47 protein-coding genes are annotated in these 47,472 nt (G+C 70.9%); 40 read left to right on the plus strand and 7 right to left on the minus strand.

Going from position 1 to position 47,472, the window contains the following annotated elements; genetic code table 11:
* Positions 1-480 precede the first annotated feature (480 nt).
* The 7 genes from rsmD (at position 481) to mutM (ending at position 5,529) form a co-directional block, all read left to right on the plus strand.
* Positions 481-1,077, plus strand: a complete 597-nt coding sequence (gene rsmD / locus NON19_RS29570; RefSeq protein ID WP_255932222.1) for a 16S rRNA (guanine(966)-N(2))-methyltransferase RsmD — start codon at positions 481-483, stop codon at positions 1,075-1,077.
* A gap of 26 nt (positions 1,078-1,103) precedes the next feature.
* On the plus strand, positions 1,104-1,583 hold the full coding sequence (gene coaD, locus NON19_RS29575) for a pantetheine-phosphate adenylyltransferase (RefSeq protein WP_255932265.1): 480 nt from the start codon (positions 1,104-1,106) through the stop codon (positions 1,581-1,583).
* Between the two features lie 125 nt (positions 1,584-1,708).
* The gene (locus tag NON19_RS29580; RefSeq protein WP_255932224.1) at positions 1,709-2,800 is read left to right on the plus strand and encodes an ATP synthase subunit B family protein; all 1,092 of its coding nucleotides are present in this window, start codon (positions 1,709-1,711) and stop codon (positions 2,798-2,800) included.
* A gap of 157 nt (positions 2,801-2,957) precedes the next feature.
* Positions 2,958-3,593 carry a YceD family protein gene (locus NON19_RS29585; RefSeq protein WP_255932266.1) on the plus strand — a complete coding sequence of 212 codons (636 nt, stop codon included), beginning with the start codon at positions 2,958-2,960 and terminating at the stop codon, positions 3,591-3,593.
* 2 nt (positions 3,594-3,595) lie between these two features.
* Positions 3,596-3,769 carry a 50S ribosomal protein L32 gene (gene rpmF, locus NON19_RS29590; RefSeq protein WP_003951102.1) on the plus strand — a complete coding sequence of 58 codons (174 nt, stop codon included), beginning with the start codon at positions 3,596-3,598 and terminating at the stop codon, positions 3,767-3,769.
* A 19-nt stretch (positions 3,770-3,788) separates the two neighbouring features.
* Positions 3,789-4,553, plus strand: coding sequence for a ribonuclease III (gene rnc, locus NON19_RS29595; RefSeq protein WP_255932225.1), 765 nt, complete (start codon positions 3,789-3,791; stop codon positions 4,551-4,553).
* Positions 4,554-4,632: 79 nt separating this feature from the next.
* Positions 4,633-5,529, plus strand: a complete 897-nt coding sequence (mutM, locus tag NON19_RS29600) for a bifunctional DNA-formamidopyrimidine glycosylase/DNA-(apurinic or apyrimidinic site) lyase (RefSeq protein ID WP_255932226.1) — start codon at positions 4,633-4,635, stop codon at positions 5,527-5,529.
* Here the strand turns inward: mutM and NON19_RS29605 are convergent.
* Complete coding sequence (locus tag NON19_RS29605) at positions 5,505-5,912, minus strand: winged helix-turn-helix transcriptional regulator (RefSeq protein ID WP_255932227.1); 408 nt, start codon at positions 5,910-5,912, stop codon at positions 5,505-5,507. The genes mutM and NON19_RS29605 overlap by 25 nt on opposite strands.
* Positions 5,913-6,043: 131 nt before the next feature.
* Here NON19_RS29605 and NON19_RS29610 point away from each other — a divergent pair, with 131 nt between their 5' ends.
* Positions 6,044-6,634, plus strand: coding sequence for a flavodoxin family protein (locus NON19_RS29610; RefSeq protein ID WP_255932228.1), 591 nt, complete (start codon positions 6,044-6,046; stop codon positions 6,632-6,634).
* 90 nt (positions 6,635-6,724) lie between these two features.
* Here NON19_RS29610 and NON19_RS29615 read toward each other — a convergent pair whose 3' ends face one another.
* Positions 6,725-7,528 (minus strand): CAP domain-containing protein, encoded by an 804-nt coding sequence (locus NON19_RS29615; RefSeq protein ID WP_255932229.1) that lies wholly within the window; start codon positions 7,526-7,528, stop codon positions 6,725-6,727.
* Between the two features lie 790 nt (positions 7,529-8,318).
* On the opposite strand from NON19_RS29615, the gene NON19_RS29620 reads away from it, so the two are divergent.
* From NON19_RS29620 to NON19_RS29635, 4 genes are all read left to right on the plus strand, one after another.
* Positions 8,319-8,582 carry an acylphosphatase gene (locus tag NON19_RS29620; protein ID WP_255932267.1) on the plus strand — a complete coding sequence of 88 codons (264 nt, stop codon included), beginning with the start codon at positions 8,319-8,321 and terminating at the stop codon, positions 8,580-8,582.
* Positions 8,583-8,937: 355 nt separating this feature from the next.
* Entirely contained in the window at positions 8,938-9,138 is a 201-nt protein-coding gene (locus tag NON19_RS29625) for a hypothetical protein (RefSeq protein ID WP_255932230.1), read from the plus strand.
* A gap of 249 nt (positions 9,139-9,387) precedes the next feature.
* Positions 9,388-12,939 carry a chromosome segregation protein SMC gene (gene smc / locus NON19_RS29630; protein ID WP_255932231.1) on the plus strand — a complete coding sequence of 1,184 codons (3,552 nt, stop codon included), beginning with the start codon at positions 9,388-9,390 and terminating at the stop codon, positions 12,937-12,939.
* A 257-nt stretch (positions 12,940-13,196) separates the two neighbouring features.
* Positions 13,197-14,627 carry a sugar porter family MFS transporter gene (locus tag NON19_RS29635; RefSeq protein ID WP_255932232.1) on the plus strand — a complete coding sequence of 477 codons (1,431 nt, stop codon included), beginning with the start codon at positions 13,197-13,199 and terminating at the stop codon, positions 14,625-14,627.
* A gap of 71 nt (positions 14,628-14,698) precedes the next feature.
* Here the strand turns inward: NON19_RS29635 and NON19_RS29640 are convergent, their stop codons facing one another.
* Together NON19_RS29640 and NON19_RS29645 are read right to left on the minus strand one after the other, a co-directional pair.
* Entirely contained in the window at positions 14,699-14,836 is a 138-nt protein-coding gene (locus tag NON19_RS29640) for a DUF397 domain-containing protein (RefSeq protein WP_255932268.1), read from the minus strand.
* The gene (locus tag NON19_RS29645) at positions 14,787-15,740 is read right to left on the minus strand and encodes a helix-turn-helix domain-containing protein (RefSeq protein WP_255932234.1); all 954 of its coding nucleotides are present in this window, start codon (positions 15,738-15,740) and stop codon (positions 14,787-14,789) included. The genes NON19_RS29640 and NON19_RS29645 overlap by 50 nt, the downstream gene beginning before the upstream one ends.
* A gap of 246 nt (positions 15,741-15,986) precedes the next feature.
* Here NON19_RS29645 and NON19_RS29650 point away from each other — a divergent pair, with 246 nt between their 5' ends.
* Positions 15,987-16,193, plus strand: a complete 207-nt coding sequence (locus NON19_RS29650) for a DUF7848 domain-containing protein (protein ID WP_443729346.1) — start codon at positions 15,987-15,989, stop codon at positions 16,191-16,193.
* An 81-nt stretch (positions 16,194-16,274) separates the two neighbouring features.
* Here the strand turns inward: NON19_RS29650 and NON19_RS29655 are convergent, their stop codons facing one another.
* Positions 16,275-17,735: a purine-cytosine permease family protein gene (locus NON19_RS29655; RefSeq protein WP_255932236.1), complete on the minus strand. Its 1,461-nt coding sequence runs from the start codon at positions 17,733-17,735 to the stop codon at positions 16,275-16,277.
* A 216-nt stretch (positions 17,736-17,951) separates the two neighbouring features.
* Between NON19_RS29655 and ftsY the strand changes: the two genes are divergently transcribed.
* Complete coding sequence (gene ftsY, locus NON19_RS29660; protein WP_255932238.1) at positions 17,952-19,178, plus strand: signal recognition particle-docking protein FtsY; 1,227 nt, start codon at positions 17,952-17,954, stop codon at positions 19,176-19,178.
* 99 nt (positions 19,179-19,277) lie between these two features.
* On the opposite strand, the gene NON19_RS29665 is transcribed toward ftsY, so the two are convergent.
* Complete coding sequence (locus NON19_RS29665; protein WP_255932239.1) at positions 19,278-19,955, minus strand: bifunctional DNA primase/polymerase; 678 nt, start codon at positions 19,953-19,955, stop codon at positions 19,278-19,280.
* Between the two features lie 462 nt (positions 19,956-20,417).
* Between NON19_RS29665 and nsdA the strand changes: the two genes are divergently transcribed.
* The 8 genes from nsdA to ftsH all read left to right on the plus strand — a co-directional run bounded on the left by nsdA (position 20,418) and on the right by ftsH (position 31,417).
* On the plus strand, positions 20,418-21,944 hold the full coding sequence (nsdA, locus tag NON19_RS29670) for a transcriptional repressor NsdA (RefSeq protein WP_255932240.1): 1,527 nt from the start codon (positions 20,418-20,420) through the stop codon (positions 21,942-21,944).
* Positions 21,945-22,262: 318 nt separating this feature from the next.
* Positions 22,263-23,648: an ammonium transporter gene (locus NON19_RS29675; protein WP_255932241.1), complete on the plus strand. Its 1,386-nt coding sequence runs from the start codon at positions 22,263-22,265 to the stop codon at positions 23,646-23,648.
* Positions 23,645-23,983 (plus strand): P-II family nitrogen regulator, encoded by a 339-nt coding sequence (locus NON19_RS29680; RefSeq protein WP_255932242.1) that lies wholly within the window; start codon positions 23,645-23,647, stop codon positions 23,981-23,983. Before NON19_RS29675 ends, NON19_RS29680 begins: the two co-directional genes overlap by 4 nt.
* Positions 23,984-24,040: 57 nt before the next feature.
* Complete coding sequence (locus NON19_RS29685; protein ID WP_255932243.1) at positions 24,041-26,497, plus strand: [protein-PII] uridylyltransferase; 2,457 nt, start codon at positions 24,041-24,043, stop codon at positions 26,495-26,497.
* A gap of 151 nt (positions 26,498-26,648) precedes the next feature.
* A complete protein-coding gene (locus NON19_RS29690) occupies positions 26,649-27,188 on the plus strand; it encodes a Uma2 family endonuclease (RefSeq protein WP_255932244.1) in 540 nt (179 codons plus the stop codon).
* A 147-nt stretch (positions 27,189-27,335) separates the two neighbouring features.
* On the plus strand, positions 27,336-28,883 hold the full coding sequence (gene ffh, locus NON19_RS29695) for a signal recognition particle protein (protein ID WP_255932245.1): 1,548 nt from the start codon (positions 27,336-27,338) through the stop codon (positions 28,881-28,883).
* A 22-nt stretch (positions 28,884-28,905) separates the two neighbouring features.
* Positions 28,906-29,421, plus strand: a complete 516-nt coding sequence (locus NON19_RS29700; protein ID WP_255932246.1) for a GNAT family N-acetyltransferase — start codon at positions 28,906-28,908, stop codon at positions 29,419-29,421.
* 70 nt (positions 29,422-29,491) lie between these two features.
* Positions 29,492-31,417, plus strand: coding sequence for an ATP-dependent zinc metalloprotease FtsH (ftsH, locus tag NON19_RS29705; RefSeq protein WP_255932248.1), 1,926 nt, complete (start codon positions 29,492-29,494; stop codon positions 31,415-31,417).
* Between the two features lie 154 nt (positions 31,418-31,571).
* On the opposite strand, the gene NON19_RS29710 is transcribed toward ftsH, so the two are convergent.
* A complete protein-coding gene (locus NON19_RS29710; protein WP_372514341.1) occupies positions 31,572-32,405 on the minus strand; it encodes an SAM-dependent methyltransferase in 834 nt (277 codons plus the stop codon).
* Positions 32,406-32,654: 249 nt separating this feature from the next.
* On the opposite strand from NON19_RS29710, the gene proS reads away from it, so the two are divergent.
* From proS to NON19_RS29800, 18 genes are all read left to right on the plus strand, one after another.
* Complete coding sequence (gene proS, locus NON19_RS29715) at positions 32,655-34,067, plus strand: proline--tRNA ligase (protein ID WP_255932249.1); 1,413 nt, start codon at positions 32,655-32,657, stop codon at positions 34,065-34,067.
* A gap of 279 nt (positions 34,068-34,346) precedes the next feature.
* Positions 34,347-34,937 (plus strand): hypothetical protein, encoded by a 591-nt coding sequence (locus tag NON19_RS29720; RefSeq protein WP_255932250.1) that lies wholly within the window; start codon positions 34,347-34,349, stop codon positions 34,935-34,937.
* A 206-nt stretch (positions 34,938-35,143) separates the two neighbouring features.
* Entirely contained in the window at positions 35,144-35,587 is a 444-nt protein-coding gene (gene rpsP / locus NON19_RS29725) for a 30S ribosomal protein S16 (protein ID WP_255932251.1), read from the plus strand.
* Between the two features lie 2 nt (positions 35,588-35,589).
* A complete protein-coding gene (locus NON19_RS29730; protein WP_255932252.1) occupies positions 35,590-35,829 on the plus strand; it encodes an RNA-binding protein in 240 nt (79 codons plus the stop codon).
* 226 nt (positions 35,830-36,055) lie between these two features.
* Positions 36,056-36,607 (plus strand): ribosome maturation factor RimM, encoded by a 552-nt coding sequence (rimM, locus tag NON19_RS29735; protein ID WP_255932253.1) that lies wholly within the window; start codon positions 36,056-36,058, stop codon positions 36,605-36,607.
* On the plus strand, positions 36,607-37,422 hold the full coding sequence (gene trmD / locus NON19_RS29740) for a tRNA (guanosine(37)-N1)-methyltransferase TrmD (protein WP_255932254.1): 816 nt from the start codon (positions 36,607-36,609) through the stop codon (positions 37,420-37,422). The genes rimM and trmD overlap by 1 nt, the downstream gene beginning before the upstream one ends.
* A gap of 131 nt (positions 37,423-37,553) precedes the next feature.
* A complete protein-coding gene (gene rplS, locus NON19_RS29745; protein WP_255932255.1) occupies positions 37,554-37,904 on the plus strand; it encodes a 50S ribosomal protein L19 in 351 nt (116 codons plus the stop codon).
* Positions 37,905-38,000: 96 nt separating this feature from the next.
* Positions 38,001-38,822, plus strand: a complete 822-nt coding sequence (gene lepB / locus NON19_RS29750; protein WP_255932256.1) for a signal peptidase I — start codon at positions 38,001-38,003, stop codon at positions 38,820-38,822.
* Positions 38,815-39,861: a signal peptidase I gene (lepB, locus tag NON19_RS29755; RefSeq protein ID WP_255932257.1), complete on the plus strand. Its 1,047-nt coding sequence runs from the start codon at positions 38,815-38,817 to the stop codon at positions 39,859-39,861. The genes lepB (NON19_RS29750) and lepB (NON19_RS29755) overlap by 8 nt, the downstream gene beginning before the upstream one ends.
* On the plus strand, positions 39,755-40,750 hold the full coding sequence (gene lepB / locus NON19_RS29760) for a signal peptidase I (protein WP_372514344.1): 996 nt from the start codon (positions 39,755-39,757) through the stop codon (positions 40,748-40,750). Before lepB (NON19_RS29755) ends, lepB (NON19_RS29760) begins: the two co-directional genes overlap by 107 nt.
* 33 nt (positions 40,751-40,783) lie before the next feature.
* Positions 40,784-41,527, plus strand: coding sequence for a signal peptidase I (gene lepB / locus NON19_RS29765; protein ID WP_255932259.1), 744 nt, complete (start codon positions 40,784-40,786; stop codon positions 41,525-41,527).
* A 49-nt stretch (positions 41,528-41,576) separates the two neighbouring features.
* A complete protein-coding gene (locus tag NON19_RS29770; RefSeq protein WP_255932270.1) occupies positions 41,577-42,053 on the plus strand; it encodes an NUDIX hydrolase in 477 nt (158 codons plus the stop codon).
* A gap of 39 nt (positions 42,054-42,092) precedes the next feature.
* A complete protein-coding gene (locus tag NON19_RS29775; RefSeq protein WP_255932260.1) occupies positions 42,093-42,419 on the plus strand; it encodes a DUF2469 domain-containing protein in 327 nt (108 codons plus the stop codon).
* A gap of 153 nt (positions 42,420-42,572) precedes the next feature.
* Positions 42,573-42,932, plus strand: coding sequence for a YraN family protein (locus NON19_RS29780; protein ID WP_255932261.1), 360 nt, complete (start codon positions 42,573-42,575; stop codon positions 42,930-42,932).
* Complete coding sequence (locus NON19_RS29785; RefSeq protein ID WP_255932262.1) at positions 42,932-44,551, plus strand: YifB family Mg chelatase-like AAA ATPase; 1,620 nt, start codon at positions 42,932-42,934, stop codon at positions 44,549-44,551. The genes NON19_RS29780 and NON19_RS29785 overlap by 1 nt, the downstream gene beginning before the upstream one ends.
* Positions 44,548-45,702, plus strand: a complete 1,155-nt coding sequence (gene dprA / locus NON19_RS29790) for a DNA-processing protein DprA (RefSeq protein ID WP_255932263.1) — start codon at positions 44,548-44,550, stop codon at positions 45,700-45,702. The genes NON19_RS29785 and dprA overlap by 4 nt, the downstream gene beginning before the upstream one ends.
* A 270-nt stretch (positions 45,703-45,972) precedes the next feature.
* Positions 45,973-46,821, plus strand: a complete 849-nt coding sequence (gene whiG, locus NON19_RS29795; protein ID WP_255932264.1) for an RNA polymerase sigma factor WhiG — start codon at positions 45,973-45,975, stop codon at positions 46,819-46,821.
* Between the two features lie 58 nt (positions 46,822-46,879).
* Positions 46,880-47,446: a TetR/AcrR family transcriptional regulator gene (locus tag NON19_RS29800; protein ID WP_255932271.1), complete on the plus strand. Its 567-nt coding sequence runs from the start codon at positions 46,880-46,882 to the stop codon at positions 47,444-47,446.
* The last annotated feature ends 26 nt before the right edge of the window (positions 47,447-47,472 follow it).

Below are 47,472 nucleotides of genomic sequence, written 5' to 3' on the forward strand. Positions count from 1 at the left end.
CCCCCTCGGGGGCAAGCCCTGGATTCCGGCTGTGCTGTGGCGGATGGCTGCGGTTGTCGGTAACCGCCGATCAAGACCGACGTGGTCGCTCGCCGTCGCGGCGGAAACAAAAATCAGCCGCGACGGCGAGCAACCCCCGGATCGCAGCCCGGCGGTATCAAACCCGCCCCAGCCCAAGGGCATCAGGGGCGCACCCACCCCGGCCCAAGGGCATCAGGGGCGCAGCCATCATGTCCGCACCCCAAAGGGCCTAAGGGCGCAGCCTTGAAGTCCGCCCCCCAAGGGGCCCAAGGGCGTACCCCCTGAAGCCGAGGGGACGCTCCCCGGCCAGGGGGCCGAAGGGGCGCAGCCCCTGATCGGAGGGGGCCGGGAGCGGGGTTGGCCGCCGCAGGCGTGCCTGCCGGGGGCTACGTATCGTGGTGGTGCGGCGGCGGACCCGCCAGCCGTACGAAGACCTGACGCAAGGGGGCGTGACCGAGGGTGACCCGCGTGATTGCCGGTGCCGCAGGAGGGCGTCGGCTGGCCGTTCCGCCAGGACAGGGCACCCGCCCAACGTCCGACCGGGCGCGCGAAGGCCTGTTCTCCACCTGGGAGTCGCTGCGCGGCTCCTTGCACGGTGCCAGGGTGCTCGACCTGTACGGCGGCTCGGGCGCCGTGGGCCTGGAGGCGCTCTCCCGCGGCGCCGAACACGTCCTGCTGGTCGAGGCGGACGCCCGGGCCGCGCGCACCATCCGGGAGAACGTGCGCGCCATCGGCCTGCCCGGTGCCGAAGTGCGCGCCGCCAAGGCGGAGAAGCTGATCGCCGGACCGCCCCCGGCGACCCCGTACGACGTGGTCTTCCTGGACCCGCCCTACGCGGTCACCGACGACCGACTGTGCGAGATCCTGCTCACACTCCAGGATCAGGGCTGGCTCGCCGACGAGGTCCTCGTCACCGTGGAGAGAAGCACACGGGGCGGAGAGTTCCGCTGGCCCGAGGGCTTCGAGGGGCTTCGGGCCCGTCGATACGGCGAGGGCACACTTTGGTACGGTCGCGCCGCCGCGACACGCGCCGGAGCCAGCGCCGACGCGTCATGACCGCATCGGAGAGCGAGGAACCACTGTTGCGCCGCGCCGTCTGTCCGGGGTCCTTCGACCCCATCACCAACGGACACCTCGACATCATCGCCCGCGCGTCCCGGCTGTACGACGAGGTCTACGTCGCCGTGATGATCAACAAGGCGAAGCAGGGCCTGTTCACCGTCGATGAGCGCATAGCGCTCATCGAGCAGGTCACCGAGGAGTTCGGCAACGTCCGTGTGGAGTCCTTCCACGGCCTGCTGGTGGACTTCTGCAAGCAGCGCGACATCCCCGCCATCGTCAAGGGACTGCGCGCGGTCAGCGACTTCGACTACGAGCTGCAGATGGCCCAGATGAACAACGGGCTATCCGGCGTGGAAACCCTCTTCGTCCCCACCAACCCCACCTACAGCTTCCTGTCCTCCAGCCTGGTCAAGGAGGTCGCCCAGTGGGGCGGCGACGTCTCCCACCTGGTGCCGGACGCCGTACTGCGGGCGCTGCGCGCCAAGCTCGGCCGGGACTGAACCGGTCGCCGCTCCCGGAACTTTCTGATGGGTCATCAGGCGACGTGCCCGGCGCGCCCGGTGGTCGTAGAGTCTGACCCAACCACCCGGCCGCGCCGGGCCCGCCGAGGAAAGACTTAACGGACATGGACGTGCAAAAGAAGCTCGACGAGATCGTCGCGGCCGTCGAAGGTGCGCGCTCCATGCCGATGTCGGCCTCGTGCGTGGTCAACCGCGCCGAACTGCTCGCCATGCTGTCCGAGGTGCGCGACGCGCTGCCTGACTCGCTCTCCCAGGCCCAGGCGCTGCTCGGCGACCGGGAGCAGATGGTCGCCGAGGCGCGGGCCGAGGCCGAGCGGATCATCGCCTCCGCGCACGAGCAGCGCGGCTCGCTGGTCTCCGACACCGAGGTCGCCCGGCGCTCCCAGGCGGAGGCCGACCGGATCCTGGCCGAGGCCCGGGCCGAGGCCGAGGAGATCCGCGCGGAGGCCGACGAGTACGTCGACAGCAAGCTGGCCAACTTCGAGGTGGTGCTCACCAAGACCCTCGGCTCGGTCGACCGCGGCCGCGAGAAGCTGCTCGGCCGCGGCCCCGGCACCGACGACCACGGCCACCCCGACGACGAGGCCCCCGAGCGCAGCGCCGACCCCGAGGAGCTGCGCCGCCGGGCCGACGCCTACGTGGACGCCAAGCTCGGCGCGTTCGAGACGGTGCTGGCCAAGACCCTGGAGGCGGTCGGCCGGGGCCGCCAGAAGCTCACCGGTCACCGCCCCATCGACGAGCTGGCCGCCCACATGGCCGCCCAGGACGGCCTGTCGGCCGAGGGCACCCCGCTGGCCGCCCAGCAGAGCGACGCCGAGTACCTGGCGGGCCTGGCGGGCGCCCACCCGGAACCGGTCGCCCAGGAGCAACCGGTCGCCTACGACTACCCGCAGCAGCCCGAGTACGCCCCGATGGCGGCCGAGTACGGCGGCTACCAGCAGGACCCGTACCAGAGCGGCGGGTACGACGCCTACGGCTACGTCCCGCAGCAGGTCGAGTACACCGACCCGGCGTACGGCTGGCAGCAGCAGGGCTACGAGCACCAGATCCCGCAGCAGCACCAGCCGCAGGACCACCATCAGCAACAGCCGTACCAGCAGCACACCATGCAGCCGACCGGGCTGGACGAGACCAGCTTCTTCGACACCGGCTTGATCGACCTGGACCGGCTGCGGGAACTGGAGCAGGGGCGTTAGACGCTGCCCACCGCTGCCTGGAGACGGGCGAAGTTGGGCCAGCGGCCCGCGTCCAGTATCCTGACAGCTCCGGCCTGTTTGATGAGCCGGTTTCCGGCTGCCCTCTTCCGGGTCGGCCCGCGCCGTACGGCACACGCACCGAGGAAAGCAGGAAGCCATCAACGCCCGCCTTGACCACCGTGACCCTCTCGTGTTTGACACACGCGAGCTGGGCCGTCGGCCTGGCGCGATGAAGAGGGTCTCCCGCACCGTCCCCGCACCCGCGGACCTCGGTATCGCCGGGGTGATCGGCGTGCAGGAAGGTGCCGAGATCGAACTCGACCTGCGGCTGGAATCGGTCATGGAAGGCGTGCTCGTCACGGGTACCGCCCATGCGCCGGTCGCGGGGGAGTGCGTAAGGTGTCTGGAGCCGGTCGAGTGGGAGCTCGACTCGGACTTCCAGGAGTTGTTCGCCTACCCGGACGCCGACCAGCGATTCGGCGGTGACGCGGAAGAGGCCGAGGACGGCGACGAGGAGGAACTGCTCGTCCTTGAGGACGACATGTTCGACCTCGAATCCGTGCTGCGGGACGCGGTGGTGCTGGAACTGCCGCTGCAGCCGGTGTGCCGGGAGGACTGCCCGGGCCTGTGCTCCGAGTGCGGAGCACGGCTGGCGGACGACCCGGACCACCACCACGAAGCCGCCGACATCCGTTGGGCGGCACTGCAGGGACTCGCCGAAACCCTCAAGGCCGGCGAGAAGGACAACATGGGCGGCGCCGAGCGTGGCGTCGACGAGAAGCAGGAGAAATAGCCGTGGCTGTTCCGAAGCGGAAGATGTCGCGCAGCAACACGCGCCACCGCCGGTCGCAGTGGAAGGCTGCGGTCCCCACTCTCGTGGCGTGCGAGCGCTGCCACGAGCCGAAGCAGCAGCACATCGCGTGCCCGAGCTGCGGCACCTACAACAAGCGTCAGGTCCTCGAGGTCTGATCGGTAGGTGACAGGCTTCATGTCAGACGCCAAGTCGTCGGCAGACGCCATCAAGGCAGCCTCGTCCTACGCGCTTCTGGAAGGGCGGCTCGGGTACACACTCGATCCCGCCCTTCTGGTGCGTGCGCTCACCCACCGTTCGTTCGCTTACGAGAACGGCGGGCTGCCGACCAACGAGCGGCTGGAGTTCCTCGGTGACTCCGTGCTCGGTCTGGTCGTGACCGACACGCTGTACCGGGCCCACCCCGACCTGCCCGAGGGCCAACTGGCCAAGCTGCGGGCCGCGGTGGTCAACTCGCGTGCGCTGGCGGAGGTCGCCCGCGGCCTTGAGCTCGGCAGCTTCATCCGCCTGGGCCGGGGCGAGGAGGGGACCGGCGGCCGGGACAAGGCGTCGATCCTCGCCGACACCCTGGAAGCCGTGATCGGCGCCGTCTACCTGGACCAGGGTCTGGACGCGGCGTCCGAGCTGGTGCACCGCCTCTTCGACCCGCTGATCGAGAAGTCCTCGAACCTCGGGGCGGGCCTGGACTGGAAGACCAGTCTCCAGGAGCTGACCGCGACCGAGGCGCTCGGTGTCCCCGAGTACCTGGTCACCGAGTCGGGGCCGGACCACGAGAAGACCTTCACGGCTGCCGCCCGCGTCGGTGGTGTCACGTACGGCACCGGCACCGGCCGCAGCAAGAAGGAAGCCGAACAGCAGGCGGCCGAGTCCGCCTGGCGGGAGATCCGCGCCAAGCGCGAGCAGCGGGAAGCCTCCGCCCAGGAGCAGACCGCGGCCCACTGAGCGGCTGTTCAGAACCGTGTGACACGCTACGGGCCTCACCTCGATGTAGGAGGTGGGGCCCGTTGTGCTTGGAGGGGACATGCCCGAGCTGCCCGAAGTGGAGGTCGTGCGCCGCGGACTCGAGCGCTGGGTCAGCGGCCGTACGGTCCACGATGTCGAGGTGCGGCACCCGCGCGCGGTGCGCCGCCACATCGCGGGCGCGGACGACTTCGCCGACCGGCTGCGCGGGATCACCCTCGGCCCGGCGCACCGGCGCGGCAAGTACCTCTGGCTGCCGCTGGGCAACGGCACCTCCCTGCTCGGGCACCTCGGCATGAGCGGTCAACTGCTCGTCCAGCCACGGGAGGCGCCCGACGAGACGCACCTGAGGATCCGGTTCCGGTTCGCCGACACCGCGACACCAGCCGCTGACCCGGCGGGGGACACCGAGTTGCGCTTCGTGGACCAGCGCACCTTCGGCGGTCTGTCGGTGCACGACGCCGTGCCCGACGGGCCGGACGCCGCGGTGGGGCTGCCGTTGCCGCTCGCGCACATCGCCCCCGACCCGTTGGAGACGGCGTTCGACGAGGACGCCTTCCACGACGCGCTGCGCCGCCGTCGCACCACCATCAAGCGCGCGCTGCTCGACCAGTCACTGATCAGCGGTGTCGGCAACATCTACGCCGACGAGGCGCTGTGGCGCGGCAGACTGCACTACGACCGTCCCACCGCCGCCATGACCCGGTCGCGCACCGCGGAGCTGGTCGGCCACATCCGCGACGTGATGGGCGACGCGCTGGCCGCCGGAGGCACCAGCTTCGACAGCCTCTACGTCAACGTCAACGGCGAATCCGGTTACTTCGACCGGTCGTTGGACGCGTACGGCCGCGAGGGCGAGTCGTGCCGCCGCTGCGGCACACCGATCCGACGGCGGCCGTGGATGAATCGGTCCAGCTACTTCTGCCCGCGCTGTCAGCGGCCGCCGCGGGCGTCGTAGGCCTCCCGGGCGGCCAGTACCTCGGGCATCCGCTCCTCCACCAGGTCGATCAGCGCCAGCAGCCGCTCGGCCACCGCGTGGCCCAGCGGGGTGAGCCGGTAGTCCACCCGCGGCGGATTGGTGGCCGCCGCCTCGCGGTGCACCAGTCCGTCCCGCTCCAGCGCGTGCAGGGTCTGGGAGAGCATCTTCTCGCTGACGCCGTCGACCCGGCGGCGCAGCTCGTTGAAGCGCAGCGTGTTCTCGCTCAGCGCGCCCAGCGTCAGGCTCCCCCAGCGACCGGTGATGTGCTCCAGCGTGGAGCGTGACGGGCAGGCCTTGGCGAACACGTCATAGGGCTGCGCCTGGTCGGCGCACGGACGGGCGGAGGTCTCGGTCCTAGCCATGCCTCAAGCGTACTCCTCCACAGCGCTAACTGTTGGGTTGCGCTTTCATTTGGAAAGTGCTCTCCTTGGTGATGCCTCCCGGGGTGCCTGACCGACGGCGCCCGGGGCCCATCGCAGCAAGGAGCACAACCGTGACCACTCCCGTCACCCCCGTCGTGGCCATCGCCTACCACTCCGGTTACGGACACACCGCTGTCCTCGCCGAGGCCGTCCGCGACGGCGCCGCCGCCGCGGGTGCCACCGTCCACCTGGTCAACGTCGAGACGATCACCGACGAGCAGTGGGCGCTGCTGGACGCCGCGGACGCCATAGTCTTCGGCTCGCCGACCTACATGGGCACCGCCTCGGCCGCCTTCCACGCCTTCGCCGAGGCCAGCTCCAAGCGCTGGTTCACCTCGGCCTGGAAGGACAAGCTGGCCGCCGGGTTCACCAACTCCGCCTCCAAGAGCGGCGACAAGCTGCACACCCTGCAGTTCTTCACCGTGCTCGCCGCGCAGCACGGCATGCACTGGGTCAGCCTCGGTCTGCACCCGGGCTGGAACGCCTCCACCGCCTCCGAGAACGACCTCAACCGGCTGGGCATCTTCCTCGGCGCGGGCGCCCAGTCCAACAACGACGAGGGGCCGGACGCCGTTCACAAGGCGGACATCGCCACCGCCGAGCACCTCGGCCGCCGGGTCGCCGACACCGCGCGGACCTTCGCCATCGGCAAGGCGGCCTGACGAAGCGTCAGCTCACAGCGCGCCAAGCACGACAAGGCGCATCGGCACGGCGCCCGGGGCGGCCCAGGCCCAACTCCCGCCCCACCGGCCTCAGTAGCCGAAGTCCTGGGTCCACCAGGGGCCGCTGGAGCCGAAGTCGACGCCTATCCCGATGGTGTGGTACTCGCAGTTGAGGATGTTGGCCCGGTGCTCCGGGGTGCTCATCCACGAGTCCATCACCGCCTTGGCGTCGGCCTGGCCGCGGGCGATGTTCTCGCCGCCCAGATTCGCTATCCCCAGCGAAGCCGCCCGGTCCCAGGGCGACTTGCCGCTCGGGTCGGTGTGGCCGAAGAAGCCGAGCGTGGCCATCTGCTGGCTGAAGTTCTGGGCGAGGGTGCCCAGCCGGGGATCCTCGGTGAGCGGTACGCAGCCCGCCTTGGCGCGCTCCTGGTTGACCAGGGCGAGCACCTGAAGCACCGCCTGGGATGCCCCGGGGCCAGCCGACTGGTCGATGCTGCCGTAGGGGGCGTCGCTGCCGCTCGCGCCGTCGGTACCGTCCGGGGCCGTCGTGCTTGGCGAGGCGGTCGGGGTGACGGGTGCGGCGGGTGCGGGGGCGCCGCGCTGCGGCGGCACGGCGGTCGGCGACGGCCGCGCCGATCGGCTGGACGATCCGGTGGGCACCGCCGCCCCCGGATCGGCACCGCGTCCGGCGTCCCGGCTCGTCGGGACGGAACCACGGTCCGTTGGGGCGGTGCCGGTCACCGGGGTGGTGGGGGTGCCGTCGGCCCGCGGCAGGTTGCCCGGGGCGTCGTCCGGGGCGCCGAAGGTGTAGCCGCCGGGCGGCCCGCCCGGTACCGGTACCAGTCCGGAGGCGACGGCCACCGCGCCGACCGCGAGCGCGCAGGCGGCGCCCAACAGGCCGGTGCGCGCCGGGGGATTGGGCCGCCGGTCCGCCGCGCGGCGGGCTGGCGACCGACGGGGCGACGACCGACGGGGCGAGGCAGGCGGTGCCGCGGCCAGGGGGGCCTGCGCAGACGGCGTTGCGGCCTGACGGGCCTCCGCTTGCGGACGGCCAGCCGACGCCGCGCCCCGATGCGCCTCCGCTGGGATACGGGCAGCCGATGCCGCGCCCTCACGGGCCTCCGCTGGGATGCGGGCAGCCGATGCCGCGCCCTCACGGGCCTCCGCTGGGATGCGGGCAGCCGATGCCGCGCCCCGGCGGGCCTCTGTTGAGGATGGTGGAGGGAAACCGGCAGATGACGCAGCGGCCCGACGGGCCTCCGTTGAGGGCGGTGGAGGGAGACGGGCGGGCGGTGCGGCGGAAGTGCGGCGATGGCGACCCATCTGCGCGGTCCTCGCTTCCCGGTGTCGGCGGTGCCCCGCGGCGCTGCGGAAGAACACCCGCGTTCACTCGAACGGGTGAGTCCTGATTCGGCGTGACTGTACCGAATCCCGGCCGACACCGGCGCGTGACCCGGGTAATTGACGGGTCGCCGGATCTTCCCGGGGGAGCCGGTCGGCCGCGGTTGACCGGCGTCCGCGTACGGTTGACGTCGGCCGCGCCGGGACCGGGTGCGGGCCATGGAGAGAGGGAAACCCGGTGAACGACTCTGCCCGCAGCGGAGATGGGGGCGTCCACAGCGGTGACGTCGGCCACGCCCGAAACGGTGACATCCGCGGCGACGGCGCGGACGGCGAGGTGCGGATGACCGCTTGGGTGCGGGGCCGGGTCCAGGGCGTGGGCTTCCGGTGGTGGACCCGGGTCGCCGCGCTGGAGATCGGCGGCCTGCGCGGCTATGTCTCCAACCTCGCGGACGGGCGGGTGCAGGTCGTGGCGGAGGGCGCCAAGGACCGTTGCGAGCGACTGCTCGACTGGCTTCGGGGCGGCGAAACCCCTGGTCGGGTCGATGGCGTCACGGAGATCTGGGGTGAGCCGCGGGGCGGATATGACGGATTCAGCACCCGCTGATGGCGTAAGCCGGGAACGCCCACACCGGGCGCGGGCAATTGGTCGGTACAGCTCGACTTCGGGCGGTTGCCTTTTCCCGATCGGCATGCCAGGCTGCCGCGCAAGGATGATCTCTTGAGCCCCCGGCGGGTGCCCCCGCGCAGCGTGACGCGCCGCGTGACGTTGACGGCACGCCGCACGACAGGGGTGTGATCGTGTTGACCGTCAAACCTTTTGGTGAGACGCTGGAAGCCCCGCGCACCTTAGCTGTTTGGCTGTGAGAAGGACTACGGCGGCGGCGCAAACGGCGGGTGCGGCAACCCCCTCACGACCCACACCGCTTAGGTCGGTCACTCAGCGTGGAGGACCATCCATCATGGCAAAGGCGCTTCTCGGTTACGTCGGCGGCCCCGACCCGCGACTCCTCGCCGAGATGCGACGACTTCAGCAGCGTGTCCAGGACCTGGAGTCCGAGATCGTACGGATCCAGGCCGAGAACGACGCTCTGGTGTCGTCGCGAGACGAGTCGCTGCTCAGCTCCATCGACGTTTCCCAGACGGAGCCCGCGCTGGCTTGATCCGGCTGCTGGCTTGACCCGGACGATGTACCGGTCCGGATCAGCACACCGCTTGAAGTTCTGTAAAAGGGACGCTTCGGCGTCCCTTTGTCGTGTCCCCCTTGCCCGCACCCCCGTGATCCTCTTCGATTCTTAACCTCTGGTGTGCCCGGCATCCTCCCCGGTGAAACCGGGCTCGAACTGTAGAGTCCGACTCCTCGGCAGCGACATCAACGGCAGCCGCCGCGCGGCGGAGGAGGAGAGCTCGGCGTGCACCTCAAGAGCTTGACCCTGCGCGGGTTCAAATCCTTCGCGTCGGCCACCACCCTGCGCTTCGAACCCGGCATCACCTGCGTCGTCGGCCCCAACGGCTCGGGCAAGTCCAACGTCGTGGACGCCCTGTCCTGGGTCATGGGCGAACAGGGCGCCAAGAGCCTGCGCGGCGGCAAGATGGAGGACGTGATCTTCGCGGGCACCACCGGCCGCCCGCCGCTCGGCCGCGCCGAGGTCTCGCTCACCATCGACAACGGCGACGGCGCCCTGCCCATCGACTACGCCGAGGTCACCATCACGCGGACGATGTTCCGCAACGGCGGCAGCGAGTACCAGATCAACGGCGACACCTGCCGCCTGCTCGACATCCAGGAACTGCTCTCCGACTCCGGCATCGGCCGCGAGATGCACGTCATCGTCGGCCAGGGCCAGCTCGACTCCGTACTGCACGCCGACCCGATGGGCCGCAGGGCCTTCATCGAGGAGGCGGCGGGCGTCCTCAAACACCGCAAGCGCAAGGAGAAGGCGCTGCGGAAACTGGACGCCATGCAGGCCAACCTGGCCCGGGTCACCGACCTGACCGCCGAGCTGCGCCGCCAGCTCAAGCCGCTGGGCCGCCAGGCCGCCGTAGCCCGCCGTGCCGCCGTCATCCAGGCCGACCTGCGCGACGCCCGGCTCCGCCTGCTCGCCGACGACCTGGTCACCCTGCGCGCCGCCCTGCGCAGCGAGATCGCCGACGAGACCGCGCTGAAGGAACGCCGCGACGCGGTCGAGGCCGAACTGGCCGCCGCGCAGCGCCGCGAGGCCCAACTGGAGGAACAGGTACGGCAGATCGGGCCGCGCCTCGCCGAGGCCCAGCAGACCTGGTACGACCTGTCGCAACTCGCCGAACGGGTGCGCGGCACCATCGGCCTGGCCGAGCAGAAGGTCAGGCACGCCACCGCACCGCAGCCCGAGGAGCGGCGCGGCCGCGACCCGGAGGACATGGAGCGCGAGGCCGCCCGCATCCGCGAGCAGGAGGCCGAGCTGGCCGCCGCACTGGAGGCCGCCCGCTGCGCGCTGGACGACACCGTGGCGCACCGCGCCGAACTGGAACGCGCCCTCGCCCAGGAGGACCAGCGGCTCAAGGCCGCCGCCCGGGCGATCGCCGACCGCCGCGAGGGCCTCGCCCGGCTGCACGGCCAGGTCAACGCGGCCCGCAGCCGGGCCAGCGCCGCCGAGGCCGAGATCGGCCGACTCACCGCGGCCCGCGACGAGGCGGCCGAGCGCGCGGTGACCGCCCAGGAGGAGTACGAGCAGCTACGCGCCCAGGTCGACGGCCTGGCCGCGGGCGACGCCGAACTGGAGGAACGTTACGAGTCCGCCAGGGCCGAACTGGAGCGGGCCGAGGAAACGCTGACCGCCGCCCGCGAGGCCGCCACCGCCGCCGAACGGGAACGCGCCGCGCTCGCCGCCCGGCACGACGCGCTCGCCCTCGGGCTGCGCCGCAAGGACGGCACCGGGATACTGCTCGGCGCCGCCGACCGGCTCACCGGACTGCTGGGACCGGCCGCCGAACTGCTCACCGTGGCACCGGGGTTCGAGGTCCCGGTCGCCGCCGCGCTGGGCGCCGCCGCCGACGCCGTAGCGGTCAGCCACCCGGGCGCCGCGGCCGCCGCGCTGCGGCTGCTGCGCAAGGACGACGCGGGCCGGGCCGCCCTGCTCATCGGCGGTGCGCAGGCCGAGCCGGATGCCGGAACGTTTCCCGGTACCGGGCGGCCCGCCGCCGAACTCGTGGGCGGGCCCGAGGAGTTGCTGCCCGCACTGCGTCGGCTGCTGCGCGACACCGTGGTGGTGGACACCCTCGAAGACGCCGAGGCACTGATCGCCCGGCATCCCCGGCTGACCGCGGTCACCGCCGAGGGCGACGTACTGGCCGCGCACTTCGCGCACGGCGGCTCGGCCGGGGCGCCGAGCCTGTTGGAGGTGCAGGCCGCGGTTGACGAGGCGGCGGTGCGGCTGCGGGAGCTCGCGGCCCGCTGCGAGGAGCTGACCGAGGCCCAGGCCCTGGCCAAGGAGCGGCGCGCCGATGCCGCCCGCACCGTGGAGCAGCTCGCCGCCCAGCGGCGGGACGCGGAGAAGGAGAAGTCGGCCGTCGCCCAGCAGCTCGGCCGCCTCGGCGGGCAGGCGCGCGGCGCGACCGGGGAGGCCGAGCGCGCCGCGGCGGCCGTGGCCCGCGCCGAGGAGGCGCTGGCCAAGGCCAACGCGGAACTGACCGAACTGACCGAGCGGCTGCACCAGGCCTCCTCGGCCCCGGCCGAGGAGGAGCCGGACACCTCGCACCGCGACCGGCTCGCCGCCGACGGCGCCAACGCCCGGCAGACGGAGATGGAGGCCCGGCTGCAGCTGCGTACCCACGAGGAGCGGGTCAAGGCCCTCGCGGGGCGCGCGGACGCGCTGGACCGGGCGGCGCGCATGGAGCGCGAGGCGCGGGCGCGCGCCGCGCAGCGCAGGGCGCGTCAGGAGCACGAGGCACGGGTGGCCTCCGCCGTACTGGCCGGCGCCCGGGGCCTGCTGGAGTACGTCACCGTCTCGCTGGCCCGCGCCGAGCGGGAGCGGTCGGCCGCCGAGCAGGCCAAGGCGGAGCGCGAGGCCCGGCTGACCGCGGAACGGGACGCCGCACGCGGCCTGAAGTCCGAGCTGGACAAGCTCACCGACTCGGTGCACCGCGGCGAGGTGCTGGGCGCCGAGAAGCGGCTGCGGATCGAACAGCTGGAGGCCAAGGCGCTGGAGGAGCACGGCATCGAACCGGCCGGGCTGGTCGCCGAGTACGGCCCCGACCAGCCCGTACCGCCTCCTCCGACGCCCGAGGGCGAGGAGCCCAAGGACGACCAGGGACCCCGCCCGTACGTTCGCGCCGAGCAGGAGAAGCGGCTGCGCGCCGCCGAGCGGGCGTACCAGCAGCTGGGCAAGGTCAACCCGCTCGCCCTTGAGGAGTTCGCGGCGCTGGAGGAGCGGCACAAGTTCCTCTCCGAGCAGCTGGAGGACCTCAAGAAGACCCGCGCCGACCTGTTGCAGGTGGTCAAGGAGGTCGACGAGCGGGTCGAGCAGGTCTTCACCGCCGCCTACCACGACACCGCCCGGGAGTTCGAGGGCGTCTTCTCCCGGCTGTTCCCCGGCGGCGAGGGGCGGCTGGTGCTCACCGACCCCGACGACATGCTGGCCACCGGCGTCGAGGTGGAGGCCCGGCCGCCGGGCAAGAAGGTCAAGCGGCTCTCGCTGCTCTCGGGCGGCGAGCGGTCGCTGACCGCGGTGGCGCTGCTGGTGTCGATCTTCAAGGCCCGACCCAGCCCGTTCTACGTCATGGACGAGGTCGAGGCGGCCCTCGACGACACCAACCTCCAGCGTCTGATCGGGATCATGAGGGAGCTCCAGGAGAGTTCACAGCTCATCGTGATCACCCACCAGAAGCGCACGATGGAGGTCGCCGACGCGCTGTACGGCGTGTCGATGCAGGGCGACGGAGTGTCGAAGGTGATCAGCCAGCGACTGCGGGACGCCAAGAAATAATCGCGACGCACTTGGTATCGGCTTGGTGACGCTTCCGTCAAGAGTTCAATACGTGAACATGCTGTGACCGTGACTTTGTTTAAAGAGACGCGCCGCCCCCTATTGACTTCGAAACTTGAAGGCATAGTCTCTGCAACGTCGTTTTAACTTTCGATGCATAGCCGTGTGGTCACCGGTCGACGGATCGCCTGACCCTCGAAGCAGTCGAAGATCCACGCCCCCACGGGAGGGCTCCGCGCGAGCCCCAGGAGTTCACGTTGACTACTAGCACCCCAGTGGAGCTCGGGAAGAGCGGCCGCGCCGCGGCGCCCGACCATCTCGGCCACGTCATCTTCATCACCGCCGCCGCAGCCATGGGCGGCTTCCTCTTCGGCTACGACAGCTCCGTGATCAACGGCGCGGTCAACGGCATCCAGGGGAAGTTCGGCATCGGCTCCGCCCTGCTCGCCCAGGTCGTCGCCGCGGCGCTGCTCGGTTGCGCGGTCGGGGCCGCCACCGCGGGCCGCCTCGCCGACCGCATCGGCCGCATTCGCGTGATGCAGATCGCCTCGGTGCTGTTCGTGGTGAGCGCCATCGGCTCCGCCCTGCCGTTCGCGGTGTGGGACCTCACCCTGTGGCGGATCATCGGCGGCTTCGCCATCGGCATGGCCTCGGTGATCGGCCCCGCGTACATCGCCGAGGTCGCGCCGCCCGCCTACCGCGGCCGTCTCGGCTCGTTCCAGCAGGCCGCGATCGTCATCGGCATCGCGATCTCGCAGCTGGTCAACTACGGCATCCTGCAGATGGCCCACGGCCAGCAGCGCGGCCACCTCGGCGGCCTTGAGGCCTGGCAGTGGATGCTCGGCGTGATGGTGGTGCCCGCGGCGCTCTACGGGCTGCTGTCCTTCGCCATCCCGGAGTCCCCGCGCTTCCTGATCTCCGCGGGCCGCGAGGCCGACGCGCGCAAGGTACTGGCCGAGGTCGAGGGCGAGCAGGCCGACCTGGACGCCCGCATCACCGAGATCCGCACCGCCATGCACAGCGAGCACAAGTCCACGTTCAAGGACCTGCTCGGCGGCCGGGCGGGCATCCTGCCGATCGTGTGGGTGGGCATCGGGCTGTCGGTCTTCCAGCAGCTCGTCGGCATCAACGTGATCTTCTACTACTCCGCGTCGCTGTGGCAGTCCGTCGGTATCGACCCGACCAGCTCGTTCCTGTACTCGTTCACCACCTCGATCATCAACGTGATCGGCACCGTGATCGCGATGGTCTTCGTGGACAAGATCGGCCGCAAGCCGCTCGCGCTGATCGGCTCCGCCGGTATGGCGGTCTCGCTCGGCCTGTGCGCCTGGGCCTTCTCCTACAAGACCGGTTCCGGCACCAACATCCACATGCCGGGCCTGCAGGGCGCGGTGGCGCTCGGCGCGGCCCACGCGTTCGTGCTGTTCTTCGCCCTGTCGTGGGGCGTGGTGGTCTGGGTGCTGCTCGGCGAGATGTTCCCGAACAAGATCCGGGCCGCGGCGCTCGGCGTGGCCGCCTCCGCGCAGTGGGTCGCCAACTGGCTCATCACGGTCAGCTTCCCGTCGCTCTCCAACTGGAACCTGTCCGGTGCCTACGTGATCTACACGTTCTTCGCCCTCCTCTCGATCCCGTTCGTGCTCGTCTTCGTCCGGGAGACGAAGGGCAAGGCCCTGGAAGAGATGGGCTGATCAACCCCGCTTGCCCACCGCTTCCAGCACCGTCGCCCCGGCTCAGCCTCCGCTGAGCCGGGGCGACGGGCTTACTGCCCGAACTCCCCGTTCCGCACGGCGGAGATGAACGCCGCGAAGGCGGCGGGGATGAAGCTGAGGGTGGGGCCGTGCGGGTCCTTACTGTCGCGGACGGGGACGGCGTCGGGGATGCCGTGGGCGACCTCTATGCAGTTGCCGCCGTTGTCGCCGCTGTAGCTGCTCTTGTGCCAAGTCGCCGCGCTGTGGTCGTAGTTGGTCATCGTCGCCGTACCCTTCCATCGCTTCACAGATCGTGGCGGCAGAGTCGCGGGTCGAGAGCGCGTCCGCCCGCAGCAGATCATAGGTGCGCGTGTGTCTCGCGATCACGGCTGGATCGTCGCTGAAGTGCCCACGGTCCAAGGACTCCGAGTAGACCCACTCATGGCCGTCCGGCAGCGTGATCAGCGACATGGAGGTATTGGGTGGGCGCAGATGGGCAATGGTGAACGGCGCCACCTGGATGCGGATGTTCGGGCGCTCGCCGACCGCCAACAGATGCGCGCACTGCTCGCGCATCACGTCAGGACCGCCGACCACGCGCCGGATGGAACTCTCGTCCAGCACGGCGAGTAGCAGCGGCCCGTCGTCGTTCAGGAAGCGCTGTTGGCGACTCATGCGAGCCAACACCCGTTCCTGAACGACCTCTTCGTCCGGCTCAACCCGCGCGAACAGTGCCCGCGCGTACGCTTCGGTCTGCAACAGCCCAGGCACAACCTGCATTTGGAACTCGCGCAACGCCACCGCCACCGCGTCCATCTGTGCCCGGCGCCTGAACCAGTCGGGGTGTTCGACCACCGGGTACCAGTCGATGCGGTGCCACAGGCGGCGGAGTAACCCGTCCGTGCCGAGCAGGCGGTCGCAGGCCTCGGCGAAGCCGACGTCCGGTACGCGGCTGCCCGCCTCGATGCGGGTGATCAGCGAGCGGTCACACGGGATCTCACCGGCCAGCTTCCCCTGCGACCAGCCCGCCCGTTCCCGGGCGTCCCGCAGCACCTCCCCGAAGACCGCGCCGGACGTGGCGGCCTGCCCGGTCACGCCGTTACGACGCCCCATCCCCGCTCCCCTTGGTGACGGCTCTTGCATGTCACCGCGTAGACCCTGTTGAACATGCGCGCGGAGCGCAACTCTTGGGTCTCGAAAGGTAGTTGAGCGCGCCCCCGGAGCGCCTCCGATAGGCAGAGGTTCACCCATGGTGGATACCCGCAGCACGGCCAGCGCAGACCTCGAACGCAAGGCTGTCCGGATAGCGCAGTCAGAGGATGCCCACCGGCCAGCCGCACAAGTGACCGCCAGGACGTCCTGCGCTACGTCGTCCACAAGATCACCCAACACCCGGGCACGGACGTGACGTTCGAGGCCGAGTGCCTGCGGTGCGACTGGGCGGCGCAGCCCGCCGACGACTGCGCGCCGGTGGACGTGGCCTGCATGAGCCACGCCGGCCGCACCGGCCACGCGGGTTTCCGCCGCGTGTGCACCTCGTTCGCGATGGTGGTGCGCACCGAGTAACCCGCCCACCGCCGCCCACGAAAACGTCCCCCTGGGCCGCGCACAGCGGCTCAGAGGGACGTTCCGGGTACGTCGTGGCCGTCAGCCGACCAGCGCGTCCTCGACGGCCTTCTCGGCCGCCGCCAGCTCGTTGGCGCTCGCCGTCCGCTGGCGCGGCAGCACCCAGTACAGCGCCGCCGCGATGACGATGGTGACCGCCCAGCCGAGGCCGTTCTTCCCGAGCCAGCTATCTGCCAGCGGGCCGGAGAACCAGGACACCGAGGTGAAGCACAGGCCGATGACCAGGCCCGCCGCCCAGGCGACCATCGCCTGCCAGGCGAAACCGCCCTGGTACCAGTAGGCGCTGGTACGGGAGGTGTCCATCAGCGCCTTCGGGTCGTAGACCCGACCGCGCAGCATGTCGACGCCGAACACGCCGATCCAGGCCGAGAAGGAGACCGCCAGCAGGGTCAGGAACGAGATGAACGAGCTGATGAAGCTGGTCGCCACGATCATCAGCAGCGAACCGAAGACCAGGCTGATGACCGCGTTCACACTGACCGCCCAGGCGCGCGGGATCTTGAAGCCCAGCGTCTGCGCGGTGAAACCGGCCGAGTACATCGACATGCTGTTGATCAGCAGCATGCCGATCAGCGCGATCAGCAGGTACGGCACCGACAGCCACATCGGCAGCAGCTTGCCGATGAACGACACCGGGTCGGTGGCCTTGGCCAGGTCCGGCGTACCGACCGCCATCACCGCACCCATCAGCACCAACGGCACCACGACGATGCCCGCACCCGCGATGGTGTTGCCCACGATGCCCTTGCTGGACGCGGTGCGCGGCAGGTACCGGGAGAAGTCCGCGCCGGATGGCGCCCAGCTGATGCCACCGGCCGCGATGGTGCCAACTCCGGCCACCAGCAGCGCCGTTGAGCCCGCCGGGCGGGAGAAGACCGCCGACCAGTCGGTCTCGGCGACCAGATAGCCCAGCACCGCGACGCTGAACGCGCCGAACAGGTACGCCGACCACTTGTTGCACAGCAGCAGTACCTTGCGGCCCATACCGCTGACCGTGAACGTGGCGCCGACGAAGAACAGCAGGGTGACGATGATCAGCGGGGTGTTGCTCTTGATCCCGAACAGCAGGTTCAAGATGGTGAGCACCGCGTACGCGCCGGTCACCGCGTTGATCGTCTCCCAGCCCCACCGCGCGATCCAGGTCACCGCACCCGGGAAGAGGTTGCCGCGCTGACCGAAGACCGCCCGCGAGAGCGTCATACCCGGAGCGCCACCGCGCTTGCCCGCGATGGTCAGCACGCCGACGATGCCGTACGAGACAACGGGAGCGAGGACGGCGACCAGCAGGACCTGGAAGAAGTTCAGGCCGTTGGAGACCACCAGGCCCGCGCCCATGGTGAGCAGCAGAACGCTGATGTTGGCCGCGACCCAGGTGGGGAAGAGTTCTCTGACGCGGCCGCGCCGCTCGGAGTCGGGGACGGGCTCGATGCCGCGGGTCTCGATGGCGCCTTCGACATCGGGAGCAGGCGTCGTCTTCTCCATAAGGATGGTTTCTCCGAGCGGGAAATCGGGGGAGGGTTGCAACAGCGGCTTGTGGGACGATCGATAAGTCCCCTCTACGCGCATTGCTGATCAGGATCATATGCGCGTCACGAAGACGTCAAGGGTGACCTTTGTCCCATTAAGTTGCTTTAAGCCCCTGAGTGCCGCGTCTTCTCCGGCAGCGCTGTTGCGCCGTGACTGATACTGGAGGGCGTTATGGAAACCGTCATCCTTGCTGTAGTCATCGCCCTGGTCGCGATCGGCGCGCTCAGCGGCCTCGTGGTCAGCAGCCGCCGCAAGAAGCAGCTGCCGCCCGCGCCGCCGTCGGCAGAACCGAAGATCACCGCCCCGCCGGCCGAGCCGCACGTCGGCGAGGAGGCGGAGGAACCCCGCGAAGAGCCCCGCAGGACCATCGAAGAGGTCGACCTGCCGGAGGCCCCCACCGCCACCGAGACCGTGGAGGTCGAGGAGCCCACCGAGGTCGGCGGGGAACCGCTGGCCCCGCCCATCGAGGTCCCCGAGCCCACCGCGGGCCGCCTGGTGCGACTGCGCTCCCGGCTGTCCCGCTCCCAGACCACCCTCGGCAAGGGCCTGCTCACCCTGCTCTCCCGGGACCGCCTCGACGAGGACACCTGGGAGGAGATCGAGGACACCCTGCTCACCGCCGACGTCGGCGTCGCACCGACCCAGGAGCTGGTCGAGCGGCTGCGCACCCGCGTCAAGGTGCTGGGCACCCGCACCCCCGAGGAACTGCGCGCCCTGCTGCGCGAGGAACTGCTGGCGCTGGTCGGTACCGACATGGACCGCGTCCTGCATACCGAGAGCCCGCAGGACACCCCGGCCGTGCTGATGGTGGTCGGGGTCAACGGCACCGGCAAGACCACCACCACCGGCAAGCTGGCCCGGGTCCTGGTGGCCGACGGCCGCAGCGTGGTGCTGGGCGCCGCCGACACCTTCCGCGCGGCCGCCGCCGACCAGCTGCAGACCTGGGGCGAGCGGGTCGGCGCGCGCACCGTGCGCGGCCCGGAGGGCGGCGACCCGGCCTCCGTCGCCTTCGACGCGGTGAAGGAAGGTATCGCCGAGAGCGCCGACGTGGTGCTGATCGACACCGCGGGCCGACTGCACACCAAGACCGGCCTGATGGACGAGCTGGGCAAGGTCAAGCGCGTCGTGGAGAAGCACGGTCCGGTCGACGAGGTGATCCTCGTCCTGGACGCCACCACCGGCCAGAACGGGCTGGTGCAGGCCCGGGTCTTCGCCGAGGTGGTGGACATCACCGGCATCGCCCTGACCAAGCTCGACGGCACCGCCAAGGGCGGCATCGTGGTCGCCGTCCAGCGTGAGCTGGGGGTGCCGGTCAAGCTGGTCGGCCTCGGCGAGGGGCCGGACGACCTGGCGCCGTTCGAGCCGGAGGCGTTCGTCGACGCGCTGATCGGCGACTGACCGCGGCGCATCGGTAAGAGATACATCGGTAAGCGGTACATCGGTAAGGGGCGCTCGCCAGGGGCGGGCGCCCCTTACGTATGCGTACGCATTCCGGGATCACACCGTCCGCACCGGCGTCCCGTGCCGGTGACACACGTAGGCCAGCGTGCCCAGCAGCAACCGCGCCTCCGGCGGCTGCCGGTCCACCGAGGGCGGCCGTAGCCAGCGCACCGGACCCAGTCCCCCGAGGTCCGAGGGCGGGGCGGTGACGTGCTGACCAAGTCCGCGGCAGCGCAGATCCAGGGCAGCGTCGTCCCAGCCCATCCGGTAGAGGAGCCGTGGCAGCTCGTCGGCCGCGCCGGGGGCCACGAAGAACAGCGCGCGGCCGTCCGGGGTGCCGATCACCGGGCCGAGCCGCAGCCCCATCCGCTCCAGCCGCACCATCGCCCGGCAGCCCGCTTCCTCGGCCACGTCCAGCACGTCGAACGTCCGCCCGGTGGGCAGCAGTACGGCCGCGCCCGGGGTCAACGCCCAGGTGGCGGCGACCTGTTCGGCCGTGGCGCCCGCCGGGATCTCGGCGGCGAAGTCCAACGCGTGGGCGCCGGGCGCCGGACACCCCGCGTCACCGCAACTGCACTGACCACCGCCCCGGGCGGCGCGGGCACCGGGGGTCACCGCCCAGCCGTGCACCGCCGTGTACTCCGTGATCGTTGAGCGGACCGAGGCGCGGGTGCGGCGGCGCACGCCGGGCGTGATGTCCCGAATCTCCCGGAAGCTGCCGATCGTGAAGCCCATGTCACCTCCAACACTCGGAATTCGTCGATGGTTACGCGCACCGCGCGCGGATCGCGGTGCGGGCTGCCTGCCCACCCGCCGGGGGCGACGCGCCGTCGGTGGCGGCGCGTCGGCGGCGCATCGCGGCGTGTGGCGTGGTGCGCCGTGTAGTGCGCGCCCCGACGCGCTTCGCTCCACCCGGAGCTGATGTTCATCTGTCAAGTGAATCGTGTGCGGCCAGGGAAGAGTTCATTCGAAGGGGTGGCGAATGGTGGCGATTCGGCATCTGCCCTCGCCGGATGGGTGATCACGGGATTACTTTCGGTTTACGAGCCCACGGAAGTCGCGCCGTCCGCGGGCATGCCGGAGGCAGTGAACGCACAGGCATTCGGTCACCGGGGGTGGCGCGTTGAGGACAGGGAGCCCCAACTGGCGGCATCCTTTGGGCAGTTCGGTGATGAGAAGCGGGATGGGGGCGTTCCGGTGGGCGGAAGCGTCACAAGCGGCGAGACCGAGACCGAGGCCAGCGGCGTCGCGGAGAAGCAGGCCAACGAACAACTGCGTTCGTGGTTCGTCCGCAGTGGCTGGTCCAAGGGCGAACTCGCCCGCCAGGTCAACCGCCGGGCACGGCAGATCGGTGCGCACCACATCAGCACCGACACCTCCCGCGTACGGCGCTGGCTGGACGGTGAGCAGCCGCGCGAGCCGATCCCGCGCATCCTGTCCGAGCTGTTCTCCGAGCGGTTCGGCTCGGTCGTCGCCATCGAGGACCTGGGCCTGCGCAGCGCCCACCAGCCGCCCGCCACCTCCGGCGTCGACCTGCCCTGGGCAGGACCCCAGACCGTCGAGCTGATCAGCGAGTTCTCCCGCAGCGACCTGATGCTCGGACGGCGCGGCTTCCTCGGCGCCTCGCTGGCGCTGTCCGCCGGGCCGGCGCTGATCGAGCCGATGCAGCGCTGGCTGGTGCCCACCCCGGCCGCCTCGATCGCCGACGTGCCCGCGCCCGCCCGTACCCCGCGCGCCGAGCGGTCGACCCGGCCCACCAAGCTCTCCGGCCCCGAGCTGGACCTGCTGGAGGCCACCACGGTGATGTTCCGCCAGTGGGACGCCCAGTGCGGCGGCGGCCTGCGCCGCAAGGCGGTCGTCGGGCAGCTGCACGAGGTGACCGACCTGCTCCAGGAGAGCCACCCGGAGCCGGTCACCAGGCGCCTGTTCAAGGTCACCGCCGAACTCGCCGAACTCGCCGGGTGGATGAGCTACGACGTGGGCCTGCAGCCCAGCGCGCAGAAGTACTTCGTGCTCGCCCTGCACGCCGCGAAGGAGGCCGGGGACCGTCCGCTCGGCGCCTATGTGCTGTCCAACATGAGCCGCCAGATGATCCATCTCGGCCGCCCCGACGACGCGTTGGAGCTGATCCACCTCGCCCAGTACGGCAGCCGGGACACCGCCACCGCCACCACCCAGTCGATGCTCTACGCGATGGAGGCCCGCGCCTACGCCAGCATGGGTCAGGTACAGAAGTGCCACCGCGCGGTGCGGATGGCCGAGGACACCTTCAGCGACCGCCGCCCGCAGGAGGACCCGGACTGGATGCGGTTCTTCTCCGAGGCCGAGCTGAACGCGGAGAACGCGCACTCCTACCGTGACCTGGCGTACGTCGCCGGTCGCAGCCCCACGTACGCCTCGCTGGCGCAGCCGGTGATGGAACGGGCCGTGGAGCTGTTCGCCCAGGACCCCGAGCACCAGCGCAGCTACGCGCTGAACCTCATCGGCATGGCCAGCGTCCATCTGCTGCAGAAGAACCCCGAGCACGCCTCGGAGCTGGCGGTCCAGGCGATCAAGGTGGCCAGAAGGATCCGCTCCGAGCGGGTGAACACCCGGATCCGCCGCACCACCGACACCGCGGTGCGCGACTTCGGCCAGGTGGCCGAGGTCGTCGCGCTCAGCGACCGGCTGCGCACCGACCTGCCGGACGACTACGAGCAGGGTCCGGCGGCCCGGGCGGTGTGACGCGACGGACCCCCTTCACTCCGGCCGCGGCGGCCACCCCGATCAGCCCGACTAGGCTCCCCCACCGCCAGGTCGACGGGAAACCGCCGCGGCCGGTTCCGTATCGGCGCATTCGGCACCGGCGTATACGGAGCATCGCGTTCACCATGACCGCAGCGGACCGGTTCACCCGGCCGTAACACATGCGCCATCTTCGTCACGGCGGCGAAACACCGCACGGCGGCGGCTGAAACCCGGCTAGGCCACTCTCTAGGCCATAACCGGCCCTTTCATTCCCCCACGCCCCCCGCGGGCCGTACCGACGACGAGGAGGCGCCGATGCCAACCGGCATCTTGACGACGCTCGCTGCCGACAAGCCCGTGCTCGACACGGGGCACACCGCGTTCATGCTGATCAGTGCCGCCCTGGTGATGGTGATGACACCAGGTCTCGCCTTCTTCTACGGAGGCATGGTCCGGGTCAAGAGCGTTCTGAACATGCTGATGATGAGCTTCATCAGCCTCGGCATCATCACCATCCTGTGGACCCTGTTCGGCTTCAGCCTCGCCTTCGGCACCGACCACGGCGGTTTCGTCGGCGGCACCGACTGGCTGGGCATGCGGCACATAGGCATCACCCAGCTGTGGCCCGGCTACGGCATCCCGATCTACGTGTTCGCCGTCTTCCAGCTGATGTTCGCGGTGATCACCCCGGCGCTGATCAGCGGTGCGCTGGCGGACCGGGTGAAGTTCGCCGCGTGGTCGCTGTTCATCACGCTGTGGGCGATCGTGGTGTACTTCCCCGTCGCGCACTGGGTGTGGGGCACCGGCGGCTGGCTGAACAAACTGGGCGTGATCGACTTCGCGGGCGGTACCGCGGTCCACATCAACGCGGGCGCGGCGGCGCTCGGCGTCATCCTCGTCATCGGCAAGCGGGTCGGCTTCAAGCGCGATCCGTTCCGGCCGCACAACCTGCCGCTCGTGATGCTCGGCGCGGGACTGCTGTGGTTCGGCTGGTTCGGCTTCAACGCGGGATCGTGGCTGGGCGCTGACGGCGTCGCCGCGGTCGCGTTCACCAACACCCAGGTCGCCACCGCCGCCGCGATGCTCGGCTGGCTCGGCTACGAGCGGATCCGGCACGGCTCGTTCACCACGCTGGGCGCCGCGTCCGGCGCGGTGGCCGGACTGGTCGCCATCACCCCCGCCTGCGGCTCGGTCTCCCCGCTGGGCTCGATCGCGGTCGGCGCGATCGCCGGTGTGGTGTGCGCCTGGGCGGTGGGGCTGAAGTTCAAGCTCGGCTTCGACGACTCCCTCGACGTGGTCGGCGTCCACATGGTCGGCGGCATCATCGGCTCGCTGCTGATCGGCCTGTTCGCCACCGGCGGTGTCGGCCAGACCGCCAAGGGCCTGTTCTACGGCGGCGGTTGGGGCCAGCTCGGCAAGCAGGCCGTCGGTGTCACATGCGTCCTGCTGTACTCGCTGGTGGTCTCCGCGGTCCTGGCCAAGGTGATCGACCTGGTGATGGGCTTCAGGGTCAGCGAGGACGACGAGGTGGCCGGCATCGACCAGGCCGAACACGCCGAAACCGGCTACGACTTCGCCGGAATCGGCTCCGCCGCCCGGCTCGGCGGCCTCCTGGCACCGGCCGAGAGCAAGGCGCTCACCGGCGACAAGAACGAGACCGCTTCCCCGGCGAAGGCCGCGGAACCGAAGGTGGACGCATGAAACTCATCACCGCAGTCATCAAGCCCTACCGCCTCGACGAGGTGAAGACCGCCCTCCACGACTTCGGGGTCCAGGGCCTGACCGTCACCGAGGCCAGCGGCTACGGCCGCCAGCGCGGCCACACCGAGGTCTACCGCGGCGCCGAGTACACCGTCGACCTGGTGCCCAAGATCCGCATAGAGGTGCTGGTCGAGGACGCCGACGCCGACGAACTGATCGACGTCCTGGTGAAGGCCGCCAGGACCGGCAAGATCGGCGACGGCAAGGTGTGGAGCGTCCCGGTGGACACCGTGGTGCGGGTACGGACCGACGAGCGCGGCCCCGACGCCCTGTAGGCCCGCGCGGACAACTCACCTTGGACGATGCGGAACCGCGCTGGCTTTGGAGACCGTATGACCGACCGTGCCGTCCCGGAGACCTCCGGGACCCCCCACCGTGTACCGGACGGTGCGCGGTCGCCCGAAACCAGCTACCCGGCGGCCCGGCTGGCCCTGCTCAACGAGGAGGGCCAGCCGGGACCGTCCCGGCGTGCCACGCTCGCCGACCTCACCGACCGGTGGCTCGCCGGTCTCTTCCCGAACCGCCCTACCGGTACGGCACTTGTCGCCGTCGGCGGCTACGGGCGCGGTGAACTCTCCCCGCGCAGCGACCTGGACCTGCTGCTGCTGCACGACGGCACGGCGGGCGCCGGTGAGGTCGCCGCGCTCGCCGACCGCCTGTGGTACCCGGTGTGGGACCTCGGCCTGTCCCTGGACCACTCGGTGCGCACCCCCGCCGAGGCCCGGAAGACCGCCGGGGACGACCTGAAGGTGCAACTCGGCCTGCTCGACGCCCGGCACATCGCGGGCGACCCGGAGCTCACCGCGAACCTGCGCACCGCCGTACTCGCCGACTGGCGCGCACAGGCCCCCAAACGCCTCCCCGAACTGCACGAGATGTGCCTGGAACGCGCCGAGCGGCAGGGCGAGTTGGCGCATCTGCTGGAGCCCGACCTGAAGGAGGCGCGCGGTGGACTGCGCGACGCCACCGTGCTGCGCGCCGTCGCCGCCTCCTGGCTGGCCGACGCACCCCGCGAGGGCCTGGCCGAGGCCCGCGCCCGACTGCTGGACACCCGCGACGCCCTGCACCTGGTCACCGGCCGGGCCACCGACCGGCTGAGCCTCCAGGAGCAGGACCAAGTCGCCGCCCATCTCGGGGTGTTGGACGCCGACACGCTGCTGCGGGGAGTGTACGAGGCGGCCCGCACGGTGGCCTACGCCAGCGATGTGACCTGGCGGTCGGTCGGCCGGGTGCTGCGGGCCCGGTCGGCGCGGCCCCGCAAGCGGTTCCTGGGGCGCGGGCACGCCGAGCCGGTGGGCGTGGAGCGGATGCCGCTGGCCGACGGGGTGGTGGAGCAGGAGGGCGAGGCCGTGCTGGCCCGTACCGCCCGGCCGGAGCGCGACCCGGTGCTGCCGCTGCGCGCGGCGGCGGCCGCCGCCCAGGCGGGCCTGCCGATCTCACTGCCCGCGGTACGGGCACTGGCCGCCGCCGCGCCCGCGCTACCGGTGCCGTGGCCCGCGGAGGCGCGGGAGCAACTGGTCACGTTGCTCGGCGCGGGGCAGGCCACGGTGCCGGTGTGGGAGGCGCTGGAGGCCGAGGGCCTGATCGCCAGGCTGCTGCCGGACTGGGAGCGGGTGCGCTGCCGCCCGCAGCGAAATCCCGTGCACCGCTGGACGGTTGACCGGCACCTGGTCGAAACCGCCGTCCAGGCGGCGACGTTGACCCGCCAGGTCAGCCGCCCCGACCTGCTGCTGATCGGCGCGCTGCTGCACGACATCGGCAAGGGCTGGCCGGGCGACCACAGCGTGGCGGGCGAGGTCATCGCCCGGGACGTGGCCGCCCGGATGGGCTTCGGCCGCGCCGACGCCGACACCCTGGCCCTGCTGGTACGGCACCATCTGCTGCTTATCGAGACGGCGACCCGGCGCGACCTGGACGATCCGGCCACCGTCGAGTCGGTGGCCAAGACGGTCCGCTCGGTGGAATGCCTCGACCTGCTGCACGCGCTGACCCAGGCCGATGCGCTGGCCACCGGCCCCGCGGCGTGGAGCGCGTGGCGGGCGTCGCTCGTGGCGGACCTGGTGCGCCGGGTGACCGGGGTGCTGGCGGGCGAGGCGCCGTCTGGGCCGCCGGACCGGGAGCCGTCCGCCGAGGAGGAGCGGCTGGCGGTGGAGGCGGCGCGCACCGGAGGGCCGGTGCTGGCGCTGCGGGCCGAGTCCGAGCCGGTGGCGCAGGACGGTACCGAGCCGGTCGGTGTGGAACTGCTGCTGGCGGTGCCGGACCGGCCCGGGCTGCTGCCCGCGGCGGCCGGTGTACTGGCGCTGCACCGGCTGACGGTGCGCGCGGCGGACCTGCGCACCGCGGACCCGATCGGGGCGGGCCCGGTGACCCTGCTCAGCTGGCGGGTGGCCGCCGAGTTCGGCTCACTGCCCGAAGTGGCCCGGCTGCGGGCCGACTTCGCGCGGGCCTTCGACGGCTCGCTGGACATCGCCTCCCGGCTGGCGGAGCGCGAGGCCGCGTATCCGCGCCGCAGGGGCGTTCCGGCGCCGCCGCCGAGGGTGACGGTGGTCGGCGGCACCTCCGAGGTGGCCACCGTGATCGAGGTCCGGGCGCAGGACGTGCCGGGACTGCTGCACCGGATCGGCCGCGCCCTGGAGGACGCGGCCGGGGTGGCGGTGCGTTCGGCGCGGATCAGCACGCTGGGCGCCAACGCGGTGGACGCGTTCTACGTCGTCGGCCCGGACGGCGCCCCGCTCCCGGCCGAGCGGGCGGCCGAGGTGGCCCGGGAACTGGAGGCGGCGCTGGGGTAGCTGCTCAGCGGCGGGAGAAGTCACCGGAGATCAGTGTCCTCGGCGTTGGGTAATCCGGCGGGGTGCCGTTTCGGCCGGGCAGGGGCCGATGTCGGTGGGTGTGTCTACGATGCATGTATTGCCTGGCCACTAGCGGTGGGGAGGACAGCAAATGAGCGTTCAAGACGACCTGTGGCGCGCCGCTGAGCAGGCTGCGGGGGTGTTCGAGGGCTTCAAGGTGGAAGTCGTGGGGGGCCAGCTGATCATGTCGCCGCAGAGCAACGTCCAGAGCTGGACGATTGCAGACATCCAGGTCGTCGCCAGGGCTGCGGGCTTGAAGAAGTCGCGATTGGTCTCCGATGTGCTCGTCCGTTTTGGAGAGGAGCCACCGCGCGCTCCCGATGTTGCAATCCTGGAAGATGGCGCGACAGCGCCATACAAGCATGACGATCTGCTGGCCGCTATCGAGATCGTCTCCGCGAAAGATGACCAGCACGACTACACGACCAAGCTGCGGCAGTACGCCCGCTTCGAGGTACCGATCTACCTGATCGTCGACCCGTTCCGTGCCACCTGCACGCTGCTCACACGTCCGAGCGGCGAGGAGTACGCGACGCGCGAGCAGTTCAAGTACGGCGAGACCGTCACCCTGCGTCTCGCCGACGGCATCACCGTGAACATCCCCACGGACGAGTTCGAGCGCAGAGACTGAGCGGAATCCGCCCTCTGTCCACCGCGGGCTGGACCGCGGTGGAGACCGTACCTGGACGGTCCGGATACCCTGGAGGGCGATGTCCGCCCACCGCCAGCCGGAGGGCGGCCGACAGCCGCCGACAGCCGACAGAGGATCCGCGACGCCGTGTTCGACACTCTCTCCGATCGCCTCGCAGCGACCTTCAAGAACCTCCGGGGCAAGGGCCGCCTGTCCGAGGCGGACATCGACGCCACCGCGCGCGAGATCCGCATCGCGCTGCTGGAGGCGGACGTCGCGCTCCCCGCGGTCCGCGCGTTCATCAAGCAGATCAAGGAGCGGGCGCTCGGCGCCGAGGTCTCGCAGGCGCTCAACCCCGCCCAGCAGGTCATCAAGATCGTCAACGAGGAGCTGATCGGCATCCTCGGCGGCGAGACCCGCCGCCTGCGGTTCGCCAAGACCCCGCCCACCGTGATCATGCTGGCCGGTCTGCAGGGTGCCGGTAAGACCACGCTCGCCGGAAAGCTCGGCCGCTGGCTGGCGGGCCAGGGGCACACCCCGCTGCTGGTCGCCTGTGACCTGCAGCGCCCGAACGCGGTCAACCAGCTCGCGGTGGTCGCCGAGCGCGCGGGCGTCGCGGTCTACGCGCCCGAGCCGGGCAACGGCGTCGGCGACCCGGTGAAGGTCGCCAAGGACTCCATCGAGCACGCCCGTACCAAGCAGTACGACGTGGTCATCGTGGACACCGCGGGCCGCCTGGGTATCGACCAGGAGATGATGCAGCAGGCCGCGGACATCCGCGACGCGGTCAGCCCGGACGAGATCCTGTTCGTCCTCGACGCCATGATCGGCCAGGACGCGGTCAACACCGCCCAGGCCTTCCTCGACGGCGTCGGCTTCGACGGCGTGGTGCTCTCCAAGCTCGACGGTGACGCGCGCGGTGGCGCCGCGCTGTCGGTGGCGCACGTCACCGGCAAGCAGATCATGTTCGCCTCCAACGGCGAGAAGCTGGACGACTTCGACGCGTTCCACCCGGACCGCATGGCGTCCCGCATCCTGGGCATGGGCGATGTGCTCAGCCTGATCGAGAAGGCCGAGCAGACCTTCAGCCAGGCCGAGGCCGAGAAGATGGCGGCCAAGCTGGCGAAGGGCCCGAAGGAGTTCACCCTCGACGACTTCCTGCAGCAGATGGAGCAGGTCCGCAAGATGGGCTCGATCTCCAAGCTGCTCGGCATGCTGCCGGGGATGAACCAGATCAAGGACCAGATCAACAACCTCGACGAGCGGGACGTGGACCGCACCGCCGCGATCATCAAGTCGATGACCCCGGCCGAGCGCACCGACCCGACGATCATCAACGGCTCGCGCCGGGCCCGTATCGCCCGGGGTTCCGGCGTCGAGGTGGGCGCGGTCAAGAACCTGGTGGAGCGGTTCTTCGACGCCCGCAAGATGATGTCCCGCATGGCACAGGGCGGCGGCATGCCGGGAATGCCCGGGATGCCGGGCATGCCGGGGCTGGGCGGTGGCGCCCGTGGCAAGAAGAAGGCCAAGCCCGCCAAGGGCAAGCAGCGCAGCGGCAACCCGATGAAGCGCAAGGCCGAGGAGGCGGCGGCCGCCGCCCGCCGCGAAGCGCAGGGGGACAACCCCTTCGGCCTCCCGGCCGGAGGCGACGGCAAGTTCGAACTGCCCGACGAGTTCAAGAAGTTCATGGGCTGACCGAGGACCGCGACCAGCCACCATGCGCGTTCACATCAGACCGCCACGGCCGTCGGACGCGACCGCCTACGCCGAGGCCGTCGTGCGGTCCGCCGAGCACATCGGCCCCTGGAACCCCGTCGACCCGAACGGGTTCGCCGAACTGCTGCGCAACCAGGGGCCGACGCTGCGTACCTTCCTGGTCATCAACGACGAGGACGGCGGCATCGTCGGCAAGTGCAACGTCGCCAACATCGTGCGCGGCCGGTTCCGCAACGGCGCCCTCGGCTACGACTCCTACCTGCCGTACGCGGGCACCGGGCGGATGACCGAAGGCATGCGGCAGGTGGTCGACCACTGCTTCCACGAACTGCCCGACGGGCTGGGGCTGCACCGGCTGGAGATCAACATCCAGCCGGACAACGTCCGTTCCATCGCGTTGGCCAAGCGGCTCGGCTTCCGGCACGAGGGCTTCTCCCCGCGCATGCTCTACATCAACGACGCCTGGCGGGACCACGAGCGGTTCGCGCTCACCGCCGAGGAGTGGCCCGGCCTGTGAGCCGTCGCGGACGCGAGGGTTCCGTGTGGGGGTCCGGCCGCCTGTCGGTGGCTGTCCGTATGGTCGAGCCATGACCAACTCCGTACCGCCCCGACAGAGCCCGGAGCAGCCGTGGCGGTCGGAGGGCGCGCCACCGCCGTCCCCGCCGCAGCGGCCACGCCGCCGGCTGGGCGGCTGGGGCGGCATGATCCTCACCGCTGTGGCCGTCTTCCTGATCACCGACGCGCTGCTGTCGTTCTTCGGCGGCCCGACGAGCCAGTCGATCTCGTACACCGAGTTCAGCAGGCAACTGGGCGCGGGCAACATCACCAAGATCTACGCCAAGGGCGACGCGATCCAAGGTGAGCTCAAGACCAGCGCGCCGGTCCCGTCCGGCAAGGGCACGTACAAGAACTTCGACACCCAGCGCCCGTCCTTCGCCGACGACAAACTGTGGGCGCAGCTGACCCGGCACCACGTCACCGTCACCGCGGAACCGGTGGTCCAGCAGCGCAGCTTCCTGGCCAACCTGCTGATCTCGCTGGCGCCGATGCTGGTGCTCGTCGCGCTGTGGATGATCATCGCGCGGCGGATGAGCGGCGCGCTCAGCGGCGGACTCGGCGGGTTCGGCCGCAAGACGCCCAAGCCCGTCACACCCGAGGAGGGCAGGCGCACCACCTTCGACGACGTCGCCGGGATCGACGAGGTCGAGGCGGAGCTGAGCGAGGTGGTCGACTTCCTCAAACGACCCGACGCCTACCGCAGACTGGGCGCCCGGATGCCGCGCGGCGTCCTGCTCGCCGGACCGCCCGGCACCGGCAAGACGCTGCTGGCGCGCGCCGTGGCGGGGGAGGCCGATGTGCCGTTCTTCTCCGCCTCGGCCTCCGAGTTCATCGAGATGATCGTCGGCGTCGGCGCCAGCCGGGTGCGCGAACTGTTCAACGAGGCCCGCAAGGTCGCCCCCGCGATCATCTTCATCGACGAGATCGACACCATCGGCCGGGCCCGCGGCAGCGGCAGCGGCATGGGCGGGCACGACGAGCGCGAGCAGACGCTCAACCAGATCCTCACCGAGATGGACGGGTTCTCCGGCTCCGAGGGCGTCGTCGTGCTCGCCGCCACCAACCGCGCCGACGTCCTGGACCCCGCGCTGCTACGGCCCGGCCGCTTCGACCGCACCGTGCAGGTCAGCCCACCGGACCGGGCCGGACGGGAGGCGATCTTGCGCATCCACACCCGTGACGTACCGCTGCACGAACAGGTCGACCTCGCCCAGGTCGCCCGCACCACCCCGGGAATGACCGGCGCGGAGCTGGCCAACCTCGCCAACGAGGCGGCACTGCTCGCCGTCAAGCGCAACCTGGACGTGGTCGGGCAACCGGAGCTGTCCGACGCGTTGGAGAAGGTCCAACTCGGCGCGGAGCGGCCCCTGGTGATGCCCTACGAGGAACGGCGGCGCACCGCCTACCACGAGAGCGGCCACGCGCTGCTGGGCATGCTGCAACCGGGCGCGGACCCGGTCCGCAAGATCACCATCGTGCCGCGCGGCCGGGCGCTCGGCGTGACCCTGTCCACCCCCGACGCCGACCGCTACGCCTACACCGAGGAGTACCTGCGCGGCCGGATCATCGGCGCCCTCGGCGGCATGGCCGCCGAGCAGACCGTCTTCGGCGTCATCACCACCGGCGCCGAGAGCGACCTGGAGCAGGTCACCACCATCGTGCGCGGCATGGTCGCCCGCTGGGGCATGAGCGAACGCATCGGCCGCCTCACCGCGCTGCCGCAGGACGCCCAGCAGGCCTACGGGCTGGCCGCCGCGCCCGCCACCCTCGACGCGGTGGACGCGGAGATGCGGCGGATCGTCGACGAGTGCTACGAGCAGGCGTGCCGCCTGCTGACCGAGCACCGGCCCCAACTCGACGCGCTCGCCGAGGCGTTGCTGGAACGCGAGACGCTGGAGGAGGACGAGGCGTACCGCACGGCGGGGATCCCGCGGGCGGAGCGGGCCGAGGGGTGACCTCCGGCTCGCTTCGGGTGGCTTCATCCCAGCGGGTGGCGTTCGCGGGTCGCTGATGGTTCGGCAGCGCCGGGCTCCGGCGCTGTGGTGGCTCGCCGTCGCGGCGGAGAGCGGAACCAGCGCGGCGCCGTGACGGCCATCGCGCCTCGTGACCTCACGTCCGGGCCAGGACGTACCGGAAGACGTTCTCCATCCGCACCGTGCCGTCGGGGCGGCGGTAGGGATGGAGGGCCTCGGTCAGCTCCTTGTCCACCTGGGTGCGGTCGGTGGCCTCGAGGGCCGCGTCGAACAGGCCCGTCGACACCAGACCGCGCACCGCGCTGTCCATGTCCGGGTAGCCGAAGGGGCACGCCACCCGCCCCGAACCGTCCAGCCGCAGCCCCGCCGCGCGCGCGGTCTCCTCCAGGCCGTCGCGTACGCTCACCCGCACCGGCTCCGCCAGTCCGGCCAGCCGTTCCGCGACCCGCAGCACCCGCCCCGTCGCACACCGCTCGGGCGGGCCCCAACCGGCCAGCACCACAGCCGCCCCCCGCTGCGCCAGGTCGGCCGCCGCCCGAAGCGCGGGCACCAGCCACTCGCCGGGCAGCGTCGGATCGAACGCCGTCACCACCGTGAACGCCGCCCCGTCGCGCACCGCCGCGCCCTCAGGGCCGCCCAGCACCAGCCGCGCCCGCCCGCAGGCGGACCGCCGCGCACCCCACTGCGGTGCGGGCAGCAGCCGCTCGCGGGCCAGCGCCAGCCGCCGCCCGTCCCGGTCCACCCCGGTCACCACCGCACCGCGGGCCGCCGCCATCAGCAGCGCGAGCCCCGCACCACAGCCGATCCCCAGCAGCCGGGTGACCGGCCCCACCTCCAGCCGCTCGTACACGGCCTCGTACAGCGGCACCAGCATCCGCTCCTGGATCTCCGCCCAGTCACGCGCGCCGCCATCGGAACGCTCCGGCCGTGCGCTCAGCCCGGGCGCGGAGGAAACGAGCATGGGTGTCATCCAGCGGCCTCATTCCAGCGAGTCGTCGTCGAGTGCCCCCGTCTGCGCCTCACGTCGTGCGCGAGACCCCCCGCAAGCCCAGGGAACTCCGCTTCCCGTCCGTAGTCCAGAGGCTACGCAGGAGCGTTTGAACGCGCCCTCCGTGCGCCCCCCTTCGCCGTACCCGGACGCCCGCGCGCGGCGCCGGGCGCGGGCCGGGAGGCCCGGCCGATTCACGCTCGGACGCGCCCTGCCCGTACGATCTGCGCCATGGCAAAGGCTCCCGTTCTCACCCCCCAGGCGGACGACTTCCCCCGCTGGTACCAGGACTTGATCAACAAGGCCGAGCTGGCCGACAACGGCCCGGTGCGCGGCACCATGGTCATCCGACCGTACGGGTACGGGCTGTGGGAGCGGATGCAGCAGGAGATGGACGCGCGGATCAAGGACGCGGGCGCGGACAACGCGTACTTCCCGCTGTTCATCCCGCAGTCCTACCTGACCAAGGAGGCCGAGCACGTCGAGGGCTTCGCCCCCGAGCTGGCCGTGGTCACCCACGCGGGCGGCAAGGACCTCGAGGAGCCCGTGGTCGTCCGGCCCACCTCCGAGACGATCATCAACGAGTACTTCTCCAAGTGGGTGCAGAGCTACCGCGACCTGCCGCTGCTGGTCAACCAGTGGGCGAACGTGGTGCGTTGGGAGATGCGCCCGCGGGTCTTCTTGCGCACCACCGAGTTCCTGTGGCAGGAGGGGCACACCGCGCACGCCAGCTACGAGGACGCCCGCGACTACGCCGCCCGCATCCACCGCGACGTCTACGGCGACTTCATGACCAACGTCCTCGCCATCGACGTGGTCCTGGGCCGCAAGACCGCCAAGGAGCGGTTCGCGGGCGCGATCAACACCCTCACCCTTGAGGCGATGATGGGTGACGGCAAGGCCCTGCAGATGGGCACCAGCCACGAGCTGGGCCAGAACTTCGCCCGCGCCTTCGAGACCCAGTACCTGTCCAAGGACGGTACGCAGGAACTGGTCTGGCAGACCTCCTGGGGCGTGTCGACCCGCATGGTCGGCGGCCTGATCATGTCGCACGGCGACGACAACGGGCTGCGCGTCCCGCCGCGGCTGGCCCCGGTCCAGGCCGTGGTGCTCGCCATCAAGGGCGACGACGCGGTGATCGCCAAGGTCCGTGAGATCGGCGACCAGCTCAAGGCCGCGGGGATCCGGGTGCGGGTGGACGACCGTACCGACACCCCCTTCGGCCGCCGCGCCGTGGACTGGGAGCTCAAGGGCGTACCCGTGCGCATCGAGGTCGGCCCGCGCGACCTGGAGAGCGGCACCGCGATGCTGGCCCGCCGCATCCCCGGCGGCAAGGAGCCGGTGGCCATCGACGCGCTCGCCGCGCTGCTGCCGAAGGTGCTCGAGGAGGACCAGGCGCTGCTGCTGCGCCAGTCCCGCGAGCGGCGCGAGGCCCGCACCGCGGACGTGGCCACCATCGACGAGGCCGCCGAGGCGGCGCAGACCGGCTGGGCCCGCATCCCGTGGGACAAGCTCGGCCCGGAGGGCGAGGCCAAGCTGGCCGAGCAGAGCGTCACCGTGCGCTGCCTGGTGGGAGAGGACGGGTCGGTGCCGCAATCCGACGACGCACCCGGTACCGTCGCCCTGGTGGCCCGGGCGTACTGAGCCGAGCCGCCGCCGGTCCCGTACCGACCACACGGGACCGCGAACGCAACACAACAGCGAGCCACAAAACGGGGCGTACCACCGCGATGTCCCCGGGGAGCGATCCCCGGCGGCGACGCGGGGGTACGCCCCGGCTTGTTCCAGGGACGCACAGCTCATCCACAGACGTCCGCACCCGCCCTCAGTCGGATGCATGAGCCCGAACTGACGAGTACGTGCAAATTATTTGGGATGGCCCCGGAATCGGAACACAGCGGCATCTCTACTCGTTGTCACGACGTGAGCACGACACCACCAGTTCTCGCCGCCGAGCTGGCAGTCGCGTGGGCCGACATCCAACGGCACCACCCCGAGCTGCCGGATCTGGCCGCCCCCGAGTCCCTGATCGGAGAGTCCTCGTCCGCCTGCGGCACCGAGCTCTCCTTCGAACGCCTGCTGCACGAGGCCGTGCACGGCATCGCCGCCGCCCGCGGCGTACGTGACACCTCGCGCGCGGGCCGCTACCACAACCGCCGGTTCCTGGCGATCGCCGACGAACTGGGCCTGGACCACTCCGAGGAGCCGCATCCCAGCAGCGGCTTCTCGCTGGTCGTGATGCGCCCGGAGACCAAGAAGCGCTACCGGCCGACGATCGAGCGGCTGCAGCGCGCGCTGAAGGCGCACAGCGCGGCGACCGCCTCCGACACCAGCCGCTCCTTCCGCGGCCCGGCCGCCCGGCACGGCTCGTCCGGCGGCGGCGTGCGCGTCAAGGCCGTCTGCGACTGCGGGCGCAACGTGCGGGTCGTCCCCTCCGTGCTGGAGCAGGCACCGATCATGTGCGGCGCGTGCGGTCAGCCGTTCCGCATCCCGGAGGTGGTCGGCGCGGCGTGAGGCGACCTCAAGCGCGGTGGCCGTCGGACGGGAGGCGGCGGCACGGCGTGGCGGCGCGGTGTGGCAGAATGGTCCGCTGAGCACTCGGCAGCCGTGCAGGACCCCTCTCTCCTTCGGCTGACGCGTCCGTCGGGCGACCGGCTCCCACAACCCCACGTGGCGATCCGCGCTGCCCAACCACGTCAATACCAGGAGAACCCACTCCCGTGGCAGTCAAGATCAAGCTGAAGCGTCTGGGCAAGATCCGTTCGCCTCACTACCGCATCGTCGTCGCCGACTCCCGTACCCGCCGTGACGGCCGGGCCATCGAGGAGATCGGCCTGTACCAGCCGGTGCAGAACCCCTCGCTGATCCAGGTCGACAGCGAGCGCGTGCAGTACTGGCTCGGCGTCGGCGCCCAGCCGACCGAGCCGGTCCTCGCCATCTTGAAGAAGACCGGCGACTGGCAGAAGTTCAAGGGCGAGCCCGCCCCGGCCCCGCTGCTCGTCGCCGAGCCGAAGGCCGACAAGCGCGCCCTCTTCGAGGCCGCCGCCAAGGAGGCCGCGGACGAGCCGAAGGGTGAGGCGATCACCCCCAAGGCGAAGAAGGCCGAGAAGAAGGCGGACGAGGCCACTGAGGCCGAGGCCACCGCCGAGTCGACCGAGTCCTGAGCATGCTTGAGGAGGCTCTTGAGCACCTCGTGAAGGGCATCGTCGACAACCCGGACGACGTGCAGGTCGCCTCGCGCAACCTGCGCCGCGGGCGCGTGCTGGAGGTCCGGGTGCATCCGGACGACCTCGGCAAGGTGATCGGCCGCAACGGCCGGACCGCCCGTGCGCTGCGTACCGTCGTCGGTGCCCTCGGCGGGCGCGGTGTCCGCGTCGACCTCGTCGACGTGGACCAGGTGCGCTGAGCAGGACCGGGCTCGTGCCCGGGGGCGGCGCGCCCCCGGCACCCCCAACACCGGCTCGGGCCGGGACGGCTACGGCCGCCCCGGCCCGAGCCGTTCGGATTGAGAATGGGAAACGCGAGCCGGCCACCGCTCCCGCCAGAAGTCCCGTACCCCTCACCGGCAGGTGGGGGAGTGGGGGCGCCGCCCCCGCGAGAAAACCCCGAACCCCTCACCGGGAGGTGAACCCGTGCAGCTCGTAGTCGGCCGGATCGGCCGCGCCCACGGCATCAAGGGCGAGGTCACGATCGAGGTGCGCACCGACGAGCCCGAGCTGCGGCTCGCGCCGGGCGCCGTGCTCGCCACCGACCCGGCGTCCGCGGGCCCGCTGACCATCGAAACCGGCCGCGTGCACAGCGGACGGCTGCTGCTGCGCTTCACCGGCGTCAACGACCGCAACGGCGCCGAGGCCCTGCGCAACACACTGCTGATCGCCGAGGTCGACCCCGAGGAGACGCCGGAGGACCCCGAGGAGTTCTACGACCACCAGCTGATCGACCTCGACGTGGTCACCGAGGACGGCACCGCCGTCGGCCGGATCACCGAGATCACCCACCTGCCCTACCAGGACCTGCTGGTCGTCGAACGCCCGGACGGCAGCGAGGTGCTGATCCCGTTCGTCAGCGACATCGTCCCCGACATCGACCTGGAACGGCAGGTCGCCGTCATCACCCCGCCGCCCGGCCTGCTGGACGAGCGCGAGGCGGAGACCGCCAGCACGCGGGAGCGGGAACAGCCCTGATGCGGATCGACGTCGTCACGATCTTCCCCGAGTACCTCGAACCGCTGAACGTCTCGCTCGTCGGCAAGGCACGCGCCCGCGGCCAACTGGACGTACGCGTACACGACCTGCGGCAGTGGACGCACGACCGCCACCACACCGTGGACGACACGCCCTACGGCGGCGGGCCCGGCATGGTCATGAAGCCGGAGCCGTGGGGCGAGGCGCTGGACGCCATCGAGGCCTCCGGGCCGCAGGGCACCGCGCCGGTGATGGTGGTGCCGACGCCCAGCGGACGGCCGTTCACCCAGCGGCTCGCCGTGGAACTGTCGGCCAAGCCCTGGCTGGTCTTCACCCCCGCCCGCTACGAGGGCATCGACCGCCGGGTCGTCGACGCCTACGCCGAGCGGTGGGAGGTGCACGAGGTCTCCATCGGCGACTACGTACTCGCCGGTGGTGAGGCCGCGGTCCTGGTCATCACCGAGGCGGTGGCCCGGCTGCTGCCCGGCGTGCTGGGCAACGCCGAATCGCACCGCGACGACTCCTTCGCCCCCGGCGCCATGGCCGACCTGCTGGAAGGCCCCGTCTACACCAAGCCCCCGGTCTGGCGGGACCGCGACATCCCCGAGGTACTGCTCAGCGGCCACCACGGCAAGATCGCACGGTGGCGGCGCGACCAGGCGTTCCGCAGGACCAGCGCCCTGCGCCCCGACCTGATCGAGCGCTGCGACCCCGCCGCCTTGGACAAGCACGACCGCGCGCTGCTGGCGGAACTGGGCTGGACGCAGGGCCCGGACGGACGATTTGGGCGACCGGGCGGGCCCGTGGAAGAATAGGCCGCTGCTGTACGCCCGCCGTGCGCCCCTGCCACAGGGGGAACGACGCCCGGACGGCAAAGCGGCACCTTCGATCCTCATCTCCGGAACCCGCTGATGACCTGTGGCATCAGCGAAGAAAGCAGACAATCATGTCGCACCTGCTCGACGTCGTCGACGCCGCATCCAAGCGCTCGGACATCCCCGCCTTCCGCCCGGGTGACACGGTCAACGTGCACGTCCGCGTCATCGAGGGCAACCGCTCCCGTGTCCAGCAGTTCAAGGGCGTGGTCATCCGCCGCCAGGGCTCCGGCGTCCGCGAGACCTTCACCGTCCGCAAGGTCAGCTTCAGCGTCGGCGTGGAGCGCACCTTCCCCGTGCACACCCCGATCGTCGAGAAGATCGAGGTCGTGACCCGCGGTGACGTCCGCCGCGCCAAGCTGTACTACCTGCGCGAGCTGCGCGGCAAGGCCGCCAAGATCAAGGAGAAGCGCGAGAGCTGAGCCTCGCGCCCGCCGCGCCGGATCGCGCTGCCGCCCGATCCGGCCGCGGTGACTCGGGCCAGCGGGCACAGCCGGGCCGGATAGGCTCTGCGCCCGATGGACACCGAAGCACAACCTGACGTGGAGCGCGACCGCTCATCAGCCCCCCGGGGGCGGATCGGGCGGTCGCGCTTCGCCGTTCCCGGGCCGCGCGGCGCCCGCGCCCGGCTGCGCGCCGTCCACGGCTGGTGGCAGGACCTGAGCCTGTGGCAGGAGGTGGCGCTGCTAGGCGTCCTGTGCCTGGGCACGCTCGGCCTGGTCAACGCCTTCTTGGTACAGCCGTTCCTGATCCCCAGCGGATCGATGGAGAACACCCTGAAGGTCGGCGACCGCGTCGTGGTCAACAAACTGGCGTACCGTTTCGGCAATCAGCCGCGGCGCGGCGACGTGATCGTCTTCAACGGCACCGGCTCCTTCGTGCCGGACCCGCCCCCGAGCAACCCGCTCACCCACCTGCTGCGCACCGTGGGCAGCGCGACCGGGCTGGCGCAGCCGGACGAGACGGACTACGTCAAGCGCGTGGTCGGGATCGGCGGCGACCGCGTCACATGCTGCGACAAGCAGGGCAGGATCATGGTGAACGGGCAGCCCGTCACGGAGGACTACCTCTACCCGGGCGACGGGCCCTCCCGGATCCCGTTCGACATCGTCGTGCCGCCGGGAAGGCTCTGGGTGATGGGCGACCACCGCAGTGACTCGCGGGACTCCCGTGACCACCTCGGCGACCCCGGCGGCGGCACCGTCCCGGTGGACGAGGTGATCGGACGCGCCGACTGGATCGGCTGGCCGTTCGACCACATGCGCACCCTGCGCCGCCCGGCGGGCTTCGCCCACGTACCGCCGCCCGCTCACCCGGCCACCGGCGGTGGGCATGGGTAACCGGGGACGCCCGCGCAACGGCCACCGTGCGGGCGCGGCCACGGCGGCGGCCGACAGGCCGCCGGGGCGGGCGGAGCGGCGGCGGGCCGCCCAGCGGGTCAAGCGGCGGCGGCGCCGGTCGGCGGTACGGGAGGTACCGATCCTGATCGGAGTGGCGCTGCTGATCGCGCTGGTCCTCAAGACCTTCCTGGTGCAGGCCTTCGTGATCCCCTCCGGATCGATGGAGGACACCATCCGGATCGGCGACCGGGTGCTGGTCGACAAGCTCACCCCGTGGTTCGGTTCGACGCCGCAGCGCGGCGACGTGGTGGTGTTCAAGGACCCCGGGCACTGGCTGGACGGTGAGCCCAAACCGAAGCCGGACCCGGAGGGTGTCAAGCAGATCAAGGAGTTCTTCACCTTCATCGGTCTGCTTCCGGCGGCGAACGAGCAGGACCTGATCAAGCGGGTGATCGCGGTCGGCGGCGACAAGGTCGCCTGCTGCGACGTCCAGGGCCGGGTCACCGTCAACGGCAAGGCGCTGGACGAGCCGTACCTGAAGCCGGGCAACCCGCCGTCGCAGATCAAGTTCAGCCTCACCGTCCCGGCCGGGCGGCTGTGGGTGATGGGCGACCACCGAAGCGACTCGGCCGACTCGCGCTACCACATGGACGAGCCCGGAGGCGGTACGGTCGCCGAGAGCCAGGTGGTGGGCAGGGCGTTCGTGATCGCCTGGCCCTTCTCGCACTGGCGGACCCTGCCGGAACCAGGGACGTTCGCATCGGTGCCCAACCCGGGCGCGGATGCGGCCACCGCCCTGGGGAAGGCCAATAATCGGCAAGGAATGGTCCAACTCCCGACTCCTGCGGAACTTCCGCTCGTTATGGGAGTGGTGGGCCTGCGTCGCGCGCGGAGCAGGCCGTGGCGCGGAGTGAGGAGTGGAAGTGGGGGACCTGGTGGTCGGCGCACGGTCCGGACCCGGCGAGCCCGAAGGGCAGGGCCCACCGGTCGGCGCCGCCGAGGAAGAGGCGACGGCGGTGAATCTCGGCAAGTCCCCTGACGCGGACGGTACCCGGCGGTTCGAACAGGACGGCGCGGGCTCCGGTGGCTCCGGCAGCCGCTGGACGGTCTGGGGCAAGCGCGGCCCCGGCGGCCGGGCGGGTGCGGGCGAGTCGAAGAAGCCGCGCTCGTTCTGGAAGGAGCTGCCGATCCTCATCGGCATCGCCCTGGTCCTGGCCCTCATCATCAAGACCTTCCTGGTCCAGGCGTTCTCCATCCCGTCGCAGTCGATGCAGAACACGCTGCAGGTCGGCGACCGGGTACTGGTCGACAAGCTCACTCCGTGGTTCGGCTCGCAGCCCTCGCGCGGCGAGGTGGTGGTCTTCCACGACCCGGGCGGCTGGCTCGAGGAGAACCCGCCGGGGCCCACCAACCCGGTGACCTCCGGCATCCAGAAGGTGCTCAGCTTCATCGGACTGATGCCGTCCGCCGAGGAGAAGGACCTGATCAAGCGGGTCATCGCGGTCGGCGGCGACACCGTCGAGTGCAAGGGCACCGGACCGGTGACCGTCAACGGCAAGGCGCTGGACGAGCCGTACATCTTCCCCGGCAACACCCCTTGCGGTGACAAGCCGTTCGGCCCGATCAAGATCCCGCCGAACCGCATCTGGGTGATGGGCGACCACCGGCAGGACTCGCTGGACTCCCGCTACCACCAGATGCTGCCCGGCGGCGGCACGGTCTCGGTCAACCAGGTCGTCGGCCGCGCGATCGTGGTCGCCTGGCCGGTCACCCGGTGGAGCACGCTGCCGATCCCGTCGACGTTCGACCAGCCCGGCATCAACGCCGCCGCCGGTGCCATCCCGGCCGCGGGCGGACTGGCCGGAGCGCTTCCGCTGGTGCTGCTGCGGCGCCGCCGCATGGTCAAAAAGCAGCGCAAGGACTGCTGACCACCACGGGTACCGCCCGGTAGGGTGCCGCCCATGAGCAGCCGGGATACCCATGAGAACCGCGGCCACGGCCGCCTGGGCAACGTACTGTCCGGGGTGGCCGTGGCCGTTGGCTGTCTGTTGTTCCTGGGCGGATTCGCCTGGGGCGCGGTCGTCTACCGGCCCTACACCGTGCCGACCGACTCGATGCAGCCGACCGTCAACCCCGGCGACCGGGTGCTCGCCCAGCGCGTCAGTGGCAACCAGGTGCACCGTGGTGACGTGGTGGTGTTCAACGATCCCGTGTGGGGCAACGAGCCGATGGTCAAACGGGTCGTGGGTGTCGGCGGCGACAAGATCGCCTGCTGCGACAGGCAGGGTCGGCTGACGGTCAACGGCGTGCCGCTCGACGAACCGTATCTGCTCCAGCGCGGCCAGGCGCCGGTCCCGGTCACCACCGTGCCGCGCGGGCAACTGTTCATGCTCGGCGACAACCGCCAGGTCTCGATGGACTCCCGGGTGCACCTGTCCGACGCCGACCACGGGGCGGTGCCCAGTGGCGAGGTCGCGGCCCGGGTGGACGCCGTCGTCTGGCCGTTCGGCCAGCTCAAGCAGGTCGGGCGACCGGCCGCCTACGCGGCCCTGCCCGGCGGGGTCTCATCGCCGGGTCCGATCAGCTGGATCGCCTCCGCCGTCGTGGCGGGCGCGCTGCTGATCCTCGGCGGCGCGGCGTACGGTCCGATCGCGGGGCGCCGCCGCAGGCGCGCGGAGCGACGACGTGTGCTCGTCGGGGCGTGAGACGGTGACGGCGGGCGCGGGGGCCGACGCCGGTGGCGCCGTCGACGGTATGCGGCGCGCGGCCCGGGTGATCCTGCTGGATCCGGCGGACCGGATCCTGCTGCTGCACGGCTTCGAGCCCGCCGATCCGGCCACCACGTGGTGGTTCACGCCCGGCGGCGGCGTGGAGCCGGGGGAGAGCCTGCCGGAGGCGGCGCGCCGCGAGGTGGCGGAGGAGACCGGCATCACCTCCATACGGCTGGGGCCGGTGGTGTGGCAGCGCTCGTGCGCGTTCGACTTCGACGGGCGGCGCTGGGAGCAGGACGAGTGGTACTACCTGGGCCGCGCCGACGCCACCGACCTGCACACCGGCGGCCACACGGAACTGGAACGACGCAGCGTGCGCGCACTGCGCTGGTGGACCTGCGAGGAACTGCTCGCCACCCGTGAGACGGTGTATCCCACCAGGCTCGCCGAGCTGCTGCGTAGGCTGCTTGATGAGGGGCCTCCGCCGTCGCCGCTGCTTCTGGAGACAGAGCGCGAGTGAAGGTCGGCGGGGGAACGTACCGCTGAAGGGGAACATGCCATGAGCGCCGAGGACCTCGAGAAGTACGAGACCGAGATGGAGCTGAAGCTCTACCGGGAGTACCGCGATGTCGTCGGGCTGTTCAAATACGTGATCGAGACCGAGCGCCGCTTCTACCTGACGAACGACTACGAGATGCAGGTGCACTCGGTCCAGGGCGAGGTGTTCTTCGAGGTGTCGATGGCCGACGCATGGGTCTGGGACATGTACCGGCCAGCCCGCTTCGTCAAGCAGGTACGGGTCCTGACGTTCAAGGACGTCAACATCGAGGAGCTCAACAAGAGCGACCTGGACCTCCCCTCGGACGACTCCGGGTTCAACGCGTGATCGCGGCACGCCAGGCGGTGGCCGCCGCCGAGGGTGCGGCTTCCTCCTCAGGGGTGACGGAGTTGTCCACAACCGCCCGGTAACCCACAGAATCCGTTCAAGATCATCTGGGCGCCTCCGCAACCGGCACAGTCGGTCCCGGAGGTGGTACCCATGAACGCCCGCACAGCCCTCGGCCGCTACGGCGAGAACCTCGCCGCCCAACGACTCACCAACACCGGCCTGACCGTCCTCGCCCGCAACTGGCGCTGCGCCGCAGGAGAGATCGACATCGTCGCCACCGAAGGCGACTGCCTCGTCATCTGCGAGGTCAAATCCAGAACCGGCGGCGCCTACCAACACCCCATGGCCGCCATCACCCCCGCCAAAGCCCAGCGGCTACGACACCTCGCCGAACACTGGCTCGCCCAACACGGCGGCCCACCACCAGGCGGCGTCCGCATCGACCTCATCGGCGTCCTCGTACCCCCACGCGGCGCCAGCCGCCTCGAACACGTACGCGGGGTGGCGTGATGGCATTCGCCCGCACCTGCTCCGTCGCCCTCGTCGGCGTCGAAGGAGTGGTCGTCGAAGTCCAGGCCGACCTCGAACCCGGCGTAGCCGCGTTCACCCTCGTCGGACTCCCCGACAAAAGCCTCTCCGAAAGCCGCGACCGCGTCCGCGCCGCCCTCGTCAACAGCGGCGAGACCTGGCCGCAGAAGAAACTCACCGTGGGCCTGAGCCCAGCCTCCGTTCCCAAAAGCGGAAGCGGCTTCGACCTGGCCGTCGCCTGCGCCGTCCTCGCCGCCGCCGAACGCATCGCACCCGCCGCCATCGCCGACCTGATGATGATCGGCGAACTCGGCCTCGACGGACGCGTACGACCAGTACGCGGCGTCCTGCCCGCCGTCCTCGCCGCCGCCGACGCCGGATACCGCCACGTCGTCGTCCCCGAACGCGCCACCGCCGAAGCCGCCCTGGTACCCGACATCGCCGTCCTCGGCGTACGCAGCCTGCGCCAACTCATCGCCGCGCTCAACGACGAACCCATCCCCGAAGAAGAAGCCGACCACAACGACAAACACCCCGACACCATCAGCGCCGGTCTCACCATCCCAGGACTCGGCCCCGGCCTCGGCCTGGGCACCACCCGCGGCGCACACCCGCCCGACCTCGCCGACGTCGCAGGCCAACCCCTCGCCCGCAAAGCCCTGGAAATCGCCGCCGCCGGCAGCCACCACCTCTACCTGTCCGGACCACCCGGCGCCGGCAAAACCATGCTCGCCGAACGACTCCCCGGACTCCTGCCACCCCTCACCCCGCAACAATCCCTCGAAGTCACCGCCGTCCACTCCATCGCCGGAGTCCTGCCACCCGGCAAACCCCACATCGACACCGCCCCCTACTGCGCCCCGCACCACTCCGCCACCATGCCCTCCATCGTCGGCGGCGGCACCGGCCTGCCCAGACCAGGAGCCGTCTCCCTCGCCCACCACGGCGTGCTCTTCCTCGACGAAGCCCCCGAGTTCAGCACCCGAGTCCTGGAAGCCCTACGGCAACCCCTCGAGTCCGGCCACGTCGTCGTGGCCCGCAGCGCGGGCGTCATGCGGCTGCCCGCCAAGTTCCTCCTCGTCTTCGCCGCCAACCCCTGCCCCTGCGGCCGGTACGCCATCCTCGGCGGCGGATGCCAGTGCACACCCAACGAAGTACGCCGCTACCAAGCCCGCCTCTCCGGCCCACTACTCGACCGCGTCGACCTACGCGTCACCGTCGATGCCGTCAGCCGTTCCGAACTCATCAACCACGGCACCGGAGGCGAGACCACCGCCCACATCGCCGAACGCGTCCACCAAGCCAGACAACGAGCCGCCGCCCGCTACCAGGACCTGCCCTGGACCACCAACAGCGAAGTCCCCGGACACGAACTGCGCACCCGCTGGAGAGTACGCACCGGAGCCATGCGCGACGTCGAACGCGAAATGGAACGCGGCCTGCTCACCGCACGCGGCCTGGACCGAGTGCTCCGCGTCGCCTGGACCGTCGCCGACCTCGCCGGACACGACCGCCCCACGTACGACGACGTCGGCCAAGCACTCCAACTACGCACCGGCGTATACCGCGGCGTCCCCGCCACCGTCGGGAGCGGCACATGACCACCGAACCCACCCCGACAGAAGAACGCCGGGCCCGCGCCGCACTCACCAGAATCGCCGAACCCGGCGACCCCGCCGTCGGCCGATGGTTGCGCCGACACGGCCCCGTCGAAACCCTGCGCATGCTCACCGCCCAACACCCGCTACCCGGCATCAGCCAGACCCGCACCACCGGATACCGACTACGCGGCCAACACACCCGCCCAGACGACGACCTGGCCACCATCGAAACCCTCGGCGGCCGCTTCATCTGCCCCAACGACCCCGACTGGCCCAGCCAACTCAACGACCTCGGCGACCAACGCCCCATCGGACTATGGGCCATCGGCCCCGCCGCCCTACGCCCCTGGGCACTGCGCTCCATCGCCATCGTCGGCGCCCGCGCCTGCAGCGACTACGGCACCCACACCGCCGCCACCCTCGCGGCCGACCTCGCCGAAGCAGGCTGGACCATCATCTCCGGTGCCGCACACGGCATCGACAGCGCCGCACACCGCGGCGCACTCGCCGCCCAGGGAGCGACCGTCGCCGTCGTCGCCTGCGGAGTGGACAAGCCCTACCCGCGCGGCAACACCGAGTTGCTCCGCCGCATCGGCCAACAAGGCCTGATCATCGCCGAGTTACCACCCGGCGAACACCCCACCCGCAGCCGCTTCATCCAACGCAACCGTGTCATCGCCGCACTCACCCGCGGCACCGTCGTCGTCGAAGCCCAACTGCGCAGCGGCTCACTGATCACCGCCCGCCGCGCCACCGCCCTCGGCCGCATCACCATGGGCGTACCCGGCCCAGTCACCTCCGCACTGTCAGCAGGCGTCCACCAACTCCTGCGCGAAGAAGGCCAACTGGTCACCGACGCCGCCGACATCATCGAACTCACCGGCAGCATCGGCGACGACCTCGCCCCCGAACGCCACGGCCCCGTACACCCCAGAGACCTCCTGGCCCCCGCCACCGCCGCGGTACTCGAAGGACTCCCCGGCCACGGCGAGGCCGACACCGAACACATCGCCCGCGCCGCCGGAACCGGCGTGGACCAGGCCGCCAGCCGACTCCACGAACTGCGCACCCTCGGCTTCGTCGAACGCCACGGCAACCGGTGGCGACTGACCAGCGCCGCCCGAGAGAGTGGCACCCCCCGGATCCGGTGACCCGGTCAACACACCATCAGGTGACAAGAAGGTTCTTGACCTGGGAGGACCCGATGGCGAGGTTAGGGGAATGACCGCAGAACGCTTTAATACGCAACAGGCAGGGCAGGAAAGGGCAAAGAGACGTCCAGCCCAACCCGCTGTATGGCGGAACGTATCTGCGTGAGGCTCACCCGAACGTCGTAGCACAACGCGACGCCCGGCTCACGCTACGCTCGCGGAGACCCGAATCCCCACCCAACGTCACGGCAGAACGGCTCAAGGCGACGCATGCCCCAGCACACCTCCGGGCCTGACCGCGCGACCGCGGCCACCGACGACCGCGGAGCTCCACCGCGCGCACAGACCGCCGCCCCCTCCGCACTGGACGAGTTGTGGCGGTCCTACAAGGCCACCGGAGAGGCACGACTACGCGAGCAACTGATCCTGCACTACTCACCGCTGGTGAAATACGTCGCCGGTCGAGTGAGCGTCGGCCTGCCACCCAATGTCGAACAGGCCGACTTCGTCTCCTCCGGAATCTTCGGACTCATCGACGCCATCGAGAAGTTCGAACCAGAACGCTCCATCAAGTTCGAGACCTACGCCATCAGCCGCATCCGCGGCGCCATGATCGACGAGCTAAGAGCGCTCGACTGGATCCCACGCTCCGTACGACAGAAGGCCCGTGCCGTCGAACGCGCCTACGCGACCCTCGAAGCGCGCTACCACCGCACACCCACCGAAGCCGAAGTCGCCACCGAGATGGACATCCCCGTCGAGGAACTCCACACCATCTTCGGCCAGCTCTCCCTCGCCAACGTCGTAGCCCTCGAAGAACTCCTCCACGTCGGCACCGAAGGCGGCGACCGCCTCAGCCTGGTCGACACCCTCGAAGACCGCGCCGCCGAAAACCCCGTCGAAATCGCCGAGGACCGCGAACTACGACGACTCCTCGCCCGCGCCGTCAACACCCTCCCCGAACGGGAGAAGACCGTCGTCACCCTCTACTACTACGAGGGCCTCACCCTCGCCGAAATCGGCCACGTCCTGGGCGTCACCGAAAGCCGCGTCAGCCAGATCCACACCAAGTCGGTCCTCCAGCTCCGCGCCAAGCTGGCGGATGTCGGGCGCTGCTGACCCCAGCCGGAGCCGATGTCCGTAGAGTGGTGGGGTGCCCAGGATTCGAGCGGCCTCAGTGGCCGAGCACCGGACGATGCAGCGCAGCGCCCTGCTGGACGCCGCGCGTTCCCTGCTGTCCGAGGGCGGTACGGAAGCGCTGACGTTCCCCGCCCTCGCCGAGCGCACCGGCCTCGCGCGCTCCTCCGTCTACGAGTACTTCCGGTCCCGGGCGGCCGTGGTGGAGGAGCTGTGCGCGGCCGACTTCCCCGTGTGGGCCGCCGAGGTCGAAGCGGCCATGGAAGCCGCCGACACCGCCGAGAACAAGATCGAGGCATACGTACGGCAGCAACTCGCCTTGGTCGGTGACCGCCGACACCGCGCGGTCGTCGCCATCTCGGCGGGCGAACTCGACGCGGGCGCCCGCGAGAAGATCCGCGCCGCACACGGCGGACTGATCGCCATGGTCGTCGAAGCACTCAGCGAACTGGGCCACCAGGAACCCCGACTGACCGCCATGCTGCTCCAGGGCATCGTCGACGCCGCGGTACGCCGCATCGAACTCGGCGCGGCCGAAGACCCAGCCGTCATCACCCAGGCCGCGGTGTCCATGGCGCTGCGGGGGGTCGGGGGCACCGCCTCTTAGCCCCCGGGGGCCCTCCCCCCTCCCCC

Origin of the sequence: Streptantibioticus rubrisoli (assembly GCF_024436055.1) — a bacterium.
GTDB classification, from domain to species: domain Bacteria; phylum Actinomycetota; class Actinomycetes; order Streptomycetales; family Streptomycetaceae; genus Streptantibioticus_A; species Streptantibioticus_A rubrisoli.

What these genes read in the sequence shown, in the direction of transcription:
- NON19_RS29710 (WP_372514341.1), bottom strand. Translation starts at nt 32,405, where the DNA reads ATGACACCCATGCTCGTTTCCTCCGCGCCCGGGCTGAGCGCACGGCCG.
- NON19_RS29770 (WP_255932270.1), top strand. Translation starts at nt 41,577, where the DNA reads ATGCGGCGCGCGGCCCGGGTGATCCTGCTGGATCCGGCGGACCGGATC.
- mutM (WP_255932226.1), top strand. Translation starts at nt 4,633, where the DNA reads ATGCCCGAGCTGCCCGAAGTGGAGGTCGTGCGCCGCGGACTCGAGCGC.
- rnc (WP_255932225.1), top strand. Translation starts at nt 3,789, where the DNA reads ATGTCAGACGCCAAGTCGTCGGCAGACGCCATCAAGGCAGCCTCGTCC.
- NON19_RS29690 (WP_255932244.1), top strand. Translation starts at nt 26,649, where the DNA reads ATGAGCGTTCAAGACGACCTGTGGCGCGCCGCTGAGCAGGCTGCGGGG.
- rplS (WP_255932255.1), top strand. Translation starts at nt 37,554, where the DNA reads ATGTCGCACCTGCTCGACGTCGTCGACGCCGCATCCAAGCGCTCGGAC.
- trmD (WP_255932254.1), top strand. Translation starts at nt 36,607, where the DNA reads ATGCGGATCGACGTCGTCACGATCTTCCCCGAGTACCTCGAACCGCTG.
- ftsH (WP_255932248.1), top strand. Translation starts at nt 29,492, where the DNA reads ATGACCAACTCCGTACCGCCCCGACAGAGCCCGGAGCAGCCGTGGCGG.
- NON19_RS29605 (WP_255932227.1), bottom strand. Translation starts at nt 5,912, where the DNA reads ATGGCTAGGACCGAGACCTCCGCCCGTCCGTGCGCCGACCAGGCGCAG.
- lepB (WP_255932257.1), top strand. Translation starts at nt 38,815, where the DNA reads ATGGGTAACCGGGGACGCCCGCGCAACGGCCACCGTGCGGGCGCGGCC.
- NON19_RS29775 (WP_255932260.1), top strand. Translation starts at nt 42,093, where the DNA reads ATGAGCGCCGAGGACCTCGAGAAGTACGAGACCGAGATGGAGCTGAAG.
- ftsY (WP_255932238.1), top strand. Translation starts at nt 17,952, where the DNA reads ATGGAAACCGTCATCCTTGCTGTAGTCATCGCCCTGGTCGCGATCGGC.
- NON19_RS29580 (WP_255932224.1), top strand. Translation starts at nt 1,709, where the DNA reads ATGGACGTGCAAAAGAAGCTCGACGAGATCGTCGCGGCCGTCGAAGGT.
- NON19_RS29780 (WP_255932261.1), top strand. Translation starts at nt 42,573, where the DNA reads ATGAACGCCCGCACAGCCCTCGGCCGCTACGGCGAGAACCTCGCCGCC.
- NON19_RS29785 (WP_255932262.1), top strand. Translation starts at nt 42,932, where the DNA reads ATGGCATTCGCCCGCACCTGCTCCGTCGCCCTCGTCGGCGTCGAAGGA.
- dprA (WP_255932263.1), top strand. Translation starts at nt 44,548, where the DNA reads ATGACCACCGAACCCACCCCGACAGAAGAACGCCGGGCCCGCGCCGCA.
- NON19_RS29620 (WP_255932267.1), top strand. Translation starts at nt 8,319, where the DNA reads ATGACCGCTTGGGTGCGGGGCCGGGTCCAGGGCGTGGGCTTCCGGTGG.
- whiG (WP_255932264.1), top strand. Translation starts at nt 45,973, where the DNA reads ATGCCCCAGCACACCTCCGGGCCTGACCGCGCGACCGCGGCCACCGAC.
- NON19_RS29625 (WP_255932230.1), top strand. Translation starts at nt 8,938, where the DNA reads ATGGCAAAGGCGCTTCTCGGTTACGTCGGCGGCCCCGACCCGCGACTC.
- lepB (WP_255932256.1), top strand. Translation starts at nt 38,001, where the DNA reads ATGGACACCGAAGCACAACCTGACGTGGAGCGCGACCGCTCATCAGCC.
- NON19_RS29645 (WP_255932234.1), bottom strand. Translation starts at nt 15,740, where the DNA reads ATGGGGCGTCGTAACGGCGTGACCGGGCAGGCCGCCACGTCCGGCGCG.
- NON19_RS29685 (WP_255932243.1), top strand. Translation starts at nt 24,041, where the DNA reads ATGACCGACCGTGCCGTCCCGGAGACCTCCGGGACCCCCCACCGTGTA.
- proS (WP_255932249.1), top strand. Translation starts at nt 32,655, where the DNA reads ATGGCAAAGGCTCCCGTTCTCACCCCCCAGGCGGACGACTTCCCCCGC.
- NON19_RS29675 (WP_255932241.1), top strand. Translation starts at nt 22,263, where the DNA reads ATGCCAACCGGCATCTTGACGACGCTCGCTGCCGACAAGCCCGTGCTC.
- NON19_RS29700 (WP_255932246.1), top strand. Translation starts at nt 28,906, where the DNA reads ATGCGCGTTCACATCAGACCGCCACGGCCGTCGGACGCGACCGCCTAC.
- NON19_RS29730 (WP_255932252.1), top strand. Translation starts at nt 35,590, where the DNA reads ATGCTTGAGGAGGCTCTTGAGCACCTCGTGAAGGGCATCGTCGACAAC.
- NON19_RS29680 (WP_255932242.1), top strand. Translation starts at nt 23,645, where the DNA reads ATGAAACTCATCACCGCAGTCATCAAGCCCTACCGCCTCGACGAGGTG.
- lepB (WP_255932259.1), top strand. Translation starts at nt 40,784, where the DNA reads ATGAGCAGCCGGGATACCCATGAGAACCGCGGCCACGGCCGCCTGGGC.
- NON19_RS29655 (WP_255932236.1), bottom strand. Translation starts at nt 17,735, where the DNA reads ATGGAGAAGACGACGCCTGCTCCCGATGTCGAAGGCGCCATCGAGACC.
- NON19_RS29665 (WP_255932239.1), bottom strand. Translation starts at nt 19,955, where the DNA reads ATGGGCTTCACGATCGGCAGCTTCCGGGAGATTCGGGACATCACGCCC.